This window comes from Paenibacillus sp. MMS18-CY102, assembly GCF_009789195.1.
Classification (GTDB): Bacteria; Bacillota; Bacilli; order Paenibacillales; family Paenibacillaceae; genus Paenibacillus_T.
The window spans coordinates 1-57,671 of the sequence record NZ_WSTC01000010.1 but is presented as its reverse complement, the minus strand read 5'-3'; the positions used below and the strand labels follow the sequence as shown (position 1 = coordinate 57,671).

The 57,671-nt window shown below is 49.6% G+C and carries 52 protein-coding genes, 1 rRNA gene and 3 pseudogenes (1 of these 56 running past the window's edge); 54 read left to right on the top strand and 2 right to left on the bottom strand.

Annotated features, from left to right (window positions below):
- The 50 genes and pseudogenes from GON22_RS09330 to GON22_RS09095 all read left to right on the top strand — a co-directional run.
- Window positions 1–7,033: pseudogene (locus GON22_RS09330) on the top strand (SDR family NAD(P)-dependent oxidoreductase); its annotated part reaches 5,816 nt to the left of the window's first position; the annotation flags it as partial.
- Window positions 7,030–10,203, top strand: a pseudogene (locus tag GON22_RS26720) (non-ribosomal peptide synthetase); the annotation flags it as partial. The pseudogenes GON22_RS09330 and GON22_RS26720, both read left to right, overlap by 4 nt.
- A 117-nt stretch (window positions 10,204–10,320) precedes the next feature.
- Window positions 10,321–11,913: pseudogene (locus GON22_RS26715) on the top strand (beta-ketoacyl synthase N-terminal-like domain-containing protein); the annotation flags it as partial.
- A gap of 42 nt (window positions 11,914–11,955) precedes the next feature.
- The gene (locus GON22_RS26710) at window positions 11,956–12,603 is read left to right on the top strand and encodes a phosphopantetheine-binding protein (RefSeq protein ID WP_442954368.1); all 648 of its coding nucleotides are present in this window, start codon (window positions 11,956–11,958) and stop codon (window positions 12,601–12,603) included.
- A gap of 57 nt (window positions 12,604–12,660) precedes the next feature.
- Window positions 12,661–18,672: a non-ribosomal peptide synthetase gene (locus GON22_RS09320; protein WP_160395833.1), complete on the top strand. Its 6,012-nt coding sequence runs from the start codon at window positions 12,661–12,663 to the stop codon at window positions 18,670–18,672.
- A gap of 297 nt (window positions 18,673–18,969) precedes the next feature.
- Window positions 18,970–19,671 (top strand): S-layer homology domain-containing protein, encoded by a 702-nt coding sequence (locus tag GON22_RS09315; RefSeq protein ID WP_160395832.1) that lies wholly within the window; start codon window positions 18,970–18,972, stop codon window positions 19,669–19,671.
- Window positions 19,672–19,745: 74 nt separating this feature from the next.
- Window positions 19,746–22,823, top strand: coding sequence for a glycosyltransferase family 2 protein (locus GON22_RS09310; protein ID WP_160395831.1), 3,078 nt, complete (start codon window positions 19,746–19,748; stop codon window positions 22,821–22,823).
- Between the two features lie 23 nt (window positions 22,824–22,846).
- On the top strand, window positions 22,847–23,695 hold the full coding sequence (locus GON22_RS09305) for a hypothetical protein (RefSeq protein ID WP_160395830.1): 849 nt from the start codon (window positions 22,847–22,849) through the stop codon (window positions 23,693–23,695).
- Window positions 23,685–26,447 carry a glycosyltransferase gene (locus GON22_RS09300; protein WP_160395829.1) on the top strand — a complete coding sequence of 921 codons (2,763 nt, stop codon included), beginning with the start codon at window positions 23,685–23,687 and terminating at the stop codon, window positions 26,445–26,447. The genes GON22_RS09305 and GON22_RS09300 overlap by 11 nt, the downstream gene beginning before the upstream one ends.
- A 21-nt stretch (window positions 26,448–26,468) precedes the next feature.
- Complete coding sequence (locus GON22_RS09295) at window positions 26,469–29,162, top strand: sulfatase-like hydrolase/transferase (protein WP_160395828.1); 2,694 nt, start codon at window positions 26,469–26,471, stop codon at window positions 29,160–29,162.
- Window positions 29,159–30,133: a hypothetical protein gene (locus GON22_RS09290; protein ID WP_160395827.1), complete on the top strand. Its 975-nt coding sequence runs from the start codon at window positions 29,159–29,161 to the stop codon at window positions 30,131–30,133. The genes GON22_RS09295 and GON22_RS09290 overlap by 4 nt, the downstream gene beginning before the upstream one ends.
- Before the next feature lies 1 nt (window position 30,134).
- Complete coding sequence (locus tag GON22_RS09285) at window positions 30,135–31,838, top strand: glycerophosphodiester phosphodiesterase family protein (protein WP_237179091.1); 1,704 nt, start codon at window positions 30,135–30,137, stop codon at window positions 31,836–31,838.
- Between the two features lie 282 nt (window positions 31,839–32,120).
- Window positions 32,121–32,429 carry a 30S ribosomal protein S10 gene (gene rpsJ, locus GON22_RS09280; protein WP_006037947.1) on the top strand — a complete coding sequence of 103 codons (309 nt, stop codon included), beginning with the start codon at window positions 32,121–32,123 and terminating at the stop codon, window positions 32,427–32,429.
- 40 nt (window positions 32,430–32,469) lie between these two features.
- Window positions 32,470–33,093 (top strand): 50S ribosomal protein L3, encoded by a 624-nt coding sequence (gene rplC, locus GON22_RS09275; protein ID WP_160395825.1) that lies wholly within the window; start codon window positions 32,470–32,472, stop codon window positions 33,091–33,093.
- Between the two features lie 24 nt (window positions 33,094–33,117).
- Window positions 33,118–33,741: a 50S ribosomal protein L4 gene (rplD, locus tag GON22_RS09270; protein ID WP_160395824.1), complete on the top strand. Its 624-nt coding sequence runs from the start codon at window positions 33,118–33,120 to the stop codon at window positions 33,739–33,741.
- The gene (gene rplW, locus GON22_RS09265; protein WP_006037944.1) at window positions 33,741–34,031 is read left to right on the top strand and encodes a 50S ribosomal protein L23; all 291 of its coding nucleotides are present in this window, start codon (window positions 33,741–33,743) and stop codon (window positions 34,029–34,031) included. Before rplD ends, rplW begins: the two co-directional genes overlap by 1 nt.
- A 30-nt stretch (window positions 34,032–34,061) precedes the next feature.
- Window positions 34,062–34,892 (top strand): 50S ribosomal protein L2, encoded by an 831-nt coding sequence (rplB, locus tag GON22_RS09260; protein ID WP_160395823.1) that lies wholly within the window; start codon window positions 34,062–34,064, stop codon window positions 34,890–34,892.
- A 68-nt stretch (window positions 34,893–34,960) separates the two neighbouring features.
- Window positions 34,961–35,242, top strand: coding sequence for a 30S ribosomal protein S19 (rpsS, locus tag GON22_RS09255; RefSeq protein WP_006037942.1), 282 nt, complete (start codon window positions 34,961–34,963; stop codon window positions 35,240–35,242).
- A gap of 39 nt (window positions 35,243–35,281) precedes the next feature.
- On the top strand, window positions 35,282–35,617 hold the full coding sequence (gene rplV / locus GON22_RS09250) for a 50S ribosomal protein L22 (protein WP_006037941.1): 336 nt from the start codon (window positions 35,282–35,284) through the stop codon (window positions 35,615–35,617).
- A 13-nt stretch (window positions 35,618–35,630) separates the two neighbouring features.
- Entirely contained in the window at window positions 35,631–36,296 is a 666-nt protein-coding gene (gene rpsC / locus GON22_RS09245; RefSeq protein ID WP_160395822.1) for a 30S ribosomal protein S3, read from the top strand.
- Between the two features lie 2 nt (window positions 36,297–36,298).
- The gene (rplP, locus tag GON22_RS09240) at window positions 36,299–36,733 is read left to right on the top strand and encodes a 50S ribosomal protein L16 (protein WP_160395821.1); all 435 of its coding nucleotides are present in this window, start codon (window positions 36,299–36,301) and stop codon (window positions 36,731–36,733) included.
- A complete protein-coding gene (rpmC, locus tag GON22_RS09235; RefSeq protein ID WP_006037938.1) occupies window positions 36,723–36,923 on the top strand; it encodes a 50S ribosomal protein L29 in 201 nt (66 codons plus the stop codon). The genes rplP and rpmC overlap by 11 nt, the downstream gene beginning before the upstream one ends.
- A gap of 51 nt (window positions 36,924–36,974) precedes the next feature.
- Entirely contained in the window at window positions 36,975–37,238 is a 264-nt protein-coding gene (gene rpsQ / locus GON22_RS09230; protein ID WP_160395820.1) for a 30S ribosomal protein S17, read from the top strand.
- A gap of 50 nt (window positions 37,239–37,288) precedes the next feature.
- Window positions 37,289–37,657: a 50S ribosomal protein L14 gene (gene rplN / locus GON22_RS09225; RefSeq protein ID WP_006037936.1), complete on the top strand. Its 369-nt coding sequence runs from the start codon at window positions 37,289–37,291 to the stop codon at window positions 37,655–37,657.
- Between the two features lie 70 nt (window positions 37,658–37,727).
- Entirely contained in the window at window positions 37,728–38,081 is a 354-nt protein-coding gene (gene rplX, locus GON22_RS09220; protein WP_160395819.1) for a 50S ribosomal protein L24, read from the top strand.
- 33 nt (window positions 38,082–38,114) lie between these two features.
- On the top strand, window positions 38,115–38,657 hold the full coding sequence (gene rplE, locus GON22_RS09215; RefSeq protein WP_160395818.1) for a 50S ribosomal protein L5: 543 nt from the start codon (window positions 38,115–38,117) through the stop codon (window positions 38,655–38,657).
- Window positions 38,658–38,678: 21 nt separating this feature from the next.
- Window positions 38,679–38,864, top strand: a complete 186-nt coding sequence (locus GON22_RS09210) for a type Z 30S ribosomal protein S14 (protein WP_006037933.1) — start codon at window positions 38,679–38,681, stop codon at window positions 38,862–38,864.
- Window positions 38,865–38,897: 33 nt separating this feature from the next.
- Window positions 38,898–39,296 (top strand): 30S ribosomal protein S8, encoded by a 399-nt coding sequence (rpsH, locus tag GON22_RS09205; protein WP_160395817.1) that lies wholly within the window; start codon window positions 38,898–38,900, stop codon window positions 39,294–39,296.
- A 28-nt stretch (window positions 39,297–39,324) separates the two neighbouring features.
- On the top strand, window positions 39,325–39,867 hold the full coding sequence (gene rplF / locus GON22_RS09200) for a 50S ribosomal protein L6 (protein WP_160395816.1): 543 nt from the start codon (window positions 39,325–39,327) through the stop codon (window positions 39,865–39,867).
- A 61-nt stretch (window positions 39,868–39,928) separates the two neighbouring features.
- Window positions 39,929–40,297, top strand: a complete 369-nt coding sequence (rplR, locus tag GON22_RS09195; protein ID WP_160395815.1) for a 50S ribosomal protein L18 — start codon at window positions 39,929–39,931, stop codon at window positions 40,295–40,297.
- Between the two features lie 29 nt (window positions 40,298–40,326).
- The gene (rpsE, locus tag GON22_RS09190) at window positions 40,327–40,824 is read left to right on the top strand and encodes a 30S ribosomal protein S5 (protein WP_160395814.1); all 498 of its coding nucleotides are present in this window, start codon (window positions 40,327–40,329) and stop codon (window positions 40,822–40,824) included.
- Window positions 40,825–40,837: 13 nt separating this feature from the next.
- Window positions 40,838–41,017, top strand: coding sequence for a 50S ribosomal protein L30 (gene rpmD, locus GON22_RS09185; protein WP_006037928.1), 180 nt, complete (start codon window positions 40,838–40,840; stop codon window positions 41,015–41,017).
- A 52-nt stretch (window positions 41,018–41,069) separates the two neighbouring features.
- Window positions 41,070–41,510 (top strand): 50S ribosomal protein L15, encoded by a 441-nt coding sequence (gene rplO, locus GON22_RS09180; RefSeq protein ID WP_006037927.1) that lies wholly within the window; start codon window positions 41,070–41,072, stop codon window positions 41,508–41,510.
- Complete coding sequence (gene secY, locus GON22_RS09175; RefSeq protein WP_160395813.1) at window positions 41,510–42,808, top strand: preprotein translocase subunit SecY; 1,299 nt, start codon at window positions 41,510–41,512, stop codon at window positions 42,806–42,808. Before rplO ends, secY begins: the two co-directional genes overlap by 1 nt.
- 83 nt (window positions 42,809–42,891) lie before the next feature.
- Window positions 42,892–43,542: an adenylate kinase gene (locus GON22_RS09170; protein WP_160395812.1), complete on the top strand. Its 651-nt coding sequence runs from the start codon at window positions 42,892–42,894 to the stop codon at window positions 43,540–43,542.
- Window positions 43,542–44,300, top strand: coding sequence for a type I methionyl aminopeptidase (map, locus tag GON22_RS09165; protein WP_160395811.1), 759 nt, complete (start codon window positions 43,542–43,544; stop codon window positions 44,298–44,300). The genes GON22_RS09170 and map overlap by 1 nt, the downstream gene beginning before the upstream one ends.
- A complete protein-coding gene (locus tag GON22_RS09160) occupies window positions 44,297–44,587 on the top strand; it encodes a KOW domain-containing RNA-binding protein (RefSeq protein WP_160395810.1) in 291 nt (96 codons plus the stop codon). The genes map and GON22_RS09160 overlap by 4 nt, the downstream gene beginning before the upstream one ends.
- A gap of 2 nt (window positions 44,588–44,589) precedes the next feature.
- Window positions 44,590–44,805, top strand: coding sequence for a translation initiation factor IF-1 (gene infA / locus GON22_RS09155; protein ID WP_006037922.1), 216 nt, complete (start codon window positions 44,590–44,592; stop codon window positions 44,803–44,805).
- 41 nt (window positions 44,806–44,846) lie between these two features.
- Complete coding sequence (gene rpmJ / locus GON22_RS09150; protein ID WP_003333770.1) at window positions 44,847–44,960, top strand: 50S ribosomal protein L36; 114 nt, start codon at window positions 44,847–44,849, stop codon at window positions 44,958–44,960.
- A gap of 22 nt (window positions 44,961–44,982) precedes the next feature.
- Complete coding sequence (rpsM, locus tag GON22_RS09145; protein ID WP_006037921.1) at window positions 44,983–45,351, top strand: 30S ribosomal protein S13; 369 nt, start codon at window positions 44,983–44,985, stop codon at window positions 45,349–45,351.
- 19 nt (window positions 45,352–45,370) lie between these two features.
- Window positions 45,371–45,766, top strand: coding sequence for a 30S ribosomal protein S11 (rpsK, locus tag GON22_RS09140; RefSeq protein WP_006037920.1), 396 nt, complete (start codon window positions 45,371–45,373; stop codon window positions 45,764–45,766).
- Window positions 45,767–45,892: 126 nt separating this feature from the next.
- Window positions 45,893–46,837, top strand: coding sequence for a DNA-directed RNA polymerase subunit alpha (locus tag GON22_RS09135; protein WP_006037919.1), 945 nt, complete (start codon window positions 45,893–45,895; stop codon window positions 46,835–46,837).
- 133 nt (window positions 46,838–46,970) lie between these two features.
- Window positions 46,971–47,336: a 50S ribosomal protein L17 gene (rplQ, locus tag GON22_RS09130; RefSeq protein WP_006037918.1), complete on the top strand. Its 366-nt coding sequence runs from the start codon at window positions 46,971–46,973 to the stop codon at window positions 47,334–47,336.
- 317 nt (window positions 47,337–47,653) lie between these two features.
- The gene (truA, locus tag GON22_RS09125) at window positions 47,654–48,400 is read left to right on the top strand and encodes a tRNA pseudouridine(38-40) synthase TruA (protein ID WP_160395809.1); all 747 of its coding nucleotides are present in this window, start codon (window positions 47,654–47,656) and stop codon (window positions 48,398–48,400) included.
- Window positions 48,401–48,711: 311 nt separating this feature from the next.
- Window positions 48,712–49,149 (top strand): 50S ribosomal protein L13, encoded by a 438-nt coding sequence (rplM, locus tag GON22_RS09120; RefSeq protein WP_006037916.1) that lies wholly within the window; start codon window positions 48,712–48,714, stop codon window positions 49,147–49,149.
- 19 nt (window positions 49,150–49,168) lie between these two features.
- Entirely contained in the window at window positions 49,169–49,561 is a 393-nt protein-coding gene (gene rpsI, locus GON22_RS09115) for a 30S ribosomal protein S9 (RefSeq protein WP_006037915.1), read from the top strand.
- Between the two features lie 183 nt (window positions 49,562–49,744).
- The gene (locus GON22_RS09110) at window positions 49,745–50,440 is read left to right on the top strand and encodes a phosphoadenylyl-sulfate reductase (protein ID WP_160395808.1); all 696 of its coding nucleotides are present in this window, start codon (window positions 49,745–49,747) and stop codon (window positions 50,438–50,440) included.
- Window positions 50,441–50,475: 35 nt separating this feature from the next.
- On the top strand, window positions 50,476–51,645 hold the full coding sequence (gene sat, locus GON22_RS09105) for a sulfate adenylyltransferase (protein ID WP_160395807.1): 1,170 nt from the start codon (window positions 50,476–50,478) through the stop codon (window positions 51,643–51,645).
- A gap of 140 nt (window positions 51,646–51,785) precedes the next feature.
- Window positions 51,786–52,559: an N-acetylmuramoyl-L-alanine amidase CwlD gene (cwlD, locus tag GON22_RS09100; RefSeq protein WP_160395806.1), complete on the top strand. Its 774-nt coding sequence runs from the start codon at window positions 51,786–51,788 to the stop codon at window positions 52,557–52,559.
- Between the two features lie 117 nt (window positions 52,560–52,676).
- Window positions 52,677–53,738 (top strand): Mrp/NBP35 family ATP-binding protein, encoded by a 1,062-nt coding sequence (locus GON22_RS09095; protein ID WP_160395805.1) that lies wholly within the window; start codon window positions 52,677–52,679, stop codon window positions 53,736–53,738.
- Between the two features lie 72 nt (window positions 53,739–53,810).
- Here GON22_RS09095 and gerD read toward each other — a convergent pair whose 3' ends face one another.
- Window positions 53,811–54,509, bottom strand: a complete 699-nt coding sequence (gerD, locus tag GON22_RS09090) for a spore germination lipoprotein GerD (protein ID WP_160395804.1) — start codon at window positions 54,507–54,509, stop codon at window positions 53,811–53,813.
- 200 nt (window positions 54,510–54,709) lie between these two features.
- On the opposite strand from gerD, the gene GON22_RS09085 reads away from it, so the two are divergent.
- Complete coding sequence (locus GON22_RS09085) at window positions 54,710–55,354, top strand: KinB-signaling pathway activation protein (RefSeq protein WP_160395803.1); 645 nt, start codon at window positions 54,710–54,712, stop codon at window positions 55,352–55,354.
- 6 nt (window positions 55,355–55,360) lie between these two features.
- On the opposite strand, the gene pdaB is transcribed toward GON22_RS09085, so the two are convergent.
- Window positions 55,361–56,173 carry a polysaccharide deacetylase family sporulation protein PdaB gene (pdaB, locus tag GON22_RS09080; RefSeq protein ID WP_160395802.1) on the bottom strand — a complete coding sequence of 271 codons (813 nt, stop codon included), beginning with the start codon at window positions 56,171–56,173 and terminating at the stop codon, window positions 55,361–55,363.
- 144 nt (window positions 56,174–56,317) lie between these two features.
- On the opposite strand from pdaB, the gene GON22_RS09075 reads away from it, so the two are divergent.
- From GON22_RS09075 to GON22_RS09065, 3 genes are all read left to right on the top strand, one after another.
- Window positions 56,318–56,881, top strand: coding sequence for a stage II sporulation protein M (locus tag GON22_RS09075; protein ID WP_237179088.1), 564 nt, complete (start codon window positions 56,318–56,320; stop codon window positions 56,879–56,881).
- A 116-nt stretch (window positions 56,882–56,997) separates the two neighbouring features.
- Complete coding sequence (locus GON22_RS26000) at window positions 56,998–57,219, top strand: hypothetical protein (protein ID WP_006037906.1); 222 nt, start codon at window positions 56,998–57,000, stop codon at window positions 57,217–57,219.
- A 352-nt stretch (window positions 57,220–57,571) separates the two neighbouring features.
- Window positions 57,572–57,671: ribosomal RNA gene (locus GON22_RS09065) — 16S ribosomal RNA — on the top strand; the annotation flags it as partial.

Sequence of the window (57,671 nt, the reverse complement as noted above, 5' to 3'; positions counted from 1 at the left end):
CGATTTCGGCTCTTGCGACTATGCTGTCGCTAACCGGTTCCAAACCCAGTTTGCGCGCTTGCGCAACGAGTGGGTGGGAAGCGGCCGGAGAGTGGGCAAGACGGTCGTTATCAATTGGCCGCTCTGGGAAGAGGGCGGCATGGGAACGGAGCAGGAAGCGGCGTCAATGTATTTGCGGACGAGCGGCCAGTTGCCGCTTGGGACGAATGAAGGGATTGAGCTGTTCGAACGCCTATTGGGGGCAGAAGGGGAGCAATATCTCATTATGAAAGGCGAGAGGGAGCGGCTGGAACGGCTTCTGGGCATGAACAGCGGCAAGAGCCCGCAACAGGCCGGCATTCGCCCAAAACAAACTAGCAACAGCCCTTCCACAGCGCCTCGCCCAAGCAAGGCGGAATCAAAGATAGCGCTTAGTGGCCAGCAGTTGCAAGCAGCTATCCGGCAGGACATTCAGGCGCAAATAAGCCTGCTGATGCATACGCCGGTTGATCGGCTTGACCCAGAAGATAATTTTGCCGACTTCGGCTTTGATTCCGTTAGCTTGAGCGGGCTGGCTTCCCATTTAGCAACCCGTTACCAGATCGAATTAGTTCCGGCAACGCTGTATGGGTACGCCACGATTGACAAGCTGTCGCAGTATTTGTGCTCGGAATACGAGGAAGCTACCCGCGCCCTATTCGATGGCATTGTTGAGGAAGAGAACGATGGGGCGGGAAGGGCACAAGCGTCGGAGACGGAAGCTTCCAACATGAAAAGTTGGCAGAAGAGCCAAGTAACCGATTCCAGCCATTCGATGAATGCAGTTGAGGAAGCTGTCACAAGGCGAAGCGTGCAAGCTGTCAGAGAGGTAAGCCATTCGAGCCATTCGTTGAACGAGCCGATCGCGGTAATCGGAATGAGCGGCCGTTTTCCGGGGGCAGACAGCATAGAGGAGCTTTGGGATAACTGGCAGTCGGGGAAGAACGCCATTAGCGAAGTTCCGGCTGACCGGTGGGATTGGAAGCAGTACGACGGGGACCCGCATCGAGAGCCTTTCAAGACCAACTCCCGCTGGGGCGGGTTTATTCGCGACATTGCCCGCTTCGATTCGTTGTTCTTCGAAATCTCGCCAAGCGAAGCGGAGCAAATGGACCCGCAGCAGCGGCTATTTGTGGAAGAGGCTTGGCATGCATTCGAAGATGCCGGTTATATGGGAGAGAGGATCAGAGGTTCTTTATGCGGGGTATATGTCGGCGTGGAAGAAAGCCAGTACGGCTTTATAACAGGCGGCGAAGGGCAAGCGACCGGCAACCAAAATGCGCTGCTGCCTGCGCGCATCGCGTATTTGCTTGATTTGAAAGGGCCGAACATGGCATTGACGGCCGCTTGCTCTTCTGGGCTTGCGGCGATTCATCAGGCGTGCCAAGCGCTAAGGCAAGGCGATTGCGATATGGCGCTCGCTGGCGGGGTAAGCCTGTTAGTGTCGCCAGTTACGCATATTGCGCTTGGGCAGGCTGGCATGCTTTCTTCGGATGGCGAATGCAGCGTGTTTGATGAGCGGGCGAACGGGTTGGTTCCGGGCGAGGCGGCTGCTGCGCTCGTGTTGAAGCCGCTGTCCAAAGCGATTGCCGATGGCGACCGGATCTATGGCTGCATTAAAGCGAGCGGCGTGAACTACGATGGCAAAACGAACGGCATTACTTCTCCCGACCCGATCAGCCAAGCGGAGCTGGTTCGCCGAACGTACGATAAGTTCGAAATCGATCCTCGACAGATTAGCTTTATGCTAGCGCATAGCGTCGGCTCGCGTATAGGCGATTCCATTGAGGTGCAGGCGCTCAATCAGGCGTTTGGAAGCCAAGGCGTTACGGAGCCAAGCTGCGTGATGGGCTCTTTGAAGCCGCTCATCGGCCATACGTTTGCAGCGTCGGGCGTCGTTAGTGTAATCGCGATGCTGATGGCAATGAAGCATCGGACGATGCCAGGGATGACGAAGCTCGGTACATTGAATTCGCAAATTTCAACGAAATCCAAGTTTGCATTTTCGAAGGGCAATTTGTTGTGGGACCGAATGGATGAAACGCCGCGCCTAGGTGCGGTGAGTACGACGGGCATCAGCGGCTCGAATGCGCATGCTGTTATTGAAGAATATGTGCCGCCAGTGGCAGTTGCCGATGAAAAGCGGACAGGTGCTGGGCGGTCGCCAAGCATGCCGCATGTATTCGTGCTTTCCGCCAAAAGCGAGGAACGGCTGCGCGCCTATGCGAGGCAAGTCGGTGAGCATATGAGGCGAGTGGACGATTCGGAGCTGGCGAATGCCGCAATTACTTTGCAGTTAGGGCGCGAGGCGATGGAATATCGGCTCGCTGTTATTGCCCGCACGGCGGAGGAACTGGCGGCGAAGCTGCAACAATTTGGGGAACGAGGGCAAGCGGAAGGGATTAGGTTTGCCCATGTTGGCTATAAACAATCAGGCAATAACGGCGGTGCATCCTTCGAAACGGCGGGGGCTGATCTCGATCACTTGCCAAGCAGCATGCAGCCAATCTTGAATCGATGGTTATCGGGAAGCAAAGTGGCTGCTGCGGATTGGAAGTCGCTTTATGCTGGCCAAGGCGCGCAGTTGCCTGCAATGATCCCGATGCCATTGTATCCATTCGCGGGAGACCGCTGCTGGGCAGAGGCGAAACGGCCGCCTGCAAGCCGGAACGAATCACGGCTGCATCCATTGCTGCACCGGAATGCATCCGATTTCGAAGGGCAGAAGTTCCAGTCGGGCTTTATGGGTGACGAGTTCTTTTTCGCTGACCATATCGTACAGGGCAAGCGTGTATTGCCGGGTGTAGCCCATCTAGAAATGGCAAGAGCCGCCCTCGAACTTTCTTTGCCTGCCGGCATTGGCAAGGGACGGGCTGTATTGCGTAACGTCGTTTGGGCGCGGCCCGTAGCGGCGGATGAGCATGGGGTGCAAGTGGCGGTTCAACTGTTCCAAGAGGATGAGCGCTCGGTTTCGTTCGAGATCATTGGAGGCGAGGCTGATGGAACGAAGCAGCCGGATCTGCATAGCCAAGGCACGGTCGAAATCATTGATCCGCTGCCTGAGCAATTTGTCGATTTGCATCAGCTGCGCAGCCAATGTGTCCACGAGCTCGATCTAGCACACTATTACGAAACGTACCGTTCACTTGGCATTGCCTACGGGGAGCGGCATCGTGGAATTGCTGCACTCTACAGTGGAGCTGACGGGCAGGGACGGCCACACGTTTTGGCGAGATTGGAGCTGCCTGCGTCCATTAAAGATACGTTGCAAGCGTATGCGCTTCATCCATGCTTGCTGGATTCCGCACTGCATGCATCCGCTGCGTTGGCGAGTGCGGCTTTAGGCGATGGCGGCCAAGAGACGGCAGGCGCTATTAAGCTGGCTTTGCCGTTTGCGGTAGATGAGGTGGATTTGCGCCATAGCTGCGGGGACCAAATGTGGGCGTATGTTCGGTTAAGCGAAGGCAGTTCATTGCAGGATGCCGTGCAGAAGATGGATGTCGATATTTGTGATGAAACTGGCCGCATATGCGTACAGATTCGCAAATTCAGCGCGAGAACGGTGCAAAGCGCTGAAAATAGGGCGGAAACAGTTGCCTATCTGCAGACGCAGCCTTCCCCTGCAATGGATGCCGAAAGCTTTAGCGTGAAGCTGCTCGCCTTTTTGAAGCAAGAGCTGGTTGCGATGCTAAAGGTGAGCAGCGATGAAATTGATGGGGATGCGCAGTGGGACGAATATGGCGTGGATGCGGTGAAGCTGGACGAGTTGTCCAACCAATTGAACACCGCGTTCGGCTTGGACACCAATGTGGCGGAGTTGATGGAGTGTACTTCCCTTCGATCATTGGTCCGCCACCTGGCGCAATCGTCCGGGCAAGGGGCTTCACCGCAGGTACAGGAGACGCCATCTTATTTGGAAACAGCGGGCGGCCAGCAAGCCGGCGGTTCCGATGAGGAGAACGGCATGAAGCAGCAGGCTGTTGTTTATTTAACGGAGCTGCTTTCAACGGTCATTAAGCTGCCGCCAAACCGCATCGACCCGGACGCGCCGCTGGAGAAGTATGGCATTGACTCGCTTATGGTCATTCGATTGACTACACGGCTAGAAGATGTTTTCGGATCGTTGCCCAAAACGATTTTCTTCGAGCATCAGACGATTCGCAGCGTCAGTGGTTACTTTATGAGCCATCATCGATCCAGGTTGGCGGAGCTGCTTGGCCCTCGGAAGGGAGCTGCTGCTGCGCTAGCGGCAGGCCGTATCCTAGCCGAGCAAGCTGAACCGGCACCGGCTGCTTCGGATCGGACTGCCTTGCGCCCGCTTCGCAAACGCAAAACGTTGGGCAGCGCTGCCCAAGCAGGCCAAGAGCAAAGCGGCGGCTTGGACATTGCAATCATAGGCGTAGCCGGGCGGTATCCGGGGGCAAGATCGGTGAGCGAGTTCTGGGAAAACCTTCGTGAAGGCAGGGACAGCATCACTGAAATTCCGAAGGAAAGATGGGACCACAGCTTATACTTCGATCCGGATAAAGATAAACCAGGCAAAACCTATAGCAAATGGGGCGGGTTTATCGATGATGTCGATAAATTTGACCCGTTATTTTTCAACATATCACCGCGTGAAGCAGAGATGATGGACCCGCAGGAGCGGCTATTTTTGCAATGTGTGCATGAAACGTTGGAGGATGCCGGCTATACGAGAGCAGCTTTGGCCAAAACTGAGGGTCCGGGTAAAGGCGGCAGTGTCGGCGTTTACGTAGGCGTCATGTACGAGGAGTATCAAATGCACGGCGTAGAAGAAACGCTGCGCGGCAGGCCGGTCGCATTGACGGGCAACCCTTCCTCGATTGCGAACCGGGTTTCCTATTACTTTAACTTCAATGGCCCGAGCATGGCGATCGATACAGCATGTTCTTCCTCGTTGACGGCTATTTATTTGGCGTGCCAAAGCCTTGTAGCTGGCGGTTGCGAGATTGCGGTTGCTGGCGGCGTGAACGCATCGCTGCATCCGAATAAATATTTGATGCTGGGCCAAGGGAAGTTCGTTTCAAGCAAGGGAAGATGCGAGAGCTTCGGCGTGGGCGGAGACGGCTATGTGCCGGGTGAGGGCGTAGGCGCTGTTCTGCTGAAGCCTCTGGCGAAGGCTGTCGCTGATGGCGACCAAATTTACGGCGTCATCAAAGCGGCGGCGATTAACCATGGCGGCAAGACAAACGGGTATACGGTTCCGAATCCGAACGCACAGGCCAAAGTAATTGCGCAAGCCGTTCGGGAGAGCGGCATTGATCCGCGCACGATCAGCTACATCGAAGCGCATGGCACAGGCACTTCGTTGGGCGACCCGATTGAAATCGCGGGCCTAACCAAAGCGTTCAGCGAATTTACGGCAGATAAGCAGTTCTGTTCCATCGGTTCGGTGAAGTCGAACATCGGGCATTGCGAAAGCGCTGCGGGCATTGCTGGCGTGACGAAAATCCTTATGCAGATGAAGCATAGGGAGCTTGCCCCTTCGCTCCATTCCGGGACGTTGAACCCGAATATCGCGTTTGAGGCGACGCCGTTCTCCGTTCAGCAGGAACGTGGGCACTGGAGCCGGCCGGTTGTTCAACAAAATGGCGTGGAGCAAGAGCATCCGCGGCGCGCTGGCATATCGGGCTTTGGCGCAGGCGGCTCTAACGCTCATCTGATTATTGAAGAATATCGGCCGGGCAAGGAGTTGCGCGAGCAAAACGGCCCGTTGGCGGAGAGCCCTAGGTTATTCGTGTTCTCGGCGCGCTCCGAGGAACGGCTGCAGGCGGTTATCGCGCAAATGGCAACGTATGTGGAAAGCACGCCGGATGCAAGACTGGCCGACGTCGCCTATACCTTGCAAACAGGCCGCGAGGAAATGGCGTATCGGGCGGCAATTTTAGCCCATACCCGAGAGGAACTGCTTGAGGCGCTGCGGCATTATGCCGGACATAGCCAGTATCAAGAGTGTGCTTATGCGGATACGGAGGCTATCGCCTACTTCGGCAATTTGGAGGACGAACGCCGGGAATTTACCGGCTTGCTGCGCGGAAATACAGGGGATGCGATGCTTCGGATTCTTCTGAAGGAGCGGGACTACAACAACATTGCGTTGTATTGGACGCTTGGCGGCGAAGTTCCTTGGGAGCAGCTATATGAAGGGGAAGCGGTGCGGCGCATTTCATTGCCGGCATATCCGTTCGAATCGATTCGCTGCTGGTTCCCTTGGAGCGACGACAGCTCGCCAATACAAGCGGATAGCGGCATCGTCGTCCCATCCCGTGCGCCAATGGCTGCGCTTAGCGGCAGTTCAGCCCAAGCGCATGTGCCATCGCAAGTTCAAGCTGAGGGGGTCCGCCTTGCAGGGCAAGGGATTAGCCCGGATCAGGCAATGCGGTTGGGCAACCGTCCCGAAGATCCGCTAGATGCGATTCAAGCCTTTATTGCAGAGCTTTTGTCCAATGAGCTGAAAATGGCGCCAACCCAGTTCAAGCCCCATCGCAGCATGTATGACTACGGTGTCGATTCGCTCGTAACGATGAAGCTTATTCGGGCGTGCGAACAGCAGTATGAAGTACGGTTAACTGGCCGCGATTTTGTCGAGCATGACACGATTCAACAATTGGCTCAGCGGATACTTGAATTGGCGCGTTCAGCAGGCGCGATGATCGGCAGCATTAGGGCGCCCGAGCCGGTTGAACCTACAATCGAGCCAATGAAACAACATCGCACTGTTGACACTGCTGGCTTGCCAAGCGATGAGGCGCTTGAGCTGTTCCGCAGCGGCGGCATGTCGATTGGCGAGCTGGAGCAATTGCTCGATACGAAGCCTAGCGCTGGACCGCTATACACTGCCGAGGGAAATGTGGGTTTGCTCATTAAACAGGAAACAGCAGTTGCTAACGATCAAAGTGCAAGCTTTGAAGCCGACGCGCTTGAGCTGTTCCGGGACGGCCTTCTGACGCTTGACGAAATCGACCGACTTATCGGTGAAGGAGAGTTTGAATGATACGGCAACGGCAACAACTACTGATGGATTATAAAGCGGGAAAGTTTACGACTGCCGAGGTGCAGGAACGGCTGCTGCAGTTGAAACAGATGGAGAGCAAAGCGCCGTTGTCCGAAGGGCAGAAGGGCTTCTGGATGCTCCAGAAGCTCTCCCCGGGCATGAGCGCATATAACGTGCCAGTCTGTTTTCGGGTACGAACCGAGCTGCATGTACAGGCGTTTCGCCAGGCTTGCGAAGCGGCGCTCGCCGGGCATCCGGTGCTTCAGACGGTTATTCGGGAGGAGGATGGCGTTCCGTATCAGATGATTGATACGGGACAGCCGCTCCATTTTCGGCATGAAGCGGTTCCGCAGTTGGATCAGGAGCAGCTAGCCGCACATATTCGGGCAAGCAAGAACGAGCGCTTCGATCTGGACGGCGGGCCATTAATGCGGGTTCACGTATTTACGCATGCTGCACAGGATCATTGGGTACTCATAACCGTCCATCATCTCATTTTTGACGGCACCTCCTCGTTGCTGCTTTTGCAAACGATTCTTGAAGCCTACGCTGCGCTTGCACAGGGCAAATCGGCTCCGCTCCCCGTGAAGGGGGCGGATTATGCGCAATATGTCCAATGGGAGCAAGAGAAGCTGGATAGCGGGCAGTGGAACGATCATTTGAATTATTGGAAGCAGCAGCTGTCGGGCGAATTGCCTGTACTGGAGCTGCCGATCGACCGGCCGCGTGCATCAGCCCGTGCATTCATAGGAAACGTCCATACGGAAGAGCTGCCTTTGCCATTATGCCAATCCATTAAGGATACTGCCGCTTCGCTGCGGGTAAACAAGTCGGTTATATTTTTTGCAACATTCAAAATGCTGCTATACCGCTACACGGGACAGCAGGACCTTATCGTCGGCATGCCGGTTGCTGGGCGTTCGGAGGAACAATTCGCTTCGTCCATCGGGCAATTTATTAACATGATTCCGGTCCGAAGCCGGAATGTTGGAGAGCAGCCATTCGATAGGTTAGCCAAAGAGCTGCAAATGAACGTCGCAGAAGGGCTGGACAACGCCGCGTATCCGTTCACTGCGCTTGTCAGGGAGCTTCGGCTGCCGCAGACGGAATCCTTTTCGCCGGTCTATCAAACCGTGTTCTCCTATCAAAATTTCGTGAAGCTGCAAAGCTCCGGTGACATGGGAATCGAATTGGTGGATGGGTTCCATCAAGAAGGCGAATACGAGTTTGGCTTGGAAGTGTTTGAGAAGGGCGACCGGTTTGTGCTGCATCTCAAGTTCAATCCAGATTTGTTTGCGGAGCAAACGATTAGCCGCATGATGGAGCATTATGTACGGCTGTTGGCTGGGGTGTGCGAGAATCCCGCATTGGAGCCAAGTGCCTATGAAATGATGTCCGGGCAAGAGTTGCATACGCTGCTCCATGCTTGGAATGCAACGGAAACGGACCGCCGCAGCGGGATCTGTGTCCATGAGTGGTTTGAGAAGCAAGCGCGCTTGACCCCGGATCATATCGCGGTTTCCAGTGGGGAGCATGCTGTAACGTATCGGGAGCTGGACTTAAGAAGCCGTGAACTGGCCATCTATTTGCAGCTTAAGGGTGTCCAGCCGGATCGCCTTGTCGGCATATGTACCGAGCGTTCTATCGATATGATGATCGGAATCATGGCGATATTAAAGGCTGGCGGAGCCTATGTGCCGCTTGATCCCGGGTATCCGACCGAGCGCTTGTCCTACATTGTGCAAGATAGCGGCGTTTCGCTCGTGCTGACACAGGCGGCTTTACAGGATAGGGTGGCAGCAATTGTGGGAAGCGGAGTTAGCGTGCTAAAGATCGATGAAGAGCGAAGCCGAATTGCTGCTGATGCCGAAGGAGCTGATCTTAAGAAGGCGGCTGAACCTGAGCATCTCGCTTATGTCATCTACACATCGGGAAGCACAGGCCAACCGAAGGGCGTTATGGTGCCGCATCGGGCACTAACGAATCTTCTCGAAGATATGGGCGCAAGGCATCGGCTGAACGCGGGCGACCGATTGTTATCGATGGCGCCGTACGGTTTCGATATGGTTATTCCAGAGCTTTACCTGCCGATTGTGAATGGGGGAGAGTGCCGGATCTGCAGTTCGGACGTCACGCGCGACGCCCAGCGCTTAAAGCAAGAAATCAGCAGCTTCAAACCGACGATTATGCAAATAACGCCTGCGGCCTGTACCATGCTGTTCCAAGCGGGCTGGAAAAATGAAGAAAGAGTTACGATTCTGTGCGGTGCCGAGCCGTTGACCGAATCGCTGAAGCAGCAGTTCATGGACTATGGCTGTGAAGTATGGAACATGTACGGCCCGACGGAAACGACCGTATGGTCCACAACTAGCCGTGTTCTGGCCCATGAGCCGATTACGATTGGCAAGCCGATTTCCAATACGAGCGTCTATGTTGTGGACAGCAACCTTCGGCCTGTTCCGGTGAACGTGCCCGGTGAGCTGTGCATTGGCGGCGAAGGCGTGACGCGAGGCTATTGGGGACAGCCGGCACTAACGGCGGAGAAGTTCGTGGACAATCCATTCCGCCCTGACGAAACGATGTATCGGACAGGCGACATGGCACGCTGGCTGCCGAATGGAACCCTCGCATTTAATGGGCGAAACGATTATCAAGTGAAGATACGCGGGTATCGGATCGATCTGCAGGAGATTGAGGATAGCCTGAAAAAGGTGAAGGGCATTGCCGATGCGGCAGCCGTAGTGCGAACGCACGGTGCGCATAAGCAGCTCGTTGCTTACTACGTTACGGCAGATGCGGCGCTCGGCGCGCAGCAGCTCCGCGGGCAATTAAGCGACCTTTTGCCAGCGCATATGGTACCGTCCTTCTTCATCCAGTTGAACCGGCTTCCGCTGACGCCCAACGGCAAAGTGGACCGCAAAGATTTGATGGCGCGCCCAGTCGAGGGGAATAGCCAGCCATCAGATGCGGTGGCGCAATCCGAAATGGAACAGCGTGTAAAAGAAATTTGGCAAGCAGTGCTCGGCATCAATCATATTGGCATGAACGATGGATTTTTTGAAGCGGGCGGCGATTCGGTTCTTGCTGCAACGTTGGTGGAACGCTTGAAAGCGAAGCTTCAAATCGATTTCGATATTACGATGCTGTTCAAGCATGCAACGATCCGTGCGATTAGCCGTTATGCGACGGATGCCAAAGGCGTTGCGCCGGCCGTTGCCTCCGTCTTTGATAAGCAAGAGGGCATCCCTAGCCGGAAGCCTGAGAAATCGGCGGCTACAACTTCCAACCCGGACTACTTAAAGGACAGCTTGGCGATTGTCGGCATGTCATGCTCTTTCCCGGGAGCGGCTGACCAGTGGTCGTTCTGGCAAAACTTGCAGCAGGGCAAAGAGAGCCTGCGGTTCTTCACGCCAGAGGAGCTAACTGAGCTGAATGCTCCGTCCGGCCTGTTCCGCAATCCGAATTTCGTGCCGGTCCAATCGACGATTGACGGCCGGGACGAGTTCGATCCGAACTTCTTCCAGCTGTCGCCTAAGGATACAAAGCTTATGGACCCTCAGGCAAAGCATTTGCTTATGCATGCATGGAAGGCGATTGAAGACGCGGGTTATGTGCCGAAACAATTGCCTGAGACTGCCGTGTTCATGTCAGCAAGCAATAGTTTCTATCAAGCCGGCTTGATGGGAGAAGCTTCGGCCGTTATTCAAGATCCTGATGAATACGTATCATGGGTGCTGGCGCAGGGAGGAACGATCCCGTCGATGGTCTCGTACAAGCTCGGCCTGAGAGGGCCGAGTTTTTATGTGCATTCGAATTGTTCTTCATCGCTTGCTGGCCTGTACGCGGCTTCACTGACGCTGCGCGCTGGCGATGCCAAGTGCGCGCTTGTCGGAGCTGCGACGGTGTTCCCCGAGCAGCGGCTCGGGTACGTTTACCAGCCAGGATTGAATTTCTCTAGCGATGGCCATGTCAAAACATTCGATGCAGACGCTGACGGCATGATGGCTGGCGAAGGCGTTGCGGTACTGGTGCTTAAACGGGCGCTCGATGCAATCGAGGATGGAGACCATATTTATGCCCTCATGAGAGGCATCGGCCTTAACAACGATGGGGCAGATAAAATTGGCTATTACGCGCCAAGCGTCAGCGGCCAAACGGGCGTTATTCGCAAGACGCTTGATGCTGCTGGCATCAATCCGGAGAACGTTAGCTACGTTGAGGCGCATGGCACGGGGACGAAGCTTGGCGATCCGATCGAATTCGCAGCATTGACCGAAGCGTACCGGCATTATACCGATAAGGAAGGTTATTGCGGAATTGGCTCTGTCAAAACGAATGTAGGCCATCTGGATACGGCGGCGGGGCTGGCTGGGACGATCAAAGTCGCGATGAGCCTCTACCATAACGAGCTGCCGCCAACGATTAACTACAAACAGCCGAATCCAAAGCTTGGGCTGGAGCAGTCGCCGTTCTATATCGTCGATAAGCCCGTCCAATGGGGAGATTCGTCGCAGCCTCGCCTCGCGGCACTTAGCTCGCTTGGCATTGGCGGGACGAATGCGCATGCCATCTTCGAGCAATATCCGATGGGCGGCGCCAGTAGCGCGGCAACGGATGGGAAGTGGCAAGAGCAGGGCGACGGCCCGTTCATTATACCGTTGTCTGCACGAAACGATGAGCGGCTGCCCGTATATGCACAGTTGCTTCATGATCGGCTTGTATCATCCGGGGCAACGCTGCGAATGGGAGACATCGCGTATACGCTCCAGAACGGCCGTGAAGCAATGAAGAGCAGGGTAGCCTTCATCGTTTGGGACCGGGATGATTTCGTACAGCAATTACAGCTGTTTATTGAAGGCAAGCCCGATCCCGGCAAATGTTTAGTTAGCGGCGATAATCGCGACAACCAGGTTGTTCAGCTTATGGAGCAGGATGAGGGCTTTAGCGACATCATAGCCAAATGGCTCGTGCGCGGTGAGCTGCGAAAAGTGGCGGAGATGTGGGTGAAAGGCGCAGAAGTTCCGTGGGCGCAAGCTAGTCATGTGACGGGGGCATGGCGCCGCGTCAGCCTGCCTACGTATCCATTTGGCGATAGCAGCCGGAAGGATCGTGAGAACAGCCAACAGAATAGCGTGAACCTTCGCAATCATAGCAAGGAAGTGCCGAGAGCTAGCCGTCCATCCGAAATGGCGCCAACAGCAGAGTGGCTGGAGCAGCTGTCGCCGTCCCTTGCTGTGGCGGTTGCCGATCCGGCAGAAGCCGTCCCAATGGTGAACGATGGGCATTCGCACAATCAATTCGAATGGGCGGTCATGGAGGCGTGGAAGGAAGTGCTTGAGCTTGAGCATGTTGGGCTTCATGACCATTTCCAGGAGCTTGGCGGCGATTCGATCAAAATTACACAAATCACTTCCCGGCTCAAAGCCGTGTTCCCTTTCGATATCCGCTTAAACGAGCTGTTCGGCGCAGAAACGGTTGCCCAAATGGCAGAGATGCTCGAGAAGGAAATTATCGAATGCATTTCGGAACTGCCCGATGAAGAAATCGGAAAGCTGCACGAGCTGATCTAGAGGGTACTGGTGCTAGTGCCCGCACGAATCGATAATGGACGGAAAAGGAGATAAGCCATGCTCACGGATACAACGCTTTCTGAACTGAAGTCCAAGCTGTCGCCGGAAAAACAAGCGATTTTGGACAGGTTAAAAAGATCGAAGCCGCAGGCGGAGCAGCATTCGGATATCCCGCGGCGATTGGGAGAGGGGCCAGCGCCCCTTTCTTTTGCCCAGCAACGCCTGTGGTTTTTGGAGCAGCTGGTGCCAGATAGCCAGGCATACAACCAAGTCATCGCTTTTCACCTGCATGGCAAGCTGGATCCTGATTTATTAGAGCGAAGCTTGAACGAAATTGTTCGCCGCCATGAAAGCTTGCGGACGACGTTCCATAGCGAAAACGGAAAGCCCTACCAGACTATAGCGCCGACGCTTAAACTTGCGCTCCAAACCGTGGATTTGACAGCTTGGCCAGCCGAGGAGCGGGAACTTCAGTTCGAGCAGCTCGCGCAGCAAGTAGCGAGGAGAACGTTTGATCTAAGCCAAGGCCCACTGCTTCGGGCTTCTTTATATAAGCTTGATGAGGATAAGCATGCCTTGTTGTTCAGCATTCACCATATCATCATTGATGGCTGGTCGATGGGCATTTTGTATAAAGAACTAGTTATTCATTACCATTGCTTCGCCGAAGGCAAGCCTTCGCCGCTTAACGAGCTGCCGATTCAGTATGCTGATTTCTCGGCGTGGGAACGTGACTCGCTGCGCCAAGAAGCGATAGAAGAGCAGCTTTCCTACTGGATACAGCAGCTCGGCGGAGAACGAACGGCTGCGGAGCTTCCTGCCGACCGTACGCGGCCGCCCGTCCAGTCGTTCCGGGGCGGAAGCCTTAAGCTGGATTTATCGTTTGAGCTGACGGGACGACTCAAGGCGCTTGCCGATCAAGAAAACGCAACGTTATTTATGGTGCTGATGGCTGCCCTGCAAACTTTTATTTATCGCATTACGGGCCAGCCGGATGTACGGGTCGGCATGCCGATTGCCAATCGCAACAAGAAGGCAATCGAGCCGCTGATCGGCTTTTTCGTTAATACTCTCGTGCTGAAAGGCGACTTGTCCGGCAATCCAAGCTTCATCCAGCTGCTTAGCCGGATCAAGGAAACGGCGAACGGCGCTTACAAGCATCAAGATGTGCCGTTCGAGCTGCTCGTTGACGAGCTGCAGCCAGAGCGGAATATGAGCCAGACGCCGCTGTTCCAGGTTTGTTTGGCTGTACAGAACTTCCCGTTGCCTAAGAGAAGCGCGCAGGGCAATGGAATGGCATTTTATTTGGACCGCATTCAAGAAATTCGCAATGATACATGCAAATTCGATATGTGGATTCAAATGATTGAGGCCGATGGCTGCTTGCAGCTAGAGGTAGAGTATAATGCTGATATTTTTAATGATTCCACTGTAAGGCGAATGTTGAACGGTTATTGCGCATTGCTGGAGGACGCTGCGCGCAATCCGATGCAGCAGCTTTCGCAGCTTCCCGTTATGACAGAAGCCGATCGCTGGACTATCATTGAGGAATGGAACGCGACGGCGGTTGGCTATGACGATGCGAATCTTACGCTGCCGGAGCTCATTGCCCGGCAAGCTATGCTCACGCCTGACAACGTTGCCGCGATCTATGAAGGAGAACGGATGACGTACAGCCAGCTCGATAAGGAAGCGAATCGGGTGGCCAACTATATCCGCAGCCTTGGAGCGGGGCCGGAAGTTATGGTCGGCATTTGCATGGAGCGGTCTTTCGACTTGGTTATCGGGCTGCTGGGCATTATGAAAGCTGGCGCCGCATACGTGCCTATCGATCCTTCGTATCCGCTTGAGCGGATTACGTTTATATTGGAGGACGCAGAGCCGGCGATATTGCTTACGAAAACAATGCATTTGGCGGATCTTTCTGCTTGCTCTGGAGCTGTCGTGTGTGTGGACGATGACGCTGCACGGGAACAAATCTCGGCGGCGAGCGAGGAAGGCCCAGAGGTGGAGCAATCCGGCGATCAATTGGCTTATATGATTTATACATCCGGCTCGACCGGCAAGCCAAAAGGGGCGATGAACGCCCATCGCGGCATCGTAAACCGCCTATTGTGGATGCAGGAACGTTTTGGATTGCAGGAGTCTGATAAAGTATTGCAGAAAACGCCGTTCAGCTTTGACGTGTCTGTCTGGGAGTTCTTCTGGCCACTAATGACAGGGGCAACAATTGTATTGGCGAAAGCCGAAGGGCATAAAGACGCTTCCTACTTAACGAAGCTTATTCAAGAAGAGGAAATTACAACGGTCCATTTCGTCCCGTCCATGCTGCAGGTGTTTCTGGAAGACAACGAAGCCGCCAAGTGTACCTCGCTTAAACGCGTAATATGCAGTGGGGAGGCGTTGCCGCTGACGGTACAGGAACGGTATTTTGGCAAAATGGATGCCGGGCTGTACAATCTCTACGGGCCTACTGAGGCTGCTGTCGATGTCACCGAATGGACATGCCAGAGAGAAGGCGAATGGACAACCGTCCCAATCGGCAAGCCGATTGCCAACACGCAAATCTACATTCTGGATTCGTACCTGAATCCTGTGCCAATCGGCGTACCAGGGGAGCTGCATATCGGTGGCGTTCAAGTTGCCCGCGGCTATTACAAACGGACAGATTTGACCCAAGAGAAATTTATTTCGAACCCTTTTAGCAATGACCCGCAAGCTAGGCTTTATAAAACAGGCGACATTGCGAAGTTTTGGGAAGACGGGACAGTCGAGTACTTGGGACGGATCGACCATCAGGTGAAGGTTCGCGGATTTAGAATTGAGCTGGGCGAAATCGAAGCGGCATTGGAACGATGCCCCGGCGTTCAACAAGCTGCTGTTATTGCTATGGAACTAGACCATGCACCGGGTCATAAGCAGCTTGCTGCCTATGCGATTCCAAAGCTGCAGGAAGCAGAGGCAACGCAGGAAGAGGCAAGCCAAGCGAGTGAACAAGTATCGGATTGGAATACTGTTTTCGATAAAGCGTATTTGGAAGAGCGGGAAGAGCATCAAGCGGATTTTAATATTGTCAGCTGGAACAGCAGCTACACGGGAGAACCGATTCCAGAAGCCGAGATGAAGGTGTGGGTCGATTCGACCGTTGAGCGCATAGCCGCTTTGCAGCCAAAGCGCGCGCTGGAAATCGGGTGCGGAACCGGCCTGCTGCTTGCACGCATTGCGCCGGAATGCGATTTATACTGTGGGGCGGACTTTTCCCGCGCTGCAATTGACTATGTGAAACATTACCTGGTCGACCAAAGGCCAGACATGGCGCATGTTGAGCTCATGCAGCGCAATGCGGACGACTTCACCGGGTTGAAGGAACGTAACTTCGATACGGTCATCATTAATTCCGTTGTGCAGTATTTCCCGGACATTTCTTATCTCACCACTGTGTTAAAACAATCCGTTCAGCTGCTGCCGGACACCGGAGGCACCCTGTTTATCGGGGATATACGAAGCTTGCCGCTATTGGACACATTCCATTCCGATGTCGAATTGGAGAAAGCCTCTGCATCAATGACAGTCGGGCAATGGCGGAAGCGGGTAGAGAAACGGATCGCACAGGAGCAGGAGCTTGTCATCTCACCTGCTTATTTTTATGCATTACAGCGGGAACTGCCTGACATTACACGGATTGAAATGCAGCTAAAACGGGGTGCGGGGCACAACGAGCTGACGCGATATCGGTATGATGTTATTCTGCACGTTCGTAAACCGATATCCAGCACGCCATTGGTTTGGCTCGATTATGAGCGTGAAGGCGGCTCATTCGAGTGGCTGGAACAGCAGCTGTCAACAGGAGAGATGGATCTTGTAGGCATTGAACGGATTCCAAATGCACGCCTTCAAATGGTGCGCAGCCGGCTTTCCCTCCTAGCGGAGGCAAGCGACTCCACCTCGATCGGCTCGCTGAAGGAAATCGCTGACCGGTCGGATGGTCCCAATGTGCTGGACCCTGAAGCGGTGTGGGCGCTTGGCGCCCGTTATGGGTATGTTGTCGATTTGTATTGGATGAATGAAGGCGATTATGGATCGTTCCGCGCATTGCTGCGGCGTCCCGGCTTAGAGCCTCATATCGAAATGGCGAATGAATGGAGCAATGCAGAGCCTTTGCCGCAACTGAGCCATTATGCCAATAACCCGCTGTTTGATCGGCTATCGAGAAAGCTGCTGCCTGCCATGAAAGAATATTTGAAAGCAGCGTTGCCGGAGCATATGATCCCATCCTTCTTCACCGTGCTTAAGGAGATGCCGGTCAATGCCAATGGCAAGCTGGACCGCAATGCATTGCCGATTCCTCGCGTTGAGAATGTGGGGGATGAAGTGGAGATCGTTGAGCCAACCACGCCAACGGAAGCTGTCCTTGCTGACGTATGGGCAGAGGTGCTCGGGCTTGAACGCGTCGGCATTCACCATAACTTCTTTGCGCTTGGAGGAGACTCCATTCATAGCATTCGTGTCGTAGCGAGGGCGAAGGAACGGGGTGTTATGCTGACGCCGCAGCTATTGTTCAGGCACCAGACGATTTCTGAGCTTGCAAGCGCTATGGATCATCAGGCTACAGGCTCGCCGAAACAGGCGCAGGGCTTTACGTACAGCGAACGCGATGGCAGAGTGAGAGAAGAGCTGCTGGCGCGGGAAGATATCGAGGACGTGTACGCGCTGACTCCATTCCAAGAGCATATGCTGCATCGTTATCTGGCGTTGCCAGAGACGGGGTTGTTCCTTGTGCAAACATTAACCGTAACGCCAGTTCCGGCAGATGCTGATCCTAATTTCTTGCAATTGATCTGGCAGGAGCTTGTTAACCGCCATCCGGCACTTCGTACTTCTTTCGTATGGGAAGGGGTCGACCGGCCGCTGCAAGCCGTGCACCGTGATGTGAAGATGGGGTGGACGTACGAGGACTGGAGAGGGCTGTCGGTTGCCGAGCAGGAGCTGCGGATGGAGAAATATTTGAAGCAGGACCGGGCATTCGGCATTGCACCGAGCGAACCGAGAGGCGTGCGCTTCTTCGTAGGCCGTATGGACGATGCTTTCCTGGGCATTCTCAGCTTCAGTTACTTATGCTTGGACGGCTGGAGCTTCAATGTGCTGTTTGATGAGCTCGACCAAATCATCGCTGCATATCAAGCGGGACAAAACTCGATTGCACTGCCCGTCCTGTCATTTAAGGATAGCGTTGCGTGGATCGCAGGCGAGGATACGAACCGTATTGAAGCCTATTGGCGCGAGGCGCTTCGCGGATTCCAAGGGCCAACCCAACTTGCCAAAAACATCGCAATTAACACGCCCGGACAAGAGATGGGATTTGCCCGCCAGTCGAATCGGCTATCTAGGGCAAGCTCTGACCGTCTGCGGAAGCTGGCGCGCGAGCATCAGCTCACGTTGAGCACACTCATTCAGGGAGCTTGGTCGTTGGTGCAGAGCTACATCGTGCAAGAGGAAGATATCAGCTACGGGCTGCTGACTAACGGACGGCCTGCAAATTTGCAAGGCATAGAGCAAATGGTCGGGAGTACGTTAAACATCGTTCCTTTGCGTGCGCGCATGCCTCGTGAACGCATACTGTTGGATTGGCTTGCTGATTTAATGACGCAGGTCGTGGACATAGGGGAGCATCAAAGCATGTCGCTAAGGAAGCTCTATGAGAGCTGTAGCGTCCCGCATGACGAGATGCTGTTCCAGAACTATTTGGTCTTCCAAAATGCGACTTCTGATGCTGTACTGGACCGGACATCGAACCATTATTTCGTTTCCAAAATGGGCTTCCCGCTTCGGATCGACGTTTATCCGGAAAATGAGGTCTATATTCACATGTCGTATTACCGCAATATTTTCTGTGATAAGGCGATTCATTATTTGCTCAGCAGCTTGGAAACCGTACTGGAAGCGATGGTTAGCAATCTAGAGAATCCTATCGGCAATACGCTCGCGCAGCTAAGCGTTCAGCCGGCTTCCTATGGCCGGATGAAAGTATTTTATGAGGGACGGTTTGAGATCGAGGATATTAGGGACTAAAGTTATAAACGCTATTAGTAGTAAATCATAATAACTATTGAAACGGCCTTAGTTCTGGATTAGGATCCATTGAACTAAGGCCGTTTTGTTTTTTTAGCTAATTTTCATGTTTAAACAATTGAATTGTCGGCCTAATCGTGAATTTCTACATAGAATGTATAATTCGAATTTGAAATATGATATGTGAAATTCAACAGAAAATTACAAAAAAATTATAGTTTCTATTCAGGAGAGAGAGAAGAATTCCGATACTCAAAAGGTAATCTTAATCTTTTTCTTGGAAGGAGACTGGAAAAATTGAATTTCGAACGTAAAAAAAAGATCACGAAGTATGTTGTATCCACAGCTATGGTAGCTAACACTTTGGCGGCGCCGATTGCGGTATTCGCTGCAGATAATGGCAGCCAGCAAACGAGCGAGGCTCAATCAGCAATTCAAAAATTGGTAGATGCAGGCATCCTGCAAGGTGACCAAAAAGGGGATTTGCAGCCTCTTGAAAAAATGACGCGTGCGCAAGTTGTTTCCTTGCTTGCTAAAGCGTTGAATATCCCAGTCAAAACGGGCCAATCGACCGGATTTTCGGACGTAGGTAAGGATAGCTGGGTGGCTCCTTACTTAAGCGGGCTGAATAGTCTCGGGATTATCGTTGGAGACAATGGTAAGTTCCGTCCGAATGATTTGCTGACTCGTGAGGAACTCGCAGCACTGCTTGTACGTATCACACAAAACAGTATCGTAGGAAAAGGAAACAATCTTGGCATTTCCGATCCGCAAACGGTGAGTGATTGGGCAAAAGGTTATGTTCAAGTTGCACTAGAGCTTAAACTTATTTCGGCTCCAAATGGTGTATTCGCTGGACAAAACAGTGTAACGCGTGAATTAGTTGCAATTGTTGCAAATAAGTTTATTGAAAACCCTGAGTTTAAGGGTTATCAGCAAAACGTTCAGAAGCTAGCTAGCGAAGGCAAAAAGATTTCGAACAGTGATCCTATAGCTTAAAAAAACATGGTCCGCTATCGCGCTGTTTTCATTCAGTGTGGTAGCGGCATTTGTACATACAGGGGAATTGTGTTATGAATGAAGAATATCTGGTTGGTTGCATTATCGTTAAAAATGGTGAGGCATCGGTCGGTCAGGCTATTGCCAGCATACGGGAACATGTTGACGCCATTGTCCTTATGGATACAGGTTCAACGGATGCGACAATATCTATTGCTTCACAAGCAGGGGTTACGATCCACACGATGAAGTGGACAGATGATTTTGCATTAGCACGGAATACGGCCGCATCCAAATGTAATTCGGAATGGATATTGATGATCGATGCGGATGAACAGTTCGAGTGGAATGGGAAGCAATCACTTAAGCAATGGTTACAACAGAACGGTGATACTAAATGTGTAAATAGACTCGATAGCCAGCATATCGAGGTTGAATCGAATGAGCATCAAGCGTCAACGCATGTTGACCGTATATATTGTCCAAGGGAATACCATTATGTTGGACGGATTCATGAACGGCTGATGCCAATCAGTCATCTAACCGACACTCGTATTGTGCAAATTCATGAAGGTGCCTTCTTGCATTACGGCTACTCAAGAAAGTTTAGGCAAGGTAAACATGAACGAAATGTAGGCTTACTTAAAATCTCTTTAATAGAGAACCCGAAAGATGGTCGAATCCATCGATATTTAGCGAATGAATATTATAACGCAGGCAAGTACGAAGAGGCTGTGAAGGAATCAAATCGAGCCCTGCGTGTTCTTCCTGCGCAAGATATATATAGCAAGAGTCAGGCTTATTATTATAAAGTAATGTCTTTCGTGCAGATGGATACGATTGACGCCGCAATTTTAACGGCGGAAGAAGCGATTCGGCAAATGCCAAGTTACGCCGACCCATATGGTATAGCAGCAGAATTGTACTATAGCCAAGGCGACTGGCAGAAAAGTATTGATTTAATTGTCCGATATGAAGCACTCCTCTTGGATAGGAATCTCCTCCCTGTAATGACGATAGACCAGCGCGAATTGATGCAACTGCATTATATAGAATCTTTGATTCGCATCGGACGTATTGAGGAAGCATTGGCTGTAACGGAAAAGCTGCAAGCCAACGATAAAATGCGCAGGGAAATGAGCCGATTATGGCTTCACTTCCGGACTTGGCCATCTTATGATCCCTCACAGATGAAAGGATACGGTAGATCGACTATGACATATGCACTAATTGTAAAGAATCCTTCGCTTAATGCTCAATTGCAGCAATGGATCGAAAATGTTCGGCTTGGTTTTCATGATGAATTGTTGCGGATTGGCATAATCGATGACCAGGCGATGGATGAGAAAGCATTGAATCTATATAAAAATGTCCAATCATTAGGGGTCGATCCGACGGTAGCGACTGTGACACAATGGATGAACGAACATCGATTGGACGCCATTATGCTTGTGGAAGCGAATGAGCAGATTTCGGATTTTGGGCCATTCTTGCATAGGGGCTCAATTGAACTTGAAAATATCAAGGATATTGAGGTACATGTTGAGCGCAGTTCTGAGCGATTAAAATTTCATCGGAGCGAAGCAAGATGGTGGAGCTTCGATCAGTTAGCATTATTGGATAGGAATTCGAAATTCCACGATAATGTGATTGCATCTTCCATAGGAGTCGATGGTTTGTCTGTTGCCGATAAGGGAACGGCCAATTATGCGCGACCGTCGATGACAATTCATCGCCCGATTTTACTGCCGCTGGACAAGCAGGATAGAAGCAGTTCTGGGACTTCTTATAAAGATGCGGTGGCTGCGTTATTGGATGCCTTCGGGTCCCAGTGTTACAAGGAAGCTTTCGCGATTGCGGAGCCAGCCTTGGATCACCCGGATTGGACAGTGATTCGATTCTATCGAATACTGTCCTCCTATAATCTTGGCCTTATGGAAGAAGCGTCTTCCCTTCTGTTTGACGCCTTGGAAGTAGCGAGCGAGGAACGTATGTTTGACTTTATTTACTTATACGGGAAGTTGAGCCAGCATTCAGATATCGCCGAGATGAAGAGTGAAGCCGTAGGCCATTTGAAAGAAACATTAGAACTGCATCCACTATTCCACACTCATTATGTCCGTACAGATGAATCGGATTGGCACGCGACAATTGCGGAATTAGAGTGGCAGCTGCATAGGCAGGAAGACGCAATAAATAGTTGGATGAATGCTCTTCAGCTTTCGAATTATCAGCACCCGTGCGCCTTCCGGTTTGCCCAGGCCGTATATAAAACAGAACTGGAGCAAGGTGGCGGCAAGGAATCGGTGGCCCGCAAAATGCTCGCATCGTTCGATGTTAGCAATCCCGCTGCCAGACGGCAATTGTACAGGTTGTTTATGCACATGCATATGGAAGAATGGGCGGTATTGTTCCAGTATGTTGATGAGGCAGCAATCCCTAGCCTAACCCTAGAGGAACTTCCATTGGTATCGGTTATTTTACCGGTATATAACGATACGCAATATCTATTTAAGTCCATCCATAGCGTGTTAAGCCAGACCTATATCCGATTTGAGCTTATCGTCGTGGATGATGGCTCGGATGGCAAGGTCAAACAACTCATATCGCAATTTCATTATGATTCGCGGGTGAAATATGTCCGATTGAGCACTAATCAAGGGCTGCCAGCAGCGCTTAATAACGGTTTGGATAAGTCTGCTGGCCAGATGCTAGTCTGGACTTCCGCAGACAATATCGCGGCTCCTCAGTGGTTGGAACGCCTCGTAGCCTTCTTGATTGCCGATCCAGAAGCATCTGCAGTTATGTCAGATTATTATCATGTTAATGATGACGGAATTGTTACCGAGACGATGAGATTACAACCCTATCGACTTAACGGTTTATTGAATGCAGGCCCTTCATTCATGTGGAGAAAGGAAGCTATGAATCGGATCGGGGGATTCGATGAATCCTTATTCGGTATTGAGGATCGGGATTTTGTTGTTCGTATCGCGCAGACAGGCACAATCATTCATTTGCCGGAAGCACTTTACTATTACCGTACACACGAGGAAAGCCTTACATCCCGAATCGACAGAGGCGATCTAGGCGGGTGGGAAGAACTGCATGGGCGTATCAAAAGTAAATGGCTGCATTGGAGTTTCGTCTAAAGCAGGGTTAGGAGGAAAGAGATATGGACAAGAAACCTGCATTAGGCAGTTTATTTCATTCGCATTTGCTGAACCAAACTGACGCGGTGCAACAACTCTATCGGCGCGAGCTTCGTGAAAAGGCGAAGTTGAACGATAGTGTAGAAACACTGAGCGGAGAAGTCAGTAACAAAGAACGTGCAGCTGCAGTTGCTCGAAGTAAGGTTGAAGCATTACGTGCAGAGCATTCTCGCATCAATGCTGCTTTAGAAGCGAAGCAGAATAGCAGTAATTTCGAGACAGAATACGCCAACAGACAAGCATATTATTATTCCTATAAACAATGTAAGTCTAAACTTGCTGCGGGCGTGGTTAATCGACTGGAGAATTATAAAGGCGTTATTATTGCACCGGACGGGATTGAAATTCATGAGCCGCGTATTGCTCGTTGGTTAAAAGGGTTAGCTAATAGCGGATACCTCTGTTTTCAATACATGCCGGATATCGAACAGGGCTATGTGAATAAACAGGGCGTCATTCAATATAACAATGAAGTCGATCTGTTGCGCTGGGTGCTGGACCGGCAAATACAGCCTATCATCCTGTGCACCTGGGTATTGCAGAGTGCCTGGTATGAGCTTCTTGGCCAGCCTACAATCTGGTACGATATTTTGGCGCTTGAGGATCTCCGTTTATGGGGACATGATGCAGGAGGAAAACTGAAACATTTGGAATTGTTACGTTCTGCAGCAGTTGTAACGTCAGGCAATGAGCGTTGGTCGGCGATTGCAAAAAAACGAACGATGTTACAGGAAGTTCCTTATGGTGAGGAAGAGGAAGCACTCCCTTCATTATTACTACGATTGGGCGGAGGCGTAAGCATTGACACCTAGCAGCAATAACAAACGCACATCGTATTCTATTGGCACGTCACATGCAGGAATGATAGATGTCTATAATGAGGCGATACAAGAGGTCAGGCATGCATTAGCGGAAACTCAACAAACTTATGAGCAATTAGTTGAAAAGAGCCGTGGGCTTGATGACGAGCTTCTCGTACTGGAGAAGACAGCTCAGGAATTGCGGAGCGCGAATGGATCGCTCCAGCAACAGTTGGCGCAGAATGACCTCTTGTTCGCTCCGGAGTTGGATGCGCGGGCTGCGTACTACCGTACGTTTATTTCGAAGCCTTTGACCGAGCATGCTAAGCGTATAGCAGAACTTTTTCTTAATCGGACATATAAAGGTATCGTCGTATATCCAAATGCGGTTCACTGGGAGCCAGTGCAGCGGCCCCAGCAAATTCTCCTTGAGTTTGCACGGGATGGGTACCTTTGTTTCTTTTGCGACAGCGGAGAATCGTTTGCAATTGAAGAGAAGGAACCCAATCTTTTCGTCGTTACGCAAGAAGAACATCTGCTGCAGGCGCTTCAAACAAGACATGTGCTCGTAATGAACACTTGGCTTATTCAATGTGCTTGGATAGATTGTCTCCCCCATAAAACAATGTGGTATGACGTGCTTGACCGTGTCGATTTCTTGGGCTTATATGATCGAAATATGCTGGCCAAGCATGAAGAAGTTCTCTTGCAAGCAGATATCGTCACGTATTCCGCTCGTCAATTGCGGACGTATGTGGAACAACGTGATGACGCCTTTTATTTGCCTAACGCTTGCCGAGTAGAAGATTTTCGTAGCCCGGTGTATAGCGAGAATAATGCAGTTCCAGAAGATTTGCTCCCAGCAGTTCGGACGGGCCATCGAATCATTGGTTATTTTGGTGCCATCGAAGAATGGTTTGATAAGGATCTGATTATTCGGATTACTAAGGAGCAGCCAGAAATACAAATCGTGTTGATTGGACATTGCAATATTGAAACTTCAGGGTTGCCGGATAGCGTGCATTTATTGGGAGCGAAACCATATCGCGAGTTGAACCGGTATGCTTGTTATTTTGATGCGCTCATTATTCCATTTATCATAAATGATTTGACCAACTGTGTATCGCCTGTAAAGTTTTTTGAATATTGTTCGATTGGCAAGCCGATTATTTCAACAGCAATTGCTGAAGTGAAGCCATTCGCTGGCCCAGGCGTACATGTCGTAAAAGCAGGAGATCGACAAGTTATCCCGGGTTCGTTTTGGACATTGACGAAGGAAGCAAAGCAGCATCTCGCGGCCATTGCGGAGCAGAATCAATGGGAGAGCCGCAAAACGTTTATTGAAAATAAACTCATCAGCAACCCAGAATGGGCTGTAATGTTTGCAAACCGCATGTACGACGGAGCAGTTAGCGTATTTACTGCCACCTTCCTTGATTTCGAGGGCGGAAACTATTTCTCTGGCGGTGCCGAGCGTTATCTCGTTGATTTACATGAAGTATGCAGTGAATTAGGCATTCAGCTTGATATCTATCAATATGGAAACTATAGTTGGTTCCGCAAATATAAAGGGATTGATGTCTATTCGCTTGGCCATCAGCAGTTAGACATGAGCACGTTCACCATGGAACGGTTGATTCAGTTCAACAATCGATATTTGCATGAGGCGGATGGGCGGTCCGGCATTCATTTCTACTCTGCGTTTTTCCAATCGTTCCCTAATGCAGCTCATCCAAGTATTGGGATTAGCCACGGTGTTGCTTGGGATCATCCAAGTTGCCAATTTGAGGACGGACAAACGTTCTGGGCCTCCAATGAACGATATATTTCAACTGCACGATCACTTCAGCAAGTGGTATCGGTAGATACGAACACAGCTAACTGGTTTCAGACTGTCTCATATAATGAGGCTTTAAAAATGAGGACGATTCCGAATTATGTCGATCCCCAAGAGTTTTATCCCGCTCGGGTTCGCAATACGGATAAGATTCGGATCGTCTACCCCCGCAGGCTTTACGAGCCTAGGGGGTTATATTTGACACTGGGTGTGCTCGACTCGATCCTCTCGACTTACGAGAATACCGAGTTCCATTTCGTTGGCAAAGGCAATGACGAAGACATCCAACGCATTCAGGAACATATGGATCGATGGCCAGATCGCGTGTTCTGTTATCATCAGGAACCAGATCGCATGCACGAGGTGTATAAAGAAGCCAATATCGTACTTATTCCTACCCTGCATAGCGAAGGGACAAGCCTATCGTGCCTCGAAGCTTGTGCGACAGGCAATACAATTATCTCGACTCGTGTAGGCGGCTTAACTGATATTATTATTGACCGGTTTAATGGGTTGCTGATTTCGCCAGATCAAGATGAGCTCGAACGAGCGATCATCACCTGCCTTGATGATCCTGCATACGCCGCTGAGCTTGGCCGTAATGCACTTGCGGTATCAAAGGCATTTAATAAAACGGTTTGGAAAGAAAGCTGGAAATCACTTATTCTTCAGGTGATGATGGATAATGCTATCTACTCTGGACCTTATGAAGCTATGGGGACTAGAACGGTTCTGTTCCATATCGGGATGGATGTTGATGCGAAGAAATGGCTGCCAGTTGTCCATCATTATTTAATTAAGGGCTGGGCGGTATTCCTTCAGGGTGAACATAGGCAGCAGCGGCGTGCAAGCTATGGCAGGCTGCAGTGGCTCGATAAGGATGAATTGCTATACTTCGAACCGGACGCTGTGGAAAAGTTTATATAAGCGGGAGAAGAGGGCGCGGTTATGGTAACAATCATTGCGATGGCTATATTTGCCGTTTGGCATATATGGTTAAATATGATGCTGAACCGGGATGTGTTGGGTTCCAAGGTGCTTCATGCTGAGCAAATAGTAGCCGGATTATCAGCGGCATATTTGGTTTATCAAACAGGAATAGTGTTTGCGCCAATTGCCGTTGTTATTATCGTAATTATGAGTATCGCTTATTATGCTTCGGTGCTGCATGCGCGATTTTTTGGCCACACTATTGACTTTGGGCAAGCCAAGCAGCTGTTCCTTGTCCGCAACGCAATTTCCCTCAACCAGCGAATCATTTTCTCGAGTGCGTATCGTCTCATGAGGCGGGAGGACTTGTTGCTGTTGTTCTTTACCGTTGCTGCTTGCGGATTTGCGGGGGAACTATTGCAAAGGCGGTTGGATTCCGCAATGAACTGTTGGATAGCACTCGACATTGTTTTAGTCGCAATGAACGTGATGCTGTTAGCGAACTATAAAAGCATACGGAACGGTCAAGTCAACGACACCCGTTTTGGGCTTCTATTTCATTATGTATTAAAAAGCTATGTTCGCCGGCTGCGCTCCAAACGTACAGCGGAGCTGTACGCGGAAACGCCTTACGAAGCGATGATGGCATCGGCAGTAAAGAAGACTGTAGAAGATGATAAGTGGCGTGGCATTGCAAAAGGAAAGAATGTCATCATGATTCAATTAGAATCGTTTCAACATTTTGTGTTGCATCGAAAGATTGATGGCCAAGAGATTACGCCTTTTCTTAACAAGCTCGCACGTGAAAATATGTCGTTTACGGATATATTTAATCAATATGCGGTTGGGCATACGGCGGATGCGGAGTTTGCAGCACTGCATTCGTTATACCCGCATAAAGATGAGATCATCTATTTTAAGCATTATGATAAGAAGTTTTATGGCCTGCCCCATCTACTGCGTGAGGAAGGTTATGAAACAGCGGCATTTCATGGTTTCAAAGGCGAGTATTATAATCGCCGTAATATGATGCGGGCTCACGGCTTTGAGCAATTCCATGCCGAAGAAGATTATTATGCCGGAGATCGAATTATGCTGGGGCTGTCCGATCGTTCATTTTTTGAGCAAACGGTGTCCAAGATTAAACAGTTGAAGGAACCCTATTTTGCATTTCTTGTTACGCTGACCTCACATTTTCCGTTTGAGCTAGACGCAGAACACTGTGGGTTAAACCATTCGGCCGCCGTGTCGGGACCGCTCATGGATTACTATCAAAGCGTTCATTATACAGACGGTGCGTTGAAACATTTTTTTGAACTGCTGGAACGTGAAAACATGCTCGATAATACAATCATTGCGTTATATGGTGATCATGAGGGAGTAACACTTGAGAATCTTCCTGCCCTATATAAGCTGCTCGACATGCCAACGCAATCGGAGAACAAGCAGTTGAATCGCCTGGAAGTATCGAAAGTGCCATTCGTGATAGTGAATGCTAGCGAACACCAGCATCAGTCATTGACGGTTGGCACGTGCGGCAGTACGGTCGATATCGCGCCTACGATTATGCATTTGCTCGGAATGCCGGCAGACAACATGCCTGCTGCGCTCGGAGAGAGTTTGTTCACAGCCGATAAGGAGCGAATTGTTCCATTTGTTCTGGAAGCGCCTGGTACCTATGTATCGAACCATACGGTCTATGTCGCAAGTTATGGAGCGCAATTCGACAAGGGTTGGCTGTTTCACCGGCCAACGGCTAAGCGGATTGCGATTGCAGGAGCGGGTGAGGATCCGAGAGCTTGGTATCAAGAAGCGCTCGCTGTTGTTCAGAAGTCTGAAGCAACGGTGAAGGGTGACAAAATTACGAGGCGGCCTTCAGCTTCTCAAGATGAGTATGAAGCAGAGAAATGGGAACTTGTTTTGTCGGAAGCGTGGATGAAGGTATGGGATCAAATTGAACAGAATGCAATTGTACTTCCGTTCTCAAACATCGAGGCACAGCACTATATCAACGCTTTTCAGTATGATTTAGAAGGCCTAGAGGAGCTAATGTCAAAGTTCAGAGAGAGTTCGGGAAGAAACGTGAGCTTCTATACTAGTGTAGATTTCCATTCAAATAACAAGCCTATCTATATCGCAAATTCTGAATACCTAGCTACGTTGGATGAAGAGGGCTACAAAAAAATCGCGGTGATTGATGGTGTCACACTGCCAGCATTTTTGGATAGCCTGCCAGAGGATGTACTGCTTGTTGTTTCAGCTAAAGATGATGCGGCTAACCGATTCGAGGGAGAGCTGTTGGACTCCATGCAAGCAAGAGGCTTTGGCAAGTTGAATCGAACTGTAATACGCCATAGCTACATCAACGTTCTTTATAAGAATGGCGGCTTTATATCGTTGTATGAAGACGTGTCGAAGGAACGTATCGAACAAAGCTGGTTTGAGAATGAATCGTTGAGAGGGATTATGCTTCCGGTCGAGCTGAAAGTAATCAGTTCTGGTGCTGAATGCGGCAATGTGTCCGTTATTAAGGTAGGGAAAATATCATGTAGCCCTAACAAGAGAGGGCTAAACATAGCAGTTGTCGATATGGCAACGGGGATTGTGCTTCAGACACATAACGTGGACACCTATGTTACAAATTACATGCAAGGAGCAATATACAAGCTTGAGAAAGAGCAGCAAGGCAGGGAGGATGTTGTTGAGGTATGACGATCATTCAATTGCAAGCCACTGCGCTTGTGCTAAGCAGCGGATTGATTGTTGTTTTATTGTTCCTCTTCCGTGCTCCTGCCACTGTCAGACACACTGGAGAAGTGCTTAGTGAGACAAATATCCAGTCTCAGGAAGTGGAGTTAAATGAAGAAACTCGGCAAGTGATCGATGAGGATATGCCGGTTGTGACTGAATTTCCAAAGACAGAAGAGGAACCTGCAGAAGAGGAGGAAATCCCTCCAGGTTGGGCAGTCGTCTACGAGATGCAGAAGCCTCCTGAGGTAATTGTTTCGAATAGGAAATGGCCTGAGATTTTTAACGGCTTTTGCCATAGTAATGGCATACGAGTCGAACAGGGGAACAGCCTGAATGCTATCGCCGAGCCAACATCCATATGCTTTGATGAAGAGGCGCTCATCCCATCATTACGAAATAGCGGATACGATATCACTGTGTTGCATGGCGAGTCATTGGAACAAATGCTAAAGAATGCCGGCCCATTCTCATTGATTATGATGGCTGTGAAGGATGACGGCTCCCAAGCACTTGACCATGAATGGCAGGAGAAACTCCACTCGGTGGGGATTCGAGCGCTTACACGAGACCATTTGCGCAGAAGCTATGTCAATATTTTGTTCAAAAGAAGCGAGTTTGAATTTATTACGCTATACGAGGAAGTTGCGGACCGGATGATCGAAGTAGATTATCCAGAGTTATCGACATTTAATGGATTTAGGTTGCCCGTTGCGATTTCAATTAGCAGTGCAGGCTTTGATTACGGCAATAAAGCAGAAATTAAAATCGACGGCCGTGATTATGCGGTGAACCGTCGAGGGATGAGCATTGTCATACTGGATCTTATTGGTATGCATGTTGTTCGTTCGGTGGCTGTCGACACGTTCTCCACAGTGTATCTGCCCGAGACAATCTATATGGCTGAGCGAAAGGTGGAAGTAAGCCGTGAGTAGCATGCACAGTATAGAGCGCGAATCGATGTATATTGCCGCAAGCATGAAGATCGACAGAGGCATGAATGAGCACGAGAAGAACGTGTACCGGGCCTATGCCAAAAGTTATTACAGGCGAAATAGAATTAGAATGAAATTGTTCACGGATATGGATGTAAGTCGAAATTGCACTGACGTTTATTTTCATGATCCTACGTTCATCCCGTATTTCAAAATGAACCGACATGAGATATCCGTGATTGAGGGCGTTCAGTTGGCAGATTATTTGAATGGTTTGGCACCAGATTGCTGGGTTTGGATCGCGGTGAAGGACGAAGGAAGCCAGGCGGTTGATGATATGAATGCTGCCCGGTTGGCGAATATAGGAATTACGCAATTAGACCGATCGAAGCTCCGGCATAGTTATGTATGGATTGGACACAAGCAAGAAGATGGAACGTACGAAGTGTTATATGAGCAATGTTCGCCTGAAGCTATAAACGTGAATGAGGAGTGTTTGAAATCCGTTTCTCCTCATACCTTTACGATGACAAGCCAAGGGGCGTTGTCCGGTAACAGCTTGGCTTCAATCGTAATTGATGGCATTGAATATAGTTCGAATCAACGGGGGATCAATATGGTTACATACACTCCCTCGTTGCAATTGCTTGAATCGAACGTAGTTGACAGCTTTGTGACGATGTATTTGCCGAATGCACTTTATCGCGCGGTCCCTCCTATACGCGTTCATCCACATGCATGGGTGGACAGAGCCTCCATTTGTCATGCGGGAGGGGAGTGGGAAGGCATTGCATATACAAACTGCCTCGAGGCGCTGGAGTTCCACTACGTCCACCGGGGACATCGTGTGTTCGAGCTTGATTTCGAACTGACATCCGATGGGGAACTCGTAGCAAGACATGATTGGAGCGAGTTGCTCTATGGGCATCTGAAACAGCAAAGGCCAGAAGGCGTGCAGCCAGGACAGCCAATGACGCATGAACAATTTCGCTCGACGCCAATCCTTGGCCGCTTTACACCACTAACAGCCCATGATGTGATGGCTTTCTTGCACAAATACACCGATGCCTATTTGGTTACGGATACAAAGCATTTCGATATGGAGACTGTTCGTGTTCAGTTTCAAAAATTGGTGCAGTCGACAGAATCGTATGACGATAACGTGCTTTCGCGAATTGTACCGCAGCTTTATAGAGAAGAGATGTACGATGTAGTTGAGCAGGTTCATTCTTTTCCTTCATATATATATACGCTGTATCAAACGGATTCATCTGATGCGGAGGTCGTAGAGTTTGTGCAAGGAAAACCTATTCTTGCTGTTGCCATGACTCCCCAACGATATAACCGTAAACTTGGTGATGCACTCCATCGGAATGGAGTAAGAACGTTCCTGCATACAGTGAATGTGAAGGCTGAGCTAGAAGAGTTAATTGATCTTGGTGCAGATGGTTTCTACACCGACAGGCTTGATTCTTATTCCATTAAGGAGATTGTTCAGAGGAAGCGTGTCGCAACGGAAACGAAGCTATCTGTAATTTACGATCTTCTCAGCCACCGATTTGGCAATGAAGCAATGTTATTAGTGCCTTCGTTGCAATACATACGAGATCCGCTAATGATTGATGCGATGATTATGGCAGTCTCAAATGCAAACGATTTACAAGAGTGGTTAACTAATATGGATCAAATAATCAATATGATATAGTAACTGAAAATCATAAAGCCTAGCCGGATACATCGATCTGAGGATTAGAGGTATCCGGTTTATTTTGTGCCATTCTTAAGGTGTTACGCCTACTTTTATTTGCATTCAACTTTTAGTTGCATTTGCCCGCCCAGTTAGATATAATATTTGATGTTGGTCTGTGACGTTGCGATGATGTGAGAGGTTGCCGACACACCCGGCCCCTTTGCCATGGGGCGTGTGAGACGGGTTTTCTCACGGAGTATGTCCGATAAAAATTGGGCGATAGAAGGAGGGACTTATATGGCAAAGCAAAAGATTCGTATCCGCTTGAAAGCGTACGATCATAGGATTCTTGACCAATCCGCAGAGAAAATCGTTGAAACTGCAAAACGTTCCGGTGCAGGTGTTTCCGGGCCGATTCCGCTTCCTACGGAAAAGCAAATCATCACCGTTCTCCGCGCGGTACACAAGTACAAGGATTCCCGGGAGCAATTCGAAATGCGCACACACAAGCGCTTGATCGACATTGTTAACCCAACGCCGCAAACGGTTGATGCATTGATGCGCTTGGACCTGCCGTCCGGTGTAGATATCGAAATCAAACTGTAAGAACAAAAAGATAGATTAGTAAAGGAAAAGAGGTGTCAACATGAAAGGTATCTTAGGCAAAAAGATCGGCATGACGCAAGTGTTTACGGCTGAAGGTAACGTAGTACCGGTAACGGTCATCGAAGCTGGCCCTAACGTCGTCTTGCAAAAGAAAGACCAAGAGAACGATGGCTACGAAGCAGTTCAACTTGGCTTTGTGGATAAGAAAGAAAAAAATTCGACTAAGCCTGCACAAGGCCACGCGAAGAAAGCCAATACGGCTCCTAAGCGCTACATTCGTGAAATTCGCGGTATCAACCTCGGCGAATATGAAGTTGGCCAAGTAATCAAGGCTGACGTATTCACGGAAGGCGAATTTGTTGACGTAACGGGCGTTTCGAAGGGTAAAGGTTTCCAAGGCGTTATCAAACGTTGGGGACAAAGCACGGGTCCTATGTCGCACGGTTCCCGCTATCACCGTGGACCAGGTTCCATGGGTTCGATCCAAGCGAACCGCGTACCTAAAGGCAAACGCCTTCCAGGGCACATGGGTAACGAAACGATCACGATTCAAAACCTTGAAGTCGTACGCGTCGATGCAGAGCGTAACGTAATCTTGGTTAAAGGTTCGATTCCAGGCCCTAAAAACGCACTCGTTAAAGTCAAATTGACGGTGAAGAAATAATTTTAAAGAAAGGAGGAACTATCTATGCCTAAAGTAGCTCTTTATAACGTGAGTGGCTCGCAAGTCGGCGAAGTCGAACTGGCAGACAACGTATTTGGCATTACACCAAATACTCACGTATTGCACAGTGCTGTGCTTCTGCAACAAGCTGCAGAACGCCGTGGTACGCACAAAACTAAAGGACGTTCTGAAGTTCGCGGCGGCGGCCGCAAGCCTTGGAAACAAAAAGGCACGGGTCGTGCTCGTCAGGGTTCGATTCGCTCCCCACAATGGGTTGGCGGTGGTACGGTATTCGGACCTACACCACGCAGCTATGGCTTCAAACTTCCAAGAAAAGTTCGCCGTCTGGCGATCAAATCGGCTCTGTCCACTAAAGTGATCAGCAACGAAATCGTCGTTCTGGATCAACTGGCACTGGCAGCACCGAAAACGAAGGAATTCGCAGCTATCCTGAATAACCTGAAGGTAGCTCGCAAAGCGCTCGTAGTTACAGCTAACTACGAAGACAACGTAGCGTTGTCGGCGCGCAATATTCCAGGTGTGAAGTTCGTTGCAGCTGAAGGCATTAACGTGCTTGACGTATTGCAATACGATCGACTGATCATCACTAAAGAAGCTGTAGAGAAAGTTCAGGAGGTGCTTGCGTAATGAAGAACCCACGCGATATTATCAAGCGCCCGGTTATTACGGAACGCACCAGCGATTTCATGGCAGCTAAGCGCTATGTCTTCGAAGTTGACATTCGTGCCAACAAAACGGAAATCAAAAGCGCAGTCGAGCAAATCTTCAAAGTGAAGGTCGACAGCGTGAACACGATGCGCGTACCGGCTAAACCGAAGCGTTATGGCCGTCACAACGGATATACTTCCGAATGGAAAAAGGCGATCGTTCAATTGAGCGCCGAAAGCAAAGAACTCGAGTTCTTCGAGTCTGTATAACTTATAACTTCAGGATAGGAGGGAAACCAAGTGCCAATTAAGAAGTATAAACCGACATCTCCGGCACGCCGTGCAATGTCCGTCTCGACGTTCGAAGAGATCACGACAAGCACACCGGAGAAATCGTTGCTTGCGCCACTTTCGAAGAAAGCAGGCCGCAACAACCAAGGTAAAATTACGGTTCGTCACCATGGCGGCGGACACAAACGTAAATACCGGATTATCGACTTCAAACGGAACAAGGATGGTATCGCTGGTCGCGTAGCGACGATCGAGTATGATCCGAACCGTACGTCCAACATTGCGCTCATCAACTACGCTGACGGCGAGAAACGTTACATCATCGCGCCTAAAGGCCTTAAAGTTGGCGACCAAGTAATGTCTGGTACGGGAGCTGATATCAAAGTAGGTAACGCGTTGCCGCTTGAGAACATTCCAGTCGGTACGGTTATCCACAACATCGAGATGAAACCTGGTAAAGGTGGACAACTCGTTCGTGCAGCAGGAACGGAAGCTCAGCTGCTCGGTAAGGAAGAAGATTATGCAGTAATTCGTCTTACGTCCGGCGAAACGCGTCGCATCCTCAAAAAATGCCGCGCTACAATCGGTTCCGTAGGTAACGAAGACCATGAACTCGTGAAAATCGGTAAAGCAGGCCGTAACCGTTGGCTCGGCAAGCGTCCGGAAGTTCGCGGCGTGGTCATGAACCCGAACGATCACCCACACGGTGGTGGCGAAGGGCGCGCTCCAATCGGTCGCAAATCGCCAATGTCCCCATGGGGCAAACCGACGCTCGGTTTCAAAACTCGCAAGAAGAAAAAAGCATCGAGCCAATATATTGTTCGTGGTCGCACGAAATAATAGTTGCTTGATACAATCTGCGTGACGGATTCCCGTCACGCCCACGTTCAGTGAAGGGAGGATCATCCATGGGTCGCAGTTTGAAAAAAGGTCCGTTTATTGACGGCTACCTGCTGAAGAAAGTCGAAGAGCTGAACGAGACGAACAAAAAAGTCGTGATCAAAACTTGGTCCCGGCGCTCGACCATTTTCCCACAATTCATTGGTCACACGTTGGCGGTTTATGACGGTCGCAAACACGTGCCAGTATACGTCACGGAAGATATGGTTGGACACAAGTTCGGTGAGTTCGCACCGACGCGTACGTACAAAGGCCACAGTGACGACGATAAGAAAACGGGTCGCCGTTAATTAACGGTTTGACTCGATGTTACGAGAGGAGGTTCATCCATGGCACAAGCGAAAGCGCACGCTAATTTCGTACGTATCGCACCTCGTAAAGCCCAACTCGTTGTCGATTTGATTCGCGGCAAGAAGGTAGGCGAGGCGATCGCGATTTTGCGTCACACGCCAAAGTCTGCTTCCCCGATTGTGGAGAAGCTTTTGAACTCCGCTATCGCAAATGCGGAGCATAACTACCAACTCGACGTTAACAAGTTGGTAATCGAGCAAGTATTCGTGAACCAAGGACCGACGTTGAAACGCTTCCGTCCACGCGCGATGGGTCGCGCTAGCCGGATTAACAAACGTACGAGCCATATCACTTTGATCGTATCCGAGAAATAAGGAGGGAAAACGTGTGGGTCAAAAGGTAAATCCAGTCGGACTCCGTATCGGTATCATCCGTGACTGGGAATCCAAATGGTTTGCAGGTAAAGATTTCGGCGATCTTCTTATCGAAGACGTGAAAATCCGTGAATACCTGAAAAACAAGCTGAAAGACGCAGCCGTTTCCCGTATCGAGATCGAGCGTGCCGCTAACCGCGTCAACGTAACGATCAACACGGCGAAACCAGGCATGGTTATCGGTAAGGGCGGTTCGGAAGTTGAAAACCTCCGCAACCAACTTGCTAAAATTACGAACGGCAAAAAAGTGCACATTAACATCACGGAAATCAAGCAAGCAGATCTGGACGCTATCCTCGTAGCTGAAAGCATTGCTCAACAGCTTGAGCGCCGGACTTCGTTCCGCCGTGCACTGAAACAAGCGATCCAACGCACGATGCGTTCGGGCGCAAAAGGTATCAAAACGTCGGTTAGCGGACGCCTCGGCGGCGCTGAGATCGCACGTACGGAAGGCTACAGCGAAGGTACGGTTCCGCTTCATACGCTGCGCGCTGATATTGACTACGGCACAGCAGAAGCACACACGACTTACGGCCGCATCGGCGTAAAAGTGTGGATCTATCGCGGTGAAATCCTTCCAGCTGCTAAGAAGAAAGCTGCACAGGAAGGAGGCAACTAACCATGTTGGTACCAAAACGCGTCAAACACCGTAAGCAACAACGCGGTAACATGAGAGGTAGAGCAAAAGGTGGTACGGAAGTCGCTTTCGGCGAATACGGCCTCCAAGCACTTGAGCCTTCATGGATTACGAACCGTCAGATCGAATCTGCACGGATCGCGATGACCCGTTACATCAAACGGGGTGGTAAAGTGTGGATCAAGATCTTCCCGCACAAGCCAATCACGCAAAAGCCGCTTGAAGTACGGATGGGTAGCGGTAAAGGTAACGTTGAGAAATGGGTAGCGGTTGTTAAACCAGGCAAGGTTATGTTCGAGCTTGCAGGTGTACCGGAAGAAATCGCACGTGAAGCAATGCGCCTCGCGGCCCACAAACTCCCTGTTAAAACGAAGTTCGTGAAACGCGAAGAAGTGGGTGGTGAAGCAAATGAAAGCTAGTGAATTTCGCAACCTAACCTCTGCTGAGATTGAACAAAAAGTCGCAGGCTTCAAAGAAGAACTGTTCAACCTTCGTTTCCAACTGGCAACGGGCCAACTGGACAATCCGACTCGCATTCGTGATGTGCGGAAGGAAATAGCTCGTGCCAAAACCGTCTTGCGTGAAAGAGAACTCGGTATCAGTAGTTAATATTCACACTGCGGATAAGCCCTTTTAATGGCTTAAGGAAGGAGGAAGAACATGAGCGAACGCAATGCCCGCAAAGTTCTAATCGGCAAAGTGGTAAGCGATAAAATGGACAAAACGATCGTGGTTGCAATTGAGACTTACAAAAAACATGATCTGTACCATAAACGCATTAAAAGCACGAAGAAGTTCAAAGCACATGACGAGAACAACCAGGCGAAGATCGGCGACGTCGTGAAAATCATGGAGTCTCGTCCGCTTTCCAAAGACAAACGCTTCAGACTCGTAGAAATCGTTGAAGAAGCGATCGTCCTTTAAGTTATTGGACTGAAGTCTAAAGAGCATTTTTCCGAAAGGAGGACGTTGAAATGATTCAACCATTTACGCGTTTGGCTGTCGCTGACAACTCCGGCGCTAAACAATTGATGTGCATTCGGGTGCTTGGTGGCACGGGACGTCGTGTTGGCCACATCGGAGATTTGATCGTCTGCTCCGTAAAACAAGCAACACCAGGCGGCGTTGTCAAAAAAGGCGACGTTGTGAAAGCAGTTATCGTTCGTACGAAACGTTCTGTACGTCGTAAAGACGGATCGTACATCGCATTCGATGAGAACGCTGCGGTAATCGTGAAAGAAGACAAGAGCCCACGTGGCACGCGTATCTTTGGACCAGTTGCTCGTGAACTGCGTGACAAAGACTTCATGAAAATCGTATCGCTCGCACCGGAAGTTATCTAATACCCCACAGGGCGCAGCGCGCTAAGGGTAAATATAAGCAAGACCGATCAAGCAAGCAGGAGGTGTACTCATGCCACGGCTGAAAAAAATTCTCGAATCGCATAACAACAAGCTTCACGTTAAAAAAGACGATAATGTTATCGTTATTAGCGGTAAAGACAAAGGTAAAAAAGGTCGCGTAATCGCAGCTTATCCTCGCGAAAACCGTGTACTGGTCGAAGGCGTTAATATCGTGAAGAAGCACGCTCGTCCGTCCCAAGCGAATCCGCAAGGCGGCATCATCGAGCAAGAAGCTGCGATCCACGTATCGAACGTTATGCACATTGATCCGAAAAGCGGTACTGTAACGCGTATCGGTTACAAAGTGCTCGACAACGGCAAAAAAGTCCGGGTTGCTAAAAAATCCGGCGAAGTGATCGACTAATTGATCCGAGACGGAAAGGAGGTTCACTGAACCATGGCAGTAAGAATGAAAGATCGTTTCCTAAACGAAATTACACCTTCTCTGATGCAGAAGTTTAATTATACGACTGTAATGCAAGTGCCTAAGATCGAGAAGGTCGTCATCAACATGGGTGTCGGCGAGGCAGTAGCAAACTCCAAAGTATTGGACGCAGCTGTTGCAGAACTTCAGCTGATCGCTGGTCAAAAGCCAGTAATCACGCGTGCGAAGAAATCGATCGCAGGCTTCAAACTTCGTGAGAACATGCCAATCGGGGCGAAAGTAACACTGCGCGGCGAGCGTATGTACTACTTCCTCGACAAACTGTTCAACATCACGCTTCCACGCGTACGTGACTTCCGCGGTGTTTCGAACAAAGCGTTCGACGGTCGCGGTAACTACACGCTGGGCCTGAAAGACCAACTCATCTTCCCGGAGATCGAGTATGATAAAGTAGACAAAGTTCGCGGTATGGACATCGTCATCGTTACGACGGCCAAAACGGACGAAGAATCTCGTGAGCTGCTCACCCAACTGGGCATGCCGTTCACGAAGTAATCCACGGGAGGTGTTTACCAAGTGGCAAAAACTTCGATGAAAGTGAAGCAACAGCGCACACCGAAGTTCAAAGTGCGTGCGTACACGCGCTGTGAGCGCTGTGGCCGTCCGCATTCCGTATTGCAAAAGTTTAAAGTTTGCCGGATTTGTTTCCGTGAATTAGCATATAAAGGCCAGATTCCTGGCGTTAAAAAAGCAAGTTGGTAATCAGTTCTTAGTTCGGGAAGGAGGTTCACATAAATGGTTATGTCTGATCCGATCGCAGATATGCTGACACGTATTCGCAACGCGAATGTCGTTCGTCACGAAACCGTGGAAATGCCCGCTTCGAAAGTGAAGAAGCAAATCGCTGAGATTTTGAAACGCGAGGGCTTCATCCGCGATGCAGAATATATCGAAGATAACAAGCAAGGGATCATCCGTGTTTTCCTGAAATACGGATCGAACAACGAACGCGTAATCACAGGCCTGAAGCGCATTAGCAAACCTGGTCTGCGTGTTTACACGAAATCGTCCGAGATTCCTCGCGTATTGGGCGGCTTGGGAATTGCTATTATTTCCACGTCCAAAGGAATTATGACCGATAAAGAAGCTCGTCAAACGAAATCCGGCGGCGAAGTCGTCTGCTACGTTTGGTAATAACTCGTCAAAGATTGGAGGTGTAACAATGTCCCGTATTGGTCGCAAACCGATCGCTGTACCGGCAGGCGTTAACATCAGCCTGAACGACAGCGTCATCACTGTAAAAGGACCTAAAGGCTCCCTGTCCCGTTCGCTGCACAAAGATATGAAGATCAATGTAGCAGAAAACGAGATCGTGGTAGAACGTCCTACTGACAACAAATTGCACCGCTCCCTGCACGGAACGACGCGTAGCGTTATTTCGAACATGGTAAGCGGCGTAACGGATGGTTTTGCAAAAACGCTTGAGCTCGTTGGCGTTGGTTACCGTGCACAAAAGAGCGGCGAGAAAGTCGTTCTTAGCGTAGGGTACTCCCACCCAGTTGAGATCGCTCCGGACAACGGCATCGAATTCGAACTGCCGTCCCAGACGAAAATCATCGTTCGCGGCATCGACAAAGAACTTGTTGGCGCAACGGCGGCAAAAATTCGCTCCGTACGTGAGCCAGAGCCGTATAAAGGCAAAGGCATCAAGTATGAAGGCGAACGCATCCTCCGCAAAGAGGGTAAAGCTGGTAAGAAAAAATAAGCCGCTTAACACCCGGCTTATCTCGATAGCAGCATAAGATAACGGAAAGGAGTGACTACGAATGATTACGAAAGGCGATAAAAACAAAGCCCGTCTTAAGCGTCATCTGCGTGTTCGTAAGAAAATTAACGGAACGACTGCGCGCCCGCGTCTGTCCGTATTCCGTTCTTCGAAACATATGTACGCGCAATTGATCGACGATGTTAACGGCGTAACGATCGCATCGGCATCCACGCTCGACAAAGAGCTTGCTGAAGCAATCGGTAACGGCGGTAACGTTGAAGCGGCTAAAAAAGTTGGCGAAGCAATCGCAACTCGTGCGAAAGCTAAAGGCGTAACTGAGATCGTGTTCGATCGCGGTGGCTATCTGTACCACGGACGTATTCAAGCACTGGCTGATGCAGCTCGCGAAGCAGGGCTCGAATTCTAATAAAATTTTTAACAAGGAGGTAAAACGACTTGCGTGTAGATCCTAATACGTTAGAACTGACTGAAAAAGTTGTTAACATCAACCGCGTATCTAAAGTAGTAAAAGGCGGACGTCGGTTCAGCTTCAGCGCTCTCGTTGTTGTCGGCGACGGCAAAGGCTACGTAGGCGCTGGTATCGGTAAAGCTGCCGAAGTTCCAGACGCGATTCGCAAAGGCATTGAAGATGCGAAGAAAAACCTGGTTCACGTTCCGCTTGTAGGAACGACGATCCCGCATCTTGTAGTCGGTCACTTTGGCGCTGGCGAAGTTCTTCTGAAACCAGCATCCCAAGGTACAGGTGTTATCGCTGGCGGTCCAGTTCGTGCAGTACTCGAGCTGGCTGGTGTAGGCGACATCCTGACAAAATCGCTGGGTTCCTCTAATTCCATGAACATGGTTAATGCAACGCTTGAAGGCCTTTCCCGCCTGAAACGTGCAGAGGACGTGGCGAAGCTTCGCGGTAAAACCGTTCAAGAGCTTCTGGGTTAAGGAGGGAAACACGATGGCGAAATTGCAAATTACGCTTGTTCGCAGTCTGATCGGCCGCAACGAAAAGCAACGTGCTACAGTTGAATCGTTTGGTCTGCGCAAGCTTCACCAATCGGTTGTCCTGAACGACAGTCCGGCTATTCGCGGTATGGTTAACGCAGTTAACCACCTGGTTAAAGTTGAAGAAGTTTAATTTTAACCCCTATAGATTTTAAGGCAAACCATTTAAGGAGGTGCTACGAACGATGAAATTGCATGAGCTCCAACCTGCAGAAGGTTCCCGTAAAGAGCGCAAGCGTATCGGTCGCGGTATCGGTTCCGGTAACGGTAAAACGGCTGGCCGCGGTCACAAAGGGCAAAACGCTCGCTCTGGCGGCGGTGTTCGTCCAGGCTTCGAGGGCGGTCAGAACCCATTGTACCGTCGCGTTCCGAAACGCGGCTTCAACAATCGCTTCCGCAAGGAATATGCGATTGTCAATATTGAAGAATTGAATAGCTTTGCAGCAGGAACAGAAGTAACTCCAGAATTCCTTCTGGAGCAAGGGATCGTCAAAAACCCATTGAGCGGCATTAAAGTATTGGGCAATGGCGAAATCAAGGTTCAACTGACTGTTAAAGCTAGTAAGTTCTCTCAATCTGCGGTAGAGAAAATCCAGGCTGCCGGCGGTAAAACCGAGGTGATCTAATGTTCAAGACGGTGTCCAACATTTGGAGAGTGGAAGACCTTCGCAAGAAGATCCTGTTTACGCTTTTCATCTTGCTGATCTACCGGATCGGTTCGTTTATCCCGGTTCCGAATATTAATACGGATGTGTTCAAGCAAGCTAATACAGGTGCAGACCTGTTTGGCCTCTTGAACACTTTCTCGGGTGGCGCATTGTTCCATTTCTCGATCTTCGCGATCGGGATTATGCCATACATCACTTCCTCTATCATCGTACAGCTTTTGTCGATGGACGTTATTCCGAAGTTTACGGAATGGGCGAAGGAAGGCGAGAATGGCAAAAAGAAACTAGCGCAAATAACTCGATACGGCACGATCATCTTAGGCTTGATTCAAGGCTTTGGTACGGCTGTAGGCTTTAACCGTAGATATGCTTACGAGATGGTCATTGATCCTAAGTTCACTACTTATGCTATGATCGCAATCATCTTGACTGCTGGTACAGCTTTCTTGATGTGGCTCGGCGAGCAAATTACAGAACGTGGTATCGGCAACGGCATCTCGGTTCTGATCTTCGCGGGTATCGTAGCGGCTATGCCGGGACATATTCGTGACATCTATGCATCAGAGTTCGAGAACCCTGGCGATATGCTGTTCTGGAACATCCTGAAGGTAGTGCTTATCGTAGTCGTGGTAATCGCGGTTATCGTGGGCGTTATCTTCGTCCAACAAGGTATCCGTAAAATTCCGGTTCAATATGCTAAACGCGTAGTTGGACGGAAAATGTACGGTGGCCAATCGACTCATATTCCGCTGAAGGTTAACGGCGCAGGCGTTATTCCGGTAATCTTCGCAATCTCGTTGCTCATGTTCCCGATTACGATCGCACAGTTCTGGGCAAATCACGATTGGGCGCAATGGGTCATCAAGAATATGTACTATGACCAACCGCTTGGTATGGTTCTGTACGTTATCTTGATTGTTGGCTTTACCTTCTTCTACACATTTGTTCAAATCAACCCGGTACAAATGGCGGATCAGATGAAAAAGAACGGTGGTTACATCCCGGGCGTTCGCCCTGGCAAACCAACTTCCTCGTACATTACGCGCGTTATGACTCGTCTTACGCTCGCAGGTGCGGTCTTCTTGTCACTTATCTCGCTGCTGCCAGTTGCTTTTGGCAAATTGGCAGGCTTGCCGCAAGGCGTTCAATTAGGCGGTACATCACTTCTGATTATCATCGGTGTTGCACTCGACACGATGAAACAGATCGAGAGCCAATTGATCAAACGCCATTACAAAGGGTTTATCAATAAATAACAGTAGGTTCAAATCGGGCTCCAGGCGTTGGCGACAGCGTCGGACCCGAAGGGACCTATTGTGCTTAAAGTGAGGAACACGGAATGAACATTCTATTCATGGGACCTCCAGGGGCTGGCAAAGGAACGCAAGCTGAGCGCATTGTCGATCAGTTCGCTGTGCCGCATATCTCGACCGGTGATGCGTTCCGCCTAGCTATGAAGCAAGGCACTCCAATGGGCCAAAAAGCAAAAGAGTTTGTCGATCAAGGCTTGCTCGTTCCGGATGAGATTACGAACGGAATCGTTCGGGACCGCCTGCTTCAGGATGACTGCTCCAAAGGCTTTTTGCTTGATGGATTCCCGCGTACGCTGCAACAAGCCGAAGCGCTTGATAGCATGCTCGCGGACATGGGCCGCTCGATCGATCACGTCGTTAATTTGAAAGTTGATCGCGGATTGCTGCTTGCTCGTTTGACGGGTCGCCGCATCTGTAAATCGTGTGGATCCACTTATCACGTCATGTTCAACCCGCCGAAACAGGAAGGCGTTTGTGACAAGTGTGAAGGAGAGCTGTACCAACGTTCAGACGATACCGAAGAAAAAGTCGGCACCCGTCTTGACGAGTACATCTCGAAAACTGCTCCGTTGCTCGCTTACTACGAAGGCAAATCGCAACTTCGTGAAGTTGATGGGGAACAGGACATTGATGTTGTAACTGCTGAGATCGTATCCGTTCTGCGGGGTTCACGCTAATGATCATTTGCAAGTCGGAAGCGGAGCTTCGTCTGATGAGGGAAGCAGGGCGTATTGTCGCGGACACACATCGATTGCTTAAGCAATCGATACGGCCAGGCATTACGACTCGTGAGCTGGATCAGATCGCCGAAACGTATATTCGGAGTCAGGGCGCCATTCCATCTTTTAAAGGTTACAATCAATTTCCTGCCAGCATATGCGCTTCTGTAAACGATCAGTTAGTGCATGGCATTCCGGGTAATCAACAGTTGGCAGAAGGAGATATCATTAGCATCGACATCGGAGCGCAATATCAGGGGTATCATGGAGACTCTGCCTGGACGTATGGCGTTGGAACCATTTCCGCTGATGCGCAGCGACTGCTCGATGTGGCTGAACAATCTCTGTATGCTGCGCTAGAGCTGATTAAGCCGGATGTTCGACTCTTCACGATATCGCATGCTGTACAAAAGGTTGTCGAGGATGCGGGATTATCGATTGTTCGTGAGTATGTCGGTCATGGTATCGGCTCCAAACTTCATGAAGAACCGCAAATTCCGAACTACGGCATTCCGGATCGAGGCCCACGGCTTAAGCCGGGCATGGTCCTCTGTATCGAACCGATGGTTAACCTTGGGGAACGGTACGTTCGGACGCTGGAAGACAACTGGACAGTCGTCACGGTTGACGGCTCGTGGTGCGCTCATTTCGAGCATACGGTCGCAGTAACTGAGAACGGTTATGAAATATTAACCCAATCGGGCGCTACGGCATGATGCACGTCGATGATGCACCGCAGATCGGTCAGATCGCTTTCGTACTTCGTGGTAAGGATGAGGGCGGTTATGCGGTTATTATCGGTATCGTAGATAATCGTTTCGTACTCATCGCTGACGGCGATAAGAAACGGTTTGATCGGCCGAAGAAGAAGAACATCGCGCACCTTGTGCTACAGCCGGTCGTCAGTACCGAAGTTGCAGACAGCATGAGTGAGACCGGCCGGGTGACGAATGCCAAGCTGCGCTACGCGATTCAGAAGTTCGTGCAAGCGAAAGGAGAATGACGGTGGCTAAGGAAGACGTCATTGAGGTCGAAGGTACGGTAGTAGAACCGCTACCTAACGCAATGTTCAAGGTGGAGCTAGAGAACGGACATCAAATTTTGGCTCACGTATCCGGCAAACTGCGCATGCACTTTATCAGAATCCTAACCGGAGATAAAGTTGTTATCCAGTTATCGCCTTATGACTTATCACGTGGACGCATTACCTATCGGAAGTAAGCCTTTCGGGCTTGCGCCGAAGGATTCGGGAGGTAGTCACAATGAAGGTTAGACCTTCGGTAAAGCCAATTTGCGAGAAGTGCAAAGTTATTCGACGCAAAGGCAACGTTATGGTGATTTGTGAAAATCCTAAACACAAACAAAAACAAGGCTAGATAAAGGAGGGAAACAAGGCATATGGCACGTATTGCTGGTGTTGACTTGCCACGCGACAAACGCGTCGAGATCGCTCTCCAATACATCTTCGGCATCGGTCAAACGACTGCTAAGAAGATTCTGGCGACGACTGGCGTAGACGCGCAAACGCGCGTTCGCGACCTGACGGAAGACGAAGTTAGCAAACTTCGTGAAACGATCGACAAATCGGTTAAAGTGGAAGGCGACCTTCGCCGTGAAATTTCGCTTAACATTAAACGTCTGATCGAGATCGGCTGCTATCGTGGTGTTCGCCATCGTCGTGGACTGCCAGTTCGCGGTCAACGTACGAAAACGAACGCACGTACGCGTAAAGGTCCTCGTCGTACTGTAGCGAACAAGAAGAAGTAAGAAGGGAGGATAACAGACAATGGCTAAACCTAAAAAAGTCGTCCGTACGAAACGCCGTGACCGTAAAAATATCGATACCGGCGTAGCGCACATTCGTTCGACGTTCAACAACACGATCGTAACGATCACGGATCCACACGGCAATGCAATCTCCTGGGCAAGCTCCGGTAACCTTGGCTTCAAGGGCTCCCGTAAAAGCACGCCTTTCGCAGCTCAAATGGCAGCGGAAACGGCTGCTAAAGCAGCTATGGAGCATGGCATGAAAGTGGTTGAAGTTATGGTTAAAGGACCTGGTGCTGGTCGCGAAGCGGCAATCCGCTCCCTCCAAGCTGCTGGTCTTGAAGTTAACCTGATTAAAGACGTTACGCCGGTTCCACACAACGGCTGCCGTCCACCGAAACGTCGCCGCGTATAATTCAGTCTTGCTGTGGTATCAAATTACAGCAACTTGTGAATAATGGTTGTGAAGGTTTGGCATACTACATGATTCGACTGAAAACGTACGGTGAACGGAGCGACGTTTTGAAGGAGGGTATTACTAGTGATTGAGATCGAAAAGCCGAAAATCGAAACCGTAGAGCTTACTGATAACGGCACATACGGACGTTTTGTAATCGAGCCACTTGAGCGCGGATACGGTACGACTTTGGGGAATTCGCTTCGCCGGATTCTGCTTTCGTCTTTGCCAGGCGCAGCTGTGACTTCGGTTCAAATCGACGGCGTGCTGCATGAGTTCTCGACGGTTCCCGGAGTGATCGAGGACGTTACCGAGATCATATTGAACCTGAAAGGCCTGTCGCTCAAAATCCACTCCGATGAAGAAAAGGTTTTGGAAATTGACGCAGAAGGCGAAGGGAACGTAACGGCGGGCGACATCCGCGCGGACAGCGATGTCGAGATTTTAAACCCTGATCTTCATATCGCGACCTTAGCCTCCGGTGCGCGGCTCCATATGCGGGTATTCGCCAATCGTGGACGCGGGTATGTACCTGCGGATCGCAACAAGAAAGAAGATCAACCGATCGGCGTAATTCCCGTAGATTCGATTTACACGCCCATTACCCGTGTCAATTACAGCGTAGAAAATACTCGTGTCGGCCAAGTTACCAACTATGACAAGCTCACCTTAGAAGTTTGGACTGATGGAAGTATTCGACCGGAAGAGGCTGTAAGCCTCGGCGCTAAAATTTTGACCGAGCATTTGGACCTGTTCGTCGGATTGACCGATGAAGCCAAAGACGCGGAAATTATGGTCGAGAAAGAAGAAGATAAGAAAGAAAAAGTACTCGAGATGACGATCGAGGAACTGGATCTTTCCGTTCGTTCTTACAACTGCTTGAAACGTGCAGGCATTAACACGGTTCAAGAGCTGATTACGAAAACCGAAGAAGATATGATGAAGGTGCGCAACCTTGGTCGCAAGTCTTTGGAGGAAGTACAAGAGAAGCTCGAGGAACTCGGTTTAGGCCTCCGTATGGAAGAATAGAGAACAATCATGAGAACACAAGAAGTGGGATAGCTTAAGCGATTGCTTACGTTTCATTGTCGAATCCTCCAGGATTCCGGCAGGAGCGTAAGCGCTAATCGGTTAGGTGATCTTGCAGAAGGAGGAGAAATCGATGGCTTACCAAAAGTTGGGCCGTGACGCTAGCGCGCGTAAAGCTCTTTTCCGCGACCTCGTCACTGACCTGTTCCTTAACGAGCGCATCCAAACGACAGAAGCAAAAGCGAAAGAAGTTCGTTCTATCGCTGAAAAGTTGATCACGAAAGCTAAAAAAGGTGATCTTCATGCTCGTCGTCAAGTTGCTGCTTTCGTTCGCCGTGAAACGATTGATGGCGAGCAAGATGCAATCCAAAAGTTGTTCTCCGAACTGGCCACCCGTTACTCGGAACGTGCGGGCGGATACACGCGGATTCTTAAACTAGGACCGCGCCGCGGTGATTCAGCGCCTATGGTGTATTTGGAACTGGTGGATCGCGCGTAATCGACCGGATGGATCGGATGAGAAAGGGTGGACCTTTGCGGCCACCTTTTTTTCTTGCGCGATATCGTAACGCGTGGATGCGTTGCGACGGGCCAAATAAACCCACTATTAACAGCTGAACTTTCGATTTATGATTTATTCCACATGGGGATAGAACGATGCTAATTGGTTTATCCACCTGTTGATAAGTTAAATTGATTAGGCTCACGCCGACTGTTTGGGGATACTGTGGGTTTGTGTGTGGATAGAACGTTTGTGCAATGATGTAGTAGGTCTGGGGTTTCCTTGAAGGCCTTCGCTAGAGGGGAGGGGTTGCGATGAGCCGTAATATTGTGATGACCGTCAGTTATGACGGAACAACGTATAGTGGCTTTCAATCACAGCCTAGCGGTAATACGATACAGGATATTGTCGAAGCAGCGATTCATTCTTTAACGGGCGAACAGCTTCGAATCATCGGTTCAGGGCGCACAGATGCGGGTGTGCATGCACGTGGCCAAGTATTTAATTTTCATACGGAGTCACGCATACCGCCAGAGCGATGGGCTTTAGCGATGAACACAAGGCTGCCCAATGATATCGTTATACTGGAGGCTTGGGAAGCACCTGAGGCGTTCCACTCGCGCCATTCAGCGAAGCGGAAGACATATCGGTATACGATTGACCGGCGCAAGTTCCCGGACGTGTTTAGCCGTCTGTATGCCTTCCATCATCCGACGCCGTTGCAGGTGGATGCGATGAGGGAAGCGTTGTGTCATCTGATCGGCGAGCATGACTTTACATCATTTACATCCATACAGTCCACACAGCCTCACCACGTACGGACAATTTTTGAAGCCTGGCTTGAAGAGGATGGCCCATTACTGTATTTATTCGTGACAGGCAGTGGCTTCCTATATAATATGGTTAGGATTATTGCCGGTACGATGATGTGGGTTGGTGAAGGCAAACTCTCTCCTGCGGATATTCCAGGCATGTTGGCAGCTGTTGACCGCACTTGTGCCGGCCCGACAGCTATGGCGCATGGGCTCATGTTGTGGAATGTAGAGTATCCAACTGAGTAGGGTTCAATTAGCAGGGATAAAGGGCTACAGCATAAACGATTAAGGGCATTATTTGTTCATGTACGCTATAGTGACATTTGATCATGTTAAATATGCAAATAATCGAGAAATGCCAGAGAAACCCTCTTGCTAAAGACCGCTACTTATAGTAGTATATAACTTGTGCATTTTTAATGGCTATCCCACAGCCCCGATTAAAAATGTACAGCATTGACGCAATAAACTTGGCAGCATTAACGAATGAATGAAATCTTGAAACGCGCGAACGTTTCATTATAAATGGATTGGTTACATTTTAAGGAGGAACACCCATGCGTACTACCTTTATGGCAAAGCCGAATGAAGTTGATCGCAAGTGGTTTGTGATCGACGCTGAAGGCAAAACGCTGGGCCGTCTGGCCAGCGAAGCGGCTTCCTTGATCCGCGGCAAACACAAACCTGAATTTACACCTCACGTTGATACGGGCGACTTCGTCGTTATCATCAATGCTGAGAAAATTGTCCTCACGGGCAAAAAGCTTCAAAACAAAAAGTACTACCGTCACTCGATGTATCCAGGTGGCCTGAAAGTGACTACTGCGAATGACATGCTCCAAAAACACCCAGAGCGCGTTCTTGAGGCAGCTGTTCACGGCATGCTTCCAAAAAACCGTCTTGGCGACAAAATGAAGCTCAAACTTAAAGTCTATGCTGGTTCGGAACATCCGCACCAAGCACAAAACCCTGAAGTGTACGAGCTTCGCGGTTAATTAAAGGGAGGACAGTTTCATGGCACAAGTCCAATACTATGGAACCGGTCGTCGTAAACACTCCGTAGCACGCGTTCGTCTCGTGCCGGGTGAAGGACGAATCATTGTTAATAAACGCGATCTGGATGAATATTTCGGTCTGGAAACGCTGAAACTCATCGTGAAGCAACCGCTCACGCTGACTGACACAACGAACAAATACGACATCATCGTTATCGCTAACGGCGGTGGCATCTCCGGTCAAGCAGGCGCAATTCGCCACGGTATCTCCCGTGCATTGCTCAAAGCTGATCCTGAGTTCCGTCCATCGTTGAAACGTGCAGGATTCCTGACGCGTGACCCACGTATGAAAGAACGTAAAAAATACGGTCTTAAAGCAGCACGTCGCGCTCCACAGTTCTCCAAACGTTAATCGATTTTCCATACCTCTTCTGTTGCACTCTGTGCACGGAAGAGGTATTTTTGTTATAAACAATGGGCTTGGAACTGCTAGCGACGTATAAATTAATCCATTGTACAAACGGATTGAAAGACGTATAATCAAATTAATGTAGATTATATTACTTGGAATTATTCCTGTATGGAGGTTTTGACGATGAACTTGTTAGAAAAAGAAGCGCTCGCGGCTCAGAAGGCTATCGAACTCGAAGATGCGACGCCAGAAGCCATCATCCAATATGCCATTGAGACGTTCCCGAACATTACGTTTGCATGCAGCTTCGGTGCAGAGGACGTTGTGCTCGTCGATATGATTCAAAAAGTTAATCCGAATATCGATACTTTCTATTTGGATACGGACTTCCACTTCGCTGAAACGCTGGCAACGCGTGATGCATTGGCTGAGCGTTATCCGAATATTCGTTATGTGCAAGTAAAGCCAGAAATTACGCCAGAAGAACAAGCTGCGCAACACGGCGATGAGCTGTGGAAGAGCGATCCGAACCAATGCTGCAACATCCGCAAGGTTCAACCGCTGACTAAAATTTTGAGCCAATACGAGTGCTGGATTACGGGTATTCGCCGTGACCAAGCACCTACGCGTGCAAACTCGAAAAAAGTCGAGTATGATTACAAGTTTGGCCTCATGAAGTTCAATCCGCTTGCTAGCTGGACGAACGAGGACGTATGGAACTATATTCGCGAGAATAACGTGCCTTATAACCCGCTGCATGACAATAACTATCCGTCGATCGGATGCACACATTGCACACGCCAAGTTATGCCAGGTGAAGATCCACGCGCTGGACGCTGGTCGGGCAACGACAAAACGGAGTGCGGATTGCATAAATAAGCTAGCGTTATCGAATAGAGGAGGAACGAAGCACGATGAGTAACATTTTGCCGCATGGTGGCGTACTGGTTAACCGGATTGCCGCAGGTGCTGAACGTGAAGCATTGCTGGAAGAAGTAAAATCTTTGCCACAACTCGTTATCAACAACTGGACAATTTCTGACCTTGACCTTATTGGTGTAGGCGCGTTCTCGCCACTTACGGGCTTCATGAACGAAGCTGACTATCGCTCTGTAGTTGAGCGTATGCGCTTGGCTGATGGCACGGTATGGAGCATTCCAATTACACTGGCAGTAGAGCCGGAAAAAGCTGCAGCGCTGGCTTCAGGCCAACGTGTAGCGCTTGTAGGCGAAGATGGCGTTGTGTATGCAGTACTGTCTGTTGAAAGCATCTATAACGTTGACCAGAAGGTTGAAGCGGTTAACGTATTTAAGACGGATGATATTGAGCATCCAGGTGTTGCGAAGCTGTTCGAACGTTCTTCGACCTATGTGGGCGGACCAATTACGGTATTGAACCGTCCAGTTCCAGAGAAATTTAATGAGTTCTACTTCGATCCAGCTGAAACCCGCCGCATCTTCGCTGAGAAGGGCTGGCGTACGGTTGTTGGATTCCAAACGCGCAATCCTGTGCATCGTGCACATGAATATATCCAAAAGAGTGCAATGGAAATCGTCGATGCCCTCTTCCTCAACCCGCTTGTTGGCGAGACGAAGTCGGATGACGTTCCTGCTAACGTTCGCATGAAGAGCTACATCGCACTTCTTGAGAACTACTATCCACAGGATCGTACGTTCCTCGGCGTATTCCCGGCTGCTATGCGTTATGCTGGCCCGCGTGAGGCAATCTTCCATGCGATGGTTCGCAAAAACTATGGCTGCACACACTTCATCGTTGGCCGTGACCATGCTGGTGTAGGCGACTACTACGGCACCTATGAAGCGCAGGACCTGCTTCGCTCGTTCTCGGCTGAAGAGCTCGGCATTCAACCGCTCTACTTCGAGCATAGCTTCTTCTGCACGAAGTGCGGCAACATGGCTTCCAGCAAAACTTGCCCTCACGGCAAAGAAGACCATTTGACGCTCTCCGGCACGAAAGTGCGCGCGCTTCTGCGCGACGGTATCTGCCCTCCGCCAGAATTCTCGCGTCCAGAAGTTGCGAAAATTTTGATCGAAGGCATGGCAGTAGAGCCGGTTAACGGCTAATTACTACTTCATTTTTGTATTAAAATCATTTCGAATACGTCGTAATGACATATTCAACCGCCTCGTCCCATAAGGATGGTAAAGTACAGGCTTTCTCGTAAAGCCCGCTTACCAATCGTGTGGGACGGGGTGGTTTTTTTATGCGGCGTTACCGCAACCGAATTGTAGTCTGGCTAAATTATAAGGGGACCATGCGTATTGCAATTGGCTTGTTGATCGTTTTGGCAGCTGTGGTGCTCATTGTACAGGATTTCCCGGTGTCGCGGACTTCTACCACTTGGTCATTGCCGTTGTCCGGGAAAACAATCGCCATTGACGCAGGGCATGGCGGAATCGACGGGGGAGCCGTCAGCAAGCAAGGAGCTATCGAGAAAGATCTCAATTTAGCGATAGCCCTTTACTTACGTGATTATTTACAGCAAGCTGGGGCACTTGTCGTCATGACGAGGGAAGGGGATTATGATCTAGCTTCTCCCGATACGAAAGTAACGGCTAGAAGGAAAACAGAGGATCTGGTGAAGCGTGTTGCCTTTATTCGAGAGAACAAAGCCGATCTCGTCATTAGCGTTCATATGAACAGCATTCCATCTCCAAAGTGGTCAGGCGCCCAAACCTTCTTTTATCCGAACAATATGAACAACAGCGTTATTGCTGCGCTCATACAAGATGAAATTCGCCGTAATCTTACGAATACGAATCGAATAGCATCCGTCATTAAGAATGAGGTTTACCTGATGAAGCAACTCAAAGAGATACCGATGGCACTAGTAGAGGTTGGGTTCTTATCTAATCCTGAGGAAGCTTCCCGATTAGCGGATGGAAATTACCAGCGTTCGGTCGCAGCAGCTATTTATCAAGGCATTCTGCGGTTTAGTGCAGGGGAAAAGCCAGGAGCGCCAATTGCACCAAAGTAATCCGGCCGGATCGGCGAATCGAAGACGATGCTTAACTGTGCTATAATAGCCTTTAAAGCATGAACGGATCTATTCGATCTAATAAATCGTATCTAGCCGAAGGTGGAATGAGAAACGATGGTAACTCGTGAACAAGTGATTGACCTGATTCGCATAACAGCGGATGAGGCAGGTTTTGAAGGCGCAGCAGCACAATTTCGGGACGTTGTAGTAAAAGAAGGGCAAGTATCGATGACCGTACTCGCGGAGGCGGGAGAACGGTCATCTGAGCTGGAACAAGCGCTTCGCGAGGCACTTATCCGTGCAGGCGCATCGAGCGTACACTGCCGTTTCCGTCCACTGAATGAAGTGGCTCCTAGCCCGGCAGATAAGCAGGAGACACCGGTTAAAGGCCATGGCGGCCTCTTGGATCCGACACCTCTCTTATCGCCTGAGAGCGGCACGAAATTCGTTGCTATCGCAAGTGGCAAGGGCGGCGTTGGCAAATCGACAGTTACCGTTAACCTAGCGGTTGCATTAGCTCGCGCAGGCAAGCGTGTAGGGCTGATCGACGCTGATATCTATGGATTTAGCGTTCCAGATATGATGGGGATCGAAGAACGCCCTCAGGTTGAAGGGGAGCGTATCATTCCAATCGAGCGTTTTGGCGTGAAAGTGATGTCGATGGGCTTTTTTGTAGAGGACAATAGCCCAGTCGTATGGCGCGGGCCAATGCTTGGCAAAATGCTTCGCAATTTCTTCGCTGAGATCGAATGGGGACAACTCGACTATATGTTGCTTGATCTTCCTCCAGGCACGGGAGACATTGCATTGGATGTTCATCAAATCATCCCGCAAAGCCAAGAAATTATCGTGACCACGCCGCATGCGACCGCAGCCTTCGTAGCAGCCCGTGCAGGTGCAATGGCGATCAAAACCGAGCATGCGATCGTAGGGGTTGTCGAGAATATGTCTTATTACGTCAGCACCCAAACGGGCGAGAAAGAATACGTGTTCGGGCGTGGGGGCGGTGCACGATTAGCTGAACAGCTAAACGCGGAGCTCATGGCCCAGATTCCATTGGGACAACCAGACAATCACCCATCTGAGCCAGATTTTTCGCCGTCGGTGTACAAAGCTGACAGCGAGATCGGCCAACTATATGCTTCCCTTGCACAACGTGTGATGGAAAAAATCTAACAAAAATGACCCATGGGCATGATACTTTCGTATCGTGTACATAGGTCATTTTTAATTTCTCATCAACTAAGGCTAAACCGAGGAATCCCCGCTGTCGCCTTCCCCGCCGGATTCGGAATCTTTGGAGGAATCCCCGCCACTTTCGCTTTCTTCACTGCCTTCGTCTTTCTTCTTATCGACCGGTTCATCAGGCTTAGGCTTAAGCTCTTCTTGAACCGCCTTTTTAAGCAACTCAAGCAATTCTAGACGGAACAATGGGTTCTGCATGGAATCCTGCATGAGCGACATCACTTGTTTCCGGTATTGCGAGCTCTGAAGCACTTCAAGGATCATTTTATCCATTTCAGGCGTTTTCAGCACTTGAATAAGATCCTTTTGGTAGGTAGGGTCCTTCAGCAAGTCCTTATGAATTTGCTTATTTTGTGCATTAACGGTCTTGGCGAATTCTCCCGCAAAACGAGGGTCAGTCATGAGTTTATTAATGACTTTATCATATTCCGGGGATACCAGAACCTCTTTGACCGCCATTCGAACCTGCTCTTGGTCTTGAACAGAAAGCAGCTTCGAGCTAAATCCGCTATTGCCGGACTGTGCGCTTGCCGATTCCTGTAATGCTTTTTGCGCATCTTCTGTCTTAAGAATATCGATAACCATTGATTTCATGTCTTTGTAACTAATGGGCTCGCTCTGAGAGGAGGGCTCTGCGCCACAAGCCGTCAGCAGCAGCGAGACGCTCGTTACCATTATCCACAATCGCCATCGGATAACCATGATCCGCCGTCTCCTTCCTTAGTACAAGCTATATACAGCCATAATAGCCGATAAGTAAGCTTACACTGTTTCATGCAATTAGTATGCGCAAAGTTCACGCGATTATCATGGGATAGGATTAGCTTTTTGTTGCGGACATGGTAAAATGAAGGGTAGGTTATCGAGGGGAACTTCGAGATGATGCGGAGGTAGGGAGTAGCATGAACTTAAAGAAATTGTTTTTCCTATTTTGGAGCTGTATGGCCTTAGGCGCTGTCGTTTGTACGCTGCTGGGGCTAGTGCTTCAATTGACGGATCAATCGTTTGGTTTTTTGAAAGCGGATGAAATCGGATATAATGTTTTTAACATGGCGGTCAGTGGATTTATGATAGGCGTATTTAGCCAATTAGGATTTTTCGCTTATTTGACAGCGAGTTATATCGCCCTTAGCATATTCCGCCGCAAGTTTTTATGGACGACTTTGCAAGGGTATTCATCGGCTTTCGCGGTATTCGCGCTCGGTTATATGCTGTATGGAGAACGTGAGAAGCTAAGCGATTGGCTGTACTGGGTGTTGCCGCTTGCGCTTCTGATTGGATCACTTATCGTTGCGTACATTAAGGTGAAGCAAACGAATAAAAGCGCTTTTGTATCGACAATATTTTTAATGTTCGTCGTTACGGTACTAGAAGCTTGGCCAAGCATTAATGGGGAAGATACGAATGCCGTTTCTGTCCTCTTTATGATCACACCATTATTCATTTGCAATGCTTATCAAATATTGCTTCTGCATCGACTCGTTGGGACAACCAAGCAAGAAGCCGACTCCGCGACAATCACGAAATCGGCTAATTCAGCTTCTTAGTTCTAACTAAAGGCCAAATGCAGCAGCTTCCATCCGGGCAGAGGGATCTGACAAGGTATCGGTATTAACCGTTTTTCCTTGGATTTCCGTCTGCCCGATCATTTGGGACACTGTTACGAACTCATAGCCTTTCGCTTTTAATTGATCGATAATCGCAGGCAATGCTTCATGTGTCTGCTTGCTGGAATCACTGGCATGCATAAGAACGATATCCCCAGGATGGGCACGCGACACGACACGGTCGATAATATTGCTCGTTCCGATGTTCAGCCAATCCCGCGAATCCGTATCCCATTGGATTACTTTGTAGTTCAATTCTTCGGCAATTCGAAGGACCCGCTTGTCAAAATCCCCATTAGGCAGCCGTATCAAACTTGGAGATTTGCCTGTTAATCCCGAAATGATGTTATCAGCCATTCGGATTTGCGTACGAATTTCCTCATCGCTGAGCGTACTGTAATCATCATGTTTATGGCCATGGCTTCCGATTTCATAGCCGGCATCTACGATTTTTTTGACGATCTCAGGATGGGACTGGCTCCACATCGAGGAGATGAAGAAGGTTACATTTTTGATGTTCTTTTCTTTCAAAATGTCTAAAATCGGTTCCGCCCGCTTGTCTCCCCAACTGATGTCGAATGTAAGGGCGATTACCTTTTTCTCTGTAGGAATACTGTAGATAGCTGCAGGCTGTTGTGGAGCAAACACGGTAATGTTATCGCGTTCCGCATAAATAATCCCCCCAGAGAAAACAACTGCAATCGCAAGGAACAGCATCCGTTTTAGTTTTCTTCCGTTAAATACATAAAACATGTTCATATAGAAAGGCGCTCCTCTCGTTTAGGCTTGTTCTAGTACAATCTATGCTCGTACACGGTGGATATGCCCACTACCTCCATAACGATACAGAAAGGATGTTATTGCATGCTTCGTCGCCTTGCATTTGCCCAGCACCTTCGGGCAATGAACTCCTATTTTATTTTAAGTGCCGTTTTATTTTTGGCTGGCATTGTAGCGGGTACAACTAGCCCGGGATTAAATGATTTTATGAATAGCCAACTTGAGTCCATCCGGCAAGTTGCTGAAAAGGTTAATACATCGAGCAATCCGACACTATTTGCTTTGGTTGTTATTTTTTTTAACAATGCAATTAAATTCGCCGCGGTTATATACTTAGGTTTTTTCTTCGGCATCTTTCCTTTGTTCTTTCTGATTGTTAATGGCATGATCATCGGCTATTTGTGTTACAACGTAAGTGAGCAAGCGGGAAGCGGCGCCTTGTTTGATCTTATTTTCAAAGGATTATTGCCACATGGAATTATAGAAATTCCCGTGTTGATCATAACAGCAGCGTATGGATTAAAATCGGGTTCGTTTACGTTTCGATGGATTGGATCTGCATTCAAGCGTTCTGGCGGGTTAGCAAAAGAAACGCAAAAGTACCTGTTATGTACGGTTCCTGTCCTAATAGGGATTGTGTTGCTGGTCATCGAGAGCACGGTAACAGTTTGGCTGTTAGGAAAGTAATAAAATTTCCATTATTTGAGCATAACAATAAAGCGGCGTCCAACGCATTAGCGCGGGACGCCGCTTTTGTTGAAGGTATCGATTAGATGATCACTTTAAGGAGGCCGGCAACGGTTATGCTCGGGATCTTGTTCAACGAAAAAGAATGCAAAGAATTTGATTACGTCCTCCGAAAAGAATTGGATGAAATGATGCTTGATCTCCATGACTCGAGATTGGATGAAGACATTAAGCAGGCAATAGCGAAACGGTACAAGGTTATTTTTCGCATGTTTGCTCGGATCGCATCGCCAAAAGAACTATCTCGATATGTGCTGAATATACGGAACTATCGCTGAAAATCGTGTATGCGGGCTGCTTCTAATGGATGTTTGCGGCCCGTTTGTCCCGACGGATCCAAAAATATTTCAAAAAACGCTTGCACAGCATTAACGGTCTATGGTATATTCTAATTCCGGTCGAGAGAACGACGCCGGCAAGCAAGATATAATTGATCAATACAGTATACATACTGAAATAATGATCAAAAATAAATGCTTGACCAACTGAACATCATGTGATAAGATGTAAAACGTTGTCGAAATTGTTCTTTGAAAACTGAACAACGAGCGAAACTGTCAGAATAAATGTTTCAAAATGAGCTACAAATGCTCTAAAGTTGAAGATTTTCAACTCGCGTTGAAAACTTCTTTTATGGAGAGTTTGATCCTGGCTCAGGACGAACGCTGGCGGCGTGCCTAATACATGCAAGTCGAGCGGAGTTGATGAGGTGCTTGCACCTCTGATGCTT

Coding starts and splice junctions, on each gene's coding strand:
- GON22_RS26710 (WP_442954368.1), top strand. CDS start 11,956: ATGGAGCAGGATGAGGGCTTTAGCGACATCATAGCCAAATGGCTCGTG.
- GON22_RS09320 (WP_160395833.1), top strand. CDS start 12,661: ATGCTCACGGATACAACGCTTTCTGAACTGAAGTCCAAGCTGTCGCCG.
- GON22_RS09310 (WP_160395831.1), top strand. CDS start 19,746: ATGAATGAAGAATATCTGGTTGGTTGCATTATCGTTAAAAATGGTGAG.
- GON22_RS09305 (WP_160395830.1), top strand. CDS start 22,847: ATGGACAAGAAACCTGCATTAGGCAGTTTATTTCATTCGCATTTGCTG.
- GON22_RS09295 (WP_160395828.1), top strand. CDS start 26,469: ATGGTAACAATCATTGCGATGGCTATATTTGCCGTTTGGCATATATGG.
- GON22_RS09290 (WP_160395827.1), top strand. CDS start 29,159: ATGACGATCATTCAATTGCAAGCCACTGCGCTTGTGCTAAGCAGCGGA.
- GON22_RS09285 (WP_237179091.1), top strand. CDS start 30,135: ATGCACAGTATAGAGCGCGAATCGATGTATATTGCCGCAAGCATGAAG.
- rpsJ (WP_006037947.1), top strand. CDS start 32,121: ATGGCAAAGCAAAAGATTCGTATCCGCTTGAAAGCGTACGATCATAGG.
- rplC (WP_160395825.1), top strand. CDS start 32,470: ATGAAAGGTATCTTAGGCAAAAAGATCGGCATGACGCAAGTGTTTACG.
- rplD (WP_160395824.1), top strand. CDS start 33,118: ATGCCTAAAGTAGCTCTTTATAACGTGAGTGGCTCGCAAGTCGGCGAA.
- rplW (WP_006037944.1), top strand. CDS start 33,741: ATGAAGAACCCACGCGATATTATCAAGCGCCCGGTTATTACGGAACGC.
- rpsS (WP_006037942.1), top strand. CDS start 34,961: ATGGGTCGCAGTTTGAAAAAAGGTCCGTTTATTGACGGCTACCTGCTG.
- rplV (WP_006037941.1), top strand. CDS start 35,282: ATGGCACAAGCGAAAGCGCACGCTAATTTCGTACGTATCGCACCTCGT.
- rplP (WP_160395821.1), top strand. CDS start 36,299: ATGTTGGTACCAAAACGCGTCAAACACCGTAAGCAACAACGCGGTAAC.
- rpmC (WP_006037938.1), top strand. CDS start 36,723: ATGAAAGCTAGTGAATTTCGCAACCTAACCTCTGCTGAGATTGAACAA.
- rpsQ (WP_160395820.1), top strand. CDS start 36,975: ATGAGCGAACGCAATGCCCGCAAAGTTCTAATCGGCAAAGTGGTAAGC.
- rplN (WP_006037936.1), top strand. CDS start 37,289: ATGATTCAACCATTTACGCGTTTGGCTGTCGCTGACAACTCCGGCGCT.
- rplX (WP_160395819.1), top strand. CDS start 37,728: ATGCCACGGCTGAAAAAAATTCTCGAATCGCATAACAACAAGCTTCAC.
- rplE (WP_160395818.1), top strand. CDS start 38,115: ATGGCAGTAAGAATGAAAGATCGTTTCCTAAACGAAATTACACCTTCT.
- rpsH (WP_160395817.1), top strand. CDS start 38,898: ATGGTTATGTCTGATCCGATCGCAGATATGCTGACACGTATTCGCAAC.
- rplF (WP_160395816.1), top strand. CDS start 39,325: ATGTCCCGTATTGGTCGCAAACCGATCGCTGTACCGGCAGGCGTTAAC.
- rplR (WP_160395815.1), top strand. CDS start 39,929: ATGATTACGAAAGGCGATAAAAACAAAGCCCGTCTTAAGCGTCATCTG.
- rpmD (WP_006037928.1), top strand. CDS start 40,838: ATGGCGAAATTGCAAATTACGCTTGTTCGCAGTCTGATCGGCCGCAAC.
- rplO (WP_006037927.1), top strand. CDS start 41,070: ATGAAATTGCATGAGCTCCAACCTGCAGAAGGTTCCCGTAAAGAGCGC.
- secY (WP_160395813.1), top strand. CDS start 41,510: ATGTTCAAGACGGTGTCCAACATTTGGAGAGTGGAAGACCTTCGCAAG.
- GON22_RS09170 (WP_160395812.1), top strand. CDS start 42,892: ATGAACATTCTATTCATGGGACCTCCAGGGGCTGGCAAAGGAACGCAA.
- map (WP_160395811.1), top strand. CDS start 43,542: ATGATCATTTGCAAGTCGGAAGCGGAGCTTCGTCTGATGAGGGAAGCA.
- GON22_RS09160 (WP_160395810.1), top strand. CDS start 44,297: ATGATGCACGTCGATGATGCACCGCAGATCGGTCAGATCGCTTTCGTA.
- rpmJ (WP_003333770.1), top strand. CDS start 44,847: ATGAAGGTTAGACCTTCGGTAAAGCCAATTTGCGAGAAGTGCAAAGTT.
- rpsM (WP_006037921.1), top strand. CDS start 44,983: ATGGCACGTATTGCTGGTGTTGACTTGCCACGCGACAAACGCGTCGAG.
- rpsK (WP_006037920.1), top strand. CDS start 45,371: ATGGCTAAACCTAAAAAAGTCGTCCGTACGAAACGCCGTGACCGTAAA.
- rplQ (WP_006037918.1), top strand. CDS start 46,971: ATGGCTTACCAAAAGTTGGGCCGTGACGCTAGCGCGCGTAAAGCTCTT.
- truA (WP_160395809.1), top strand. CDS start 47,654: ATGAGCCGTAATATTGTGATGACCGTCAGTTATGACGGAACAACGTAT.
- rplM (WP_006037916.1), top strand. CDS start 48,712: ATGCGTACTACCTTTATGGCAAAGCCGAATGAAGTTGATCGCAAGTGG.
- rpsI (WP_006037915.1), top strand. CDS start 49,169: ATGGCACAAGTCCAATACTATGGAACCGGTCGTCGTAAACACTCCGTA.
- GON22_RS09110 (WP_160395808.1), top strand. CDS start 49,745: ATGAACTTGTTAGAAAAAGAAGCGCTCGCGGCTCAGAAGGCTATCGAA.
- sat (WP_160395807.1), top strand. CDS start 50,476: ATGAGTAACATTTTGCCGCATGGTGGCGTACTGGTTAACCGGATTGCC.
- cwlD (WP_160395806.1), top strand. CDS start 51,786: ATGCGGCGTTACCGCAACCGAATTGTAGTCTGGCTAAATTATAAGGGG.
- GON22_RS09095 (WP_160395805.1), top strand. CDS start 52,677: ATGGTAACTCGTGAACAAGTGATTGACCTGATTCGCATAACAGCGGAT.
- gerD (WP_160395804.1), bottom strand. CDS start 54,509: ATGGTTATCCGATGGCGATTGTGGATAATGGTAACGAGCGTCTCGCTG.
- GON22_RS09085 (WP_160395803.1), top strand. CDS start 54,710: ATGAACTTAAAGAAATTGTTTTTCCTATTTTGGAGCTGTATGGCCTTA.
- pdaB (WP_160395802.1), bottom strand. CDS start 56,173: ATGAACATGTTTTATGTATTTAACGGAAGAAAACTAAAACGGATGCTG.
- GON22_RS09075 (WP_237179088.1), top strand. CDS start 56,318: ATGAACTCCTATTTTATTTTAAGTGCCGTTTTATTTTTGGCTGGCATT.
- GON22_RS26000 (WP_006037906.1), top strand. CDS start 56,998: ATGCTCGGGATCTTGTTCAACGAAAAAGAATGCAAAGAATTTGATTAC.